Below are 55,839 nucleotides of genomic sequence, written 5' to 3'. Positions count from 1 at the left end.
GATGCAGCCGGATGTCGTCGGCAGCCACCCGCAACTGCCCTTCGGCAAAACGCAGGGCGTCGTTGAAACGCCGCGCCTCGAGCAAGGCGGCGCCATAGCCGTAGAGCAGCGCCCGGTTCAGCGGATAACGCGCCATCGCATCGCGGTAGATACGCAAACCCTCGTCCGTCTTGCCCTGGGCAACCCGGACATCGGCGGCCAGCCGCTCGAGCATCGCCGACGACTGCTTGAGTGCCCGCGCCGCATCGATCTCGCGCTGTGCCGCCGGCCAGTCGCGGGCCCGGAAATGGGCAGTCGCCAGACCGTAGCGAGTAGCCACCTCGGAAGTGAACTTGCGTTCGGCCAGTTGCGCCGACAAATCCCGGATCACGTCGGCCGGACGCCCCTGCATGGCCCGCAAGCGGGCCCGCACCAGATGGAATTCCAGGCTGTCCGGCACCTGGCGATAAGCCAGCCCCTGTTCCCGATTCTGCATGTCGGCCAGACGCTCGCCGGTCAGCGGGTGGGTACGCAGATAGGCAATGGCATTGTTTTCGTACAGACGAACCGATTGCTGCAGGCGCTCGAAGAATGCTGCCATGCCCCGTTCGTCGAAACCGGCCTTGCCGAGCATCTCGAAGCCGAGGCGGTCCGACTCGCGCTCGAAATCGCGCGAATACGCCAATTGCGCCGAGATCGCACCGGCCTGCGAAGCCGCAATGGCGGCGCTGGCCGCCTGCGGATTGGAACTGGCAGCGAGCAGGCCCAGGCCCATCGCCACCATCGACGCGATGCTGATGCGCTTGGACTGGAACAACTGGCGGGCAATATGGCGCTGGGTGACGTGCGAAACCTCGTGCGCCAGCACGCCGGCCAGTTCGGACTCGCTCTGCGCCGACAGGATGAGCCCGGTATGCACACCGATGTAGCCGCCGGGCATGGCGAAGGCGTTGATGCTCGGATCGTTGATGGCGAAGAACTCGAAACCGAAGCCCGGATCGTGGCTGAAACCGGCCAGTCGTCCGCCCAGATGATTCAGGTAGGCCTCGACGTCGTGGTCCTCAAGATAGGCAGCCTCACGCTGCCGGATCTGTTGCATGATCTGCTGCCCGATACGCTTCTCGGTAGCAATCGACAGCGCCTCGCTCGACACTTCGCCGAGTTCGGGCAGATTCTGCGCGGCAACGGGCGAAACCGCCATGACGGCGGCCAGGACAAGCGCAATGAGGCGTCTGATTCGAGGCATGGTGCTATGATAGCGCAGTCATTCCGGCCACCGCCGGGCACTTCGTAACCAAAAGTAAGCTACCGTGACCGACTCCCCCCTGACGCATTTCGACAGCGCCGGCCAGGCGCACATGGTCGATGTCGGCGCCAAGCAGGAAACTGCGCGCGTCGCCCGTGCCGCCGGCACCATCACCATGCAGCCGGAAACCCTGGCGCTGATCCGCGAAGGCTCGGCCAAGAAAGGCGATGTCCTCGGCATCGCCCGCCTTGCCGCGATCCAGGCCAGCAAGCGCACCGGCGATCTGATCCCGCTGTGCCACCCGATTGCCCTGACCCGCGTTGCCGCCGACTTTGTCATCGACGAGACGCAGCACGCCGTGCATTGCGAAGTCACGGCGGAATGTTTCGGCCGCACCGGTGTCGAAATGGAAGCCCTGACCGCGGCGTCGGTCGGGTTGCTGACTATCTACGACATGTGCAAGGCCGTCGATCGCGGCATGCGCATCGACAACATCCGCCTGCTCGAGAAAAAGGGCGGCAAATCTGGACATTGGCAAGCTGACTGAAAAACGACTCATGGAACTACGCAGAAAACTACTCAAAGGCGGCGTCTCGGCGACGCTGCTCGCCCCCTTGCTGGGCGCTGGCCTGCTGACGCCGGGACGCGTCCTGGCCAGCGAATGGAAACGCAGTGCCTTCACCGCACAGAACGCCGCCGACGCGCTGACCAGGCTGGGCGTCGCTGCCTCGGCCGAATCGCGGGAAATCGAATTCAAGGCACCGGAAATCGCCGAAAACGGCGGCAAGGTCGAGATCGAAATCCTGTGCAAGCTGCCCAACACGCGCAGCCTGCTGATCATCGCCGAGAAGAATCCGATGCCCCTGTGCGCCGAACTCAACTTCAACGGCAAAGCCCTGCCCTACGCCAGGGTGCAATTGAAACTCGCCGAGACCATGCGCATCCGGGCCGTTGCCCGCACGGCGGACGGTCGCAATCATGTGGCCTTCCGCGAAATCAAGGTCACCCTTGGCGGCTGTGGAGGCTGAAATGAGCGAACCGATCCGTATCCGCGCACAACTTCAGGGCGAAATTGCCGACATTCGCGTGCTCATGCACCATCCGATGGAAACCGGCCAGCGCCGCGACGAATCCGGCAAACCGGTGCCCGTGCATTTCATCCAGACCTTTTCCGTGAAACTGAACGGTCAGGCACTGATCGACGGGCAACTGAACACCTCGATTTCGCGCAACCCGCTGTTCGCCTTCAAGGCCGGCGGCATCAAGGCCGGCGACAAGTTGTCGGTCCAATGGACCGACAATACCGGCGCCCAGCGCCAGGACGAAATCACCGTCGGCTAAGGGACTGCCAGACGAAAAAAAGCCCGTCGAATCGACGGGCTTTTTGCTTTCCGTTTATCCGCGAGTATCAGGCGCGCTGGATATTGGATGCTTGCTTGCCTTTCGGCCCCTGAACCACTTCGAAGGAGACCTTCTCGCCTTCCTTCAGGGTCTTGAAGCCATTCATGTTGATGGCGGAGAAATGTGCGAAGAGGTCTTCGCTGCCATCGTCGGGCGTAATGAAACCGAAGCCCTTGGAATCATTGAACCACTTGACAGTACCGATTGCCATATCTGCTACTTTCCTACAAAAAAGCGTACGAATTTCCGGGTCTCCCCGACTCCCTGTTTGAGCTCAACGACCCGGAACACGTAGTACCCGCGATACAGCCTGAATCCAAACACAGCCATTTTTTACGCCAGTTGAATTTTTCCGTCAACAATTTTCAATGCCGCAGCGCAGCATGGTTTCAGGCAAGGGAATTGCTTGTTCGTTAGTGTTGCAGATTGGGACGGACTGTATAGAATCGAACGCATGGCTACCAAGATTCAGGAAGGCGGACAACTTGAGGCATTGCGCAGCAAGCTGCGGCCGCCACGCATGTACAAGGTGATGTTGCTGAACGACGATTTCACACCCATGGATTTCGTCATCAACGTTTTGCAACGTTTTTTTTCGTTGGATACTGAACAAGCGACACGAATCATGCTCAAAGTTCACAACGAGGGTCGCGGTACCTGCGGGATTTTCCCCCGGGACATCGCGGCGACCAAAGTCGAACAAGTCACGGCGTACGCCCGCCAGCACCAGCACCCGCTAGCGTGCATCATGGAGGAAAACTGATGATTGCCCAGGAACTCGAAGTCAGCCTGCACATGGCCTTCGTTGAGGCGCGCCAGAAGCGCCACGAATTCATCACCGTCGAGCACCTCCTGCTAGCCCTGATCGACAATCCGTCGGCCGCCGACGCCCTGCGTGCCTGTGGTGCGAAACCCGACACGCTGCGCAAGGATCTGAGCAATTTCATCGACGAGCACACGCCGACCGTCTCCGGCGAGGACGACATCGATACCCAGCCGACCCTGGGTTTCCAGCGCGTCATCCAGCGCGCCATCCTGCATGTCCAATCTTCGGGCAAGAAGGAAGTGAACGGCGCCAACGTGCTGGTCGCCATCTACGGCGAAAAGGATTCGCACGCCGTGTATTTCCTGCAGAAGCAGGGCGTCACCCGGCTCGACGTGGTCAATTACATCTCGCACGGCATCAGCAAGGTGCCGCAACAGAAGGCCACGCCGGAAGGCGAGGTCGAGACCGAGGGCGAAAAGGCCGAAGCCGGCCCGCTCGAGCAATACACGATCAACCTCAACGCACTCGCGCTGCAGGGCAAGATCGACCCGTTGATCGGCCGCGACAAGGAACTCGAACGCGTCATCCAGACGCTGTGCCGGCGGCGCAAGAACAATCCGCTGCTGGTCGGCGAAGCCGGCGTCGGCAAGACGGCGATCGCCGAAGGCCTGGCGCGCAAGGTGGTCGAGGGCGACGTGCCGGAAATCCTGGCCAAGGCCAACGTTTATTCGCTGGACATGGGTTCGCTGCTGGCCGGCACCAAGTATCGCGGCGACTTCGAGCAGCGTCTGAAGGGCGTCCTGAAAGCGCTGCAGGACAACCCGCACGCGATCCTGTTCATCGACGAGATCCACACCCTGATCGGCGCCGGCTCGGCCTCGGGCGGCACGCTCGATGCCTCCAACCTGCTCAAGCCGGCGCTGTCGTCAGGCCAACTGAAGTGCATCGGCGCCACCACCTACACCGAGTTCCGTGGCATTTTCGAGAAGGACAGCGCGCTGTCGCGGCGCTTCCAGAAGATCGACGTCAATGAGCCGTCGGTCGCCGAGACCATCGAAATCCTCAAGGGCCTGAAGGCACGCTTCGAGGCGCACCACGGGATCAAGTACTCGACCACGGCGATCGCGTCGGCAGTCGAGCTGGCCTCACGCTACATCACCGACCGTCACCTGCCGGACAAGGCCATCGACGTCATCGACGAGGCCGGCGCAGCCCAGCGCATCCTGCCGAAGTCCAAGCAGAAGAAGACGATCAACAAGACCGACATCGAGGAAATCGTCGCCAAGATTGCCCGCATTCCGTCGCAGCACGTGTCGATGGACGACCGCAGCGTACTCAAGAACCTCGACCGCGACCTGAAGGCGACCGTCTTCGGGCAGGACAAGTCGATCGATGCGCTGACCAAGGCGATCAAGATGGCCCGGTCCGGCCTCGGCAACCCGGGCAAGCCGATCGGCTCCTTCCTGTTCTCCGGCCCGACCGGCGTCGGCAAGACCGAAGTCGCCAAGCAACTGGCCTACTTCCTCGGCATCGAACTGCAACGTTTCGACATGTCCGAGTACATGGAACGTCACGCCGTCTCCCGCCTGATCGGCGCGCCGCCGGGCTACGTCGGCTTCGACCAGGGTGGCCTGCTGACCGAAGCGATCACCAAGAAGCCCTACTGCGTGCTGCTCCTCGACGAAATCGAGAAAGCGCATCCGGACATCTTCAACATCCTGCTCCAGGTCATGGACCACGGCACACTGACCGACAACAACGGACGCAAGGCCGACTTCCGCAACGTGGTCATCATCATGACCACCAATGCCGGCGCCGCCGACCTGCAGAAGTCGTCGATGGGCTTCACGTCGAGCAAGGAAACCGGCGACGAAATGGCCGAAATCAAGCGCCTGTTCACGCCCGAGTTCCGCAACCGGCTGGACGCCACGATTTCCTTCCGGCCGCTCGACCACGACATCATCCTGCGCGTCGTCGACAAGTTCCTGATGCAGCTGGAAGAACAGCTGCACGAGAAGAAGGTCGAGGCCCACTTCACCGATGCGGTCAAGGAAATGCTCGCCGAAAAGGGCTTCGACCCGCTCATGGGCGCGCGGCCGATGGCCCGTCTGATCCAGGACACGATCCGCTCGGCACTGGCCGACGAATTGCTGTTCGGCAAGCTGGCCAGCGGCGGCAAGGTCACGGTCGACCTCGACGCGGACGGCAAGATCAAACTCGATTTCGAGGAAGAAAACCTCGAAGCCACCGTCTGACAATTGCCTTTCCCCCCAAAAGCCGTGCAAGATTGCACGGCTTTTTCATTTCCGGAGACCCGAATGAGCTTCAAGACCCCCGACCTGTGCGACCAGTACGAGACCGAACTCGGCAAGACGGTGCGCGTTGTCGCCCCGATGTTCCAGCGCTACGGCGGCCGCACGGCTTTTTCCGGCGAGATCGTCACGCTGAAGATTTTCGAGGACAACACCCTGGTCCGCGAAATCTTCAATGAGCCCGGTCAGGGCAAGGTGCTGGTCATCGATGGCGGCGGCTCGCTGCGCTGCGCCCTGGTCGGCGACCAGTTGGCCATCCTGGCCCACAAGAACGGCTGGGAAGGCGTGGTCGTCTATGGCTGCATCCGCGACTCCGGTGACATCAACGGTATCGACATCGGCGTGCGCGCCCTCAACACGCACCCGCAGAAAACCGTCAAGAAAGGCATCGGCGACCGCAATCTGCCGCTGACTTTCGGCGGCGTCACCTTCCATCCTGGCGAATGGCTCTACGCCGACGAGGATGGCGTGCTCGTGTCGGCCAAACCACTGCTCTGAATCGCCATCTCGTCGCGGCATTCTGGCTGCTGACCCAGGCCGCTCCACCGGCCTGGGCCGAACTTCAGGAAAGCATCCGCACCCGCCATTACACCGCTGACCACCGCCCCGGGACGACGCTGCTGTCCAGTCTGAACCGGCACTCACCGATCCGGCAGGATGGCCAGGTGTTTCATGCCTACACGGCGTGGAACATTCAGTGGAATTTCCGTTGGTGGGAAGAACGCGACGGTCGTTGTCGGGTTACCAGCAACCGCACCAGCCTGCAGGCCGAACTCACGCTACCGCAACTCAACACGGGCGATCCAGCGGTTCGCCGTCGTTTCGACCTCTACCTGCTGGCGCTCCGCGCGCACGAAATGGAACACGTGAAGATTGCCCGGGACTACGGACGACGCATCGATGAAGGCATCCTGCGCCTGCCGCAAATGCCCTCCTGCGCCGAGCTCACCCGCGCCGCCAACGGTCTGGGCGAAAGAATGATGCGGGAGGCCGCCGCGGCCGAACGCGAGATGGACCGGCAGACCAACTATGGCGCCCGCCAGGGCGCCACCCTGCTGGGCGACTGAGACGGGGCTCAGCCCTCCAGCAGCACGGCGCTTTCGCAGCCGACCCGCACTGTTCCCCAGTGACGGCCACCGACCATGATCGGCATGTTGATTTCGGACAGGATTTCCCCGGTATCGCGGGCGTAGGTCTGGACCAGCAGCGGCTGGGTATTTTTCGCCCCACGCTGCCCGGTCACGTCGTCCCAGATGCGCCGGGTACGGTTTCCGACCAGATCGTTCTGGTAGTTGCCGGTCAGGGGCCGGGAGAATTTCTGGTTGTGGATGGCACCATAACCCCGGTTATCGATGATCAGCGCATAGACGCCGCCGCGCAGGCTGGATAGCGCCTGCTCGAACAAGGGCTGGATCTGCTGTTCGAAGCTGCTGCAATAGCTGACCTCGTACTTCTGCGGATTGGTGTTGGGCATCGGGCGATAGTTCTGATCCCAGATATCGACCCCGCGCGATGCCAGTTCGGCCAGTTTGTCCTGGATGGCATCACGGAACTGGCGTGCCTTGTCGACGTTGAAGTCGAATGCACCGCGCCCGATCTTGAAGCGCGAGACCAGCTCCTGGACGCTCTCGGTCGCCTGGCTGAGCGCCTGCGTTGTCTGCTCGGAAGACTTCATGCTGCCGGCAACTTCGATCGACAAATCGTGCACCTGATGCACCGACTCATGCACCTGGGAATTGGTCGCCGTCAGTTGCTCCATGGCAGCGGCAATTTGGTTCAACTGGTCGCCGGTACGTTCAAAATTGCCGACCATCTGCTGGAACTCGCCGGACGAACGTTCAACCACTTCCCGCGTCAAGCGGATGTCGCCGTTGATGACTTCGTTCTCACGCTGGGTTTCGCGGACCAGGTCGATCATGCCGCCGATGTTCACGGTGATTTCCTGGGTCGCCACGTTGACCCGCTCGGCCAGCTTGCGCACCTCGTCGGCAACCACGGCGAAACCGCGTCCCATCTCGCCGGCCCGCGCCGCCTCGATCGCCGCGTTGAGCGCCAGCAGGTTGGTCTGGTCGGCAATATCCTTGATCAGCCCGGCAATCTGGCGAATGCTGTCGGAACGCTCGGCCAGATGGCCAACGGTTTCGTTGAACTGATGCAGCTTGTTGCTGACGCCCTGGACCTTGCCGACGATGTCCTGCATCTCGTCGAGCGAGTTTCGCGCTGTGGCAAGGTTGGTGTCGGTTGAATGCGAAATCAGTTCGGCCGAACTGGAGACCTCCTGGATCGCCTGCACGGCCTCGGAACTGGCGCCGAACACCGAGTTGGCAATCTGCCCCTGCTGGTCGGCTCGTGTCGCCGTCGAAGAAACGGTGCGTTTGACTACCACCGCTTCACGCGCGATGTTCACACTCATCTTGCGGACTTCGCTGATGATCTCGCGCATCTTGTCGGCGAAGCGGTTGTAGGCCTCGGCCAGGGTGCGCAACTCGTCGTGGGTGATGGTCGGCAGATTGCGCGAGAAATCGCCTTCCCCGCGCCCGATCTCGTCAAAAATGGTAGCGATCATGCGCACCGGGCGCAGGATCAGGTAACGAATGTAGAGAATCTGCAGGAGATTCCAGCACAGGGCAATGACAGTCAGCCCTATCATCAGCATCAACCCCTGATCCAGACTCTCGGAAAGGCGCTGCAGGACTTCTGCTGGCGCCCCCGATTTCGCCATTTCCTCGGCCACCACGCCCTTCTGATGGACATAGATACCGAGGTAGAAGAGATCGATGAAGAAGAGCAGCAGGAAACTCATCAACTTCTTGGTCAACGAGTTCCAGAAAGTGCGCTCGACCCAGTCGTAGAGACCTCTGAAGAATTCCATGGAATCACCAAATATATCTAAATTCGTTGAATTCAACCTCGCCAGCCCGGTGCGGTCAAGCGCAAAAACGGGGTAAGCGCGGTGCAAAAAATGTTGCACCGCGTTTCACTGGCATGAACATCGTTTCACATTGCAAAATTTGTCGCCCAATATCTTGTTTTAAAATAATATTTTTTTGTCTTATGTCTTATATAAGACCATTGCTGCCGTGCACGATTTTATCTATACTGTCGGACATCGCAGAACGTAAAAATGTTTCTGCGCAATACCGATTTCCCAACCCAACTTCTGAGGAATACACATGAGCACTCGCGAACAGCAAATCGCCGCCCTGGAAAAAGACTGGGCCGAAAACCCCCGTTGGAAGCTCGTCAAGCGCGGCTACTCCGCTGCTGACGTGGTTCGCCTGCGTGGCTCCCTGCAGCCGGAATACACCCTGGCCCAGCGCGGCGCCAAGGTCCTCTGGGAAAAGGTCAACGGCGGTGCCAAGAAGGGTTATGTGAACGCCTTCGGCGCCATCACCGCTGGTCAAGCCATGCAACAGGCCAAGGCTGGCCTGGAAGCCGTGTATCTGTCCGGCTGGCAGGTTGCTGCCGACGGCAACACCTCCGAAACCATGTACCCGGACCAGTCGCTGTACGCCTACGACTCCGTGCCGACCATGGTTCGCCGCATCAACAACACCTTCAAGCGCGCTGACGAAATCCAGTGGTCGCGTGGCATCAACCCGGGCGACGAAGGCTTCATCGACTACTTCCTGCCGATCGTTGCCGACGCGGAAGCCGGTTTCGGCGGCGTGCTGAACGCCTTCGAACTGATGAAGAACATGATCGCCTCGGGCGCTGCCGGTGTTCACTTCGAAGACCAGCTGGCTGCCGCCAAGAAGTGCGGCCACATGGGCGGCAAGGTGCTCGTCCCGACCCGCGAAGCCGTTGAAAAGCTGATCTCCGCTCGTTTCGCTGCTGACGTCATGGGCGTTCCGACCCTGATCCTGGCCCGTACCGATGCCGAAGCCGCCAACCTGATCACCTCCGACTACGACGAGAACGACAAGCCGTTCCTCACCGGCGAGCGCACCCAGGAAGGTTTCTACCGCGTCAAGAACGGTCTGGAGCAGTCGATCTCCCGCGGCGTGGCCTACGCCCCGTACGCTGACCTCGTCTGGTGCGAAACCGGCGTGCCCGATATCGGCTTCGCCCGCGAATTCGCCCAGGCCGTTCAGGCCGCCTGCCCGGGCAAGCTGCTGTCGTACAACTGCTCGCCGTCGTTCAACTGGAAGAAGAACCTGAACGACTCGCAGATCGCTTCCTTCCAGGAAGAACTGTCGGCGCTGGGCTACAAGTACCAGTTCATCACCCTGGCCGGTATCCACGTCAATTGGTACAACACCTTCAAGTTCGCCCACGCCTACGCTCGCGGCGAAGGCATGAAGCACTACGTGAACATGGTTCAGGAACCGGAATTCGCAGCCCGCGAAGACGGCTACACCTTCGTTTCGCACCAGCAGGAAGTCGGTACCGGTTACTTCGACGAAGTCACCACCGTCATCCAGGGTGGCTCCTCCTCCGTCAAGGCCCTCACCGGCTCGACCGAAGAAGAACAGTTCCACTAAGCAACCGCTTACGATTGCCGCGACATCCTGCGGCATCCAGAAGGCCGATCCTCAAAAGGGATCGGCCTTTTTCATCGTCGGCGCCAGACAGGCGTAGAATCGAACTGAACATACAACCACAAAGGAGCATGCGATGTTTCCCGAATACCGAGACCTGATCACCCGGCTGAAAACCACGGATCGCCACTTCCAGAACCTGTTCGACAAGCACAATGAGCTTGACCAGAAAATCAAGAACATGGAAAACCACGTCGAACCGGGTACCCCACTGGAAATTGAAGTGCTGAAGAAGGAAAAGCTGGCGCTCAAGGACGAGCTTTACGAAGTCCTGCGCAAAGCGGAAGCCTGACAGCAACGGGCTCAAGCGTCCCAGACGCTTAAAAGACCGCCTCATCCGAACGCGGTCTTTTTTTGCGCCGGAAAAATCAAACAAAAACTACTCAGACGGACGAGACCACATCCACAGCAGGATGACCACACCGATGCTTGATGGCAGGTAGCGCCAGTCACCGGGCAAGGAAAACCAGCCGACCACGGCGCTGATCGCCAGCATCAGCGTCGCCAGGCGTTTGGCAACCAAGGGAATGGCGCCACGCTCGCGCCAAGCGATGATCGCCGGTCCAGCCCGCGGATGATTGAGCAGCCGCGCCTCCCATTCCGGATGCGAGCGGGCAAAGCAGTAAGCGGCAAGAATCAGGAAAGGTGTGGTCGGCAGCAGCGGCAGGACGACACCGATCCCGCCCAGAACGAGCGAACACACCCCCAGCACCCGAAAAACCGGCTTTTTCACCGCAATTCCCAATAGCTGGGCCGGCTGTAGTTTTCCTTGAGCAGGTCAATGAACAGGCGCACCCGCAAAGGCAGATGCCGGCGCTGGGGAAACACCGCGTAGATGCCCATGGGTGGCGCCTGCCAGGCATCGAGCACAGAGGTCAGCCGGCCTTCCTTGAGATCGCCCCCTACTTCCCATAACGAGCGCCAGGCCAGCCCGCGCCCGGCCAATGCCCATTCGTGCAGCACCGCACCGTCATTGCACTCGAAACTGCCGCCGACTTTGAGCGTCCGGGTTTCGCCGCTGTCCGGATGGCGGAACAGCCAGCCACGCTGCTGCCCGAGCGAGAGGCAATTGTGCCCGGCCAGGTCATCCGGCGTCCGCGGCACGCCGTGCGCGACCAGGTAGGCCGGACTGGCCACCACCATCCGGCGCATTTCGCCGAGACGCACGCTGACCAAGCTGGAATCGGTCATTTCGCCGATCCGGATGGCGCAGTCGATGTTCTCGTTGATCAGGTCGACCAGGCGGTCGCTGAGGTTGAGATTGACCCGGACCTCCGGATTGGCCTGCATGAAGTCGCCGACCAGCGGCGCCACATGCTGACGACCGAAACCCGCCGGCGCCGATATCTTGAGATAACCGCTGGCCTGCACCCCACCCAGGGAAACGGCGGCTTCGGCGTTGGCTAGGTCGTTGAGCAGCTTCTGACAGTCTTCGAGGAAGGCCTGCCCCTCGAAGGTCAAGGTCAGCCGGCGCGTGGTACGCAACAGCAGACGCACGCCCAGGCGCGCTTCGAGCGCGTCGATACGGCGCCCGATGATGGCCGGCGTGACGCCTTCCAGCCGGGCCGCCGCCGACAAACTGCCCCGGGTTGCGACACTGACGAAGGCTTCGATCTGCTTTAAGCGGCTCATTTGATACCCACAGTAAAAGATGAAGTGATTCTAGCGGTATTTCAAGTCTTATAGAAGACTCATACAATGCATCGCATTGCCGCATTTCAATCACTCACTACCGGAGGTCCTCTCATGGCCATCAACCTGCCCGCTGGCGTGCAAATCAACGCCCCGATCAAGCCCGAATGGGAATCCATCCTGACCACCGAGGCACTCGAGTTCGTCGCCAAGCTGCACCGCGCCTTCGAGGCCCGTCGCCAGGAACTGCTGAAGGCCCGCCTCGAGCGCCAGGCTCGCATCGACGCCGGCGAAATGCCGGACTTCCTGCCGGAAACCGCCCACATCCGCAACGGCGACTGGAAGGTCGCCCCGGTGCCGGCCGCGCTGCAGTGCCGCCGCGTTGAAATCACCGGCCCGGTCGAAGCCAAGATGATCATCAACGCCTTCAACTCGGGCGCTGACTCCTACATGACCGACTTCGAGGATTCCAACAGCCCGAACTGGGAAAACCAGATCCAGGGCCAGGTGAACCTGTACAAGGCGATCCGCCGCGAACTGTCGTTCAAGAACGAGAACGGCAAGGAATACAAGCTCAACGACAAGATCGCCACCCTGCAGATCCGTCCGCGCGGCTGGCACCTCGACGAAAAGCACGTCCTCGTTGACGGCCAGCGCGTCTCCGGCGGCCTGTTCGACTTCGGCCTGGTCTTCTTCCACAACGCCAAGGAACAGATCGCCCGCGGCGCTGGCCCGTTCTACTACCTGCCGAAGATGGAAAGCCACCTCGAAGCCCGTCTGTGGAACGACGCCTTCGTCATGGCCCAGGACCACGTCGGCCTGCCGCAGGGCACGATCAAGGCCACCGTGCTGGTCGAAACCATCCTCGCCACCTTCGAGATGGAAGAAATCCTCTACGAACTGCGCAACCACTCCGCTGGTCTGAACGCCGGTCGCTGGGACTACATCTTCTCCTGCATCAAGAAGTTCAAGAAGAACCAGGACTTCTGCCTGGCCCAGCGTAGCGCCATCACCATGGAAGTGCCGTTCATGCGCGGCTACGCCCTGGCCCTCGTCCAGGCCTGCCACAAGCGTGGCGCCCCGGCGATGGGCGGCATGTCGGCCCTGATCCCGATCAAGAACGACCCGGTGGCCAACGAAAAGGCGCTGGCCGGCATCCGCCACGACAAGACCCGCGACGCCAACGACGGCTTCGACGGCGGCTGGGTGGCCCACCCGGGCCTGGTGCCCATCGCCATGGAAGAGTTCGTCAAGGTCCTCGGCGACCGTCCGAACCAGTTCGAGAAGCAGGTTGAAGGCAAGTTCGGTCCGGAACAGTGGCTGGACTTCCGCCCGACCACCCCGATCACCGAAGCCGGCCTCCGGAACAACATCAACGTCGGCATTCATTACCTCGGTTCCTGGCTGGCCGGCAACGGCTGCGTGCCCATCCACAACCTGATGGAAGACGCCGCCACCGCCGAAATCTCCCGCTCGCAAGTCTGGCAGTGGGTGGTTTCGCCGAAGGGCATCCTCGACGACGGCCGCAAGGTCACCGTGGAAATGGTCCGCCCGATGATCGCTGAGGAACTGGCCAAGGTGAAGGCCACCGTCACCGCTCAGGGCGAGGACACTGCCACCTACGACCAGGCCGCCGAAATCTTCGACCGCATGTCGCTGACCCCGGACTACCCGGAGTTCCTGACCCTGCCGCTGTACGAAGCGATGGCGTAACAGAGAGGGCGCAGCAGACGCCCCGATCCCGCAGAGGCCAAAGCGCCGGGTGCAAGCCCGGCGCTTTTTTTACTTACATTTCCAGGCGCAGCGTCAGCCAGTGCCTCGGCTCAAAAAGCCATGAGTAGGTGTGGGCCAGATGTCCGCCATCGACCGCTTGCCCGACATAGGCCACTTCTGCACGATTGCCGCCCAGGCGAAAGGCACGGGCAAGCCTGACGTCGGTGCGGACATAACTGGGCAAGGTGTTCTGGTTGCCGGGGTAATTGCGATTCCAGCGCATCCTGCCGACATGATTGCTGCTGACTGTCAGCTCCACGCCATAAGGTAGTTTCTGCATCAGCATCAGACTGCTTGACAGCCGCGGGGCAGAAACCCGGGTCTGATCGAGGATACGATCCTTGTCACTCGGAGAATAGCTGGTTTCCACATCCAGCAGATGCGAACGCAACTTGACCCATGACTGGTTCAGGATCACTCGCGTGCCCTCCAGCGGTTGCCAGCGCGCCTGATATTCGAGGCCGTTGATACGCAGGCTCTCTGCATTGGCCGCATAGTCAGCGCCTGTTCCACAAGTCCCGCTTAAGCTCGGCGCCACGATCACATATTCGCAAGTCGCCAAAGGCGCAAAATTCTTCCCCAATCTGGCGACGCGATTCGGGATCCGTTCGTCGAACAAGCGCACATCCAGGGAAGCACTCAAGCGCTTGAATTCACCGTAATAGCCCAATTCCAAACTGGTCAACTGCTCTGGATCGACCTCTCCGGAGGCCAGAAAGAGGCGGCGGGTCAATGTAACGTTACCATTCGTCCCGGAATAGGAAAGCAAGCCCTGGTGGTGATAGATGGAGGGTATGCGATAGGCGCGGGCAAGACCGAGGCGCAAGGTGTGCTCAGGGGTCAAATGGTAACTGGCACTGAACCTGGACGAAAAATCGCTACCGGTCAGACTGTCCCGATCCAGACTCCCACCAAGATTAACCAACCACTGCCGTGCCGGGCGCCACTCAAGGTGGGCAAAGAGCCGTTGTACCTCTCTCTTGGCGACGGCTTGAAAATAAAGCGGCGCTCGCGTCTCGTCGCTGCGTGTCCCCAGGCCCCAAACGAGGCGAGTACTGGCTATTGGGGAAAAAGCATGCTGGATTTCCAATTCGTCACGAGTTGCCTCGCCGCCCATTTCCTGATCGAGCAGCAAGTCCACCGTAACAGGCGAAGTCACTCTCACCGTACTGTTGACATGATCATCAAGCCTTTCGCGGGTGCGCGAGTAGCGCAATCTCAGTTCGGAGCGTTCCGATAGCTGACGACGCCAATTGAACTGCACATATTGCGTGGCATGTGTCGCCGTGCGAGGTGGGCTATCCCCCTGATCACTACGCCCCTGACTGATGTCTCCGCCAACATGCCCCAAGGAAAAATCCAGTTCATCGCTATGGCCGAGCGGAAGCGTGGCCCGCAAATTGAATAGCTGATTGCGGATATCGTTAGCCACATGACCCGGTTCACCGGAATTCAGTGGAACAAATCTCACCCCATCGTCCCCCTGCATCTGATAGGTCATCCGCACATCGGCATTCCCCAGTTTTCCGCCCCAGCGCAGTAGACGATCACGGATACCGTCGTTTCCCTGGGAGATGGAAATGGACGTTCCCCGGGCCAGCGAAGGGTCGAGAGTGACGATATTGATCACGCCCATGAAGGCGTTGGTCCCATAGGCAGCCACGTTGGTACCGCGCATGACCTCGATACGCTCGATATCCTCGAGAGCAACCGGCATCAGATCCCAATTCACCCCCCCCATGAACAGGGCGGAATAAAGTGAACGGCCATCGACGAGGACTTGCGCGCGTGAGGCGAAACTATCATCGGGAATGCCGTGATAACTGGTGCGTGCAGGTTCGTTCGTTCGTGGCGAAAACTGAAAGCCGGGCACCAGACGCAGCAGCTCCGCGACGCTGCGAGCACCGGAGGCGCGGATGATCTCCCGATCCAGAACAGTGACTGCTCCCGGTGCCTCGGAAATCGGTTGCGGCATGCGACTGACGGTGAATACCACCGGCAGCTGGCTGAAGAACATCTCTTCGTGCTCCTCCTGCGCCAGCACAGCCGTGGATAACAGTGTAGCGAAACAGCAAATTGACAGACGTCGACTCAAAGGCATGCTGGACAAGCCGAAATGGGGAACATGAACGGAATTATAGCGACGAAGGGCAAGGGCACCCTCTGGGCATCCTACTAGTAAATCATCGACTATGTCTGCCACGACATATCCCCCCCAAAAGATTGACCTCAATCAAAGGAGATCGCAATTGCAGCACAACGGCGCCTGTCAGGGCTTGGCCCGCAATGTCAGCTCGGACATAATCGGTGCCTTCCTGCCACCTTGTTGCCGAAAGCTCTCCCGTGAATCTCAACACCAAGGTCACCCTGTTCTTCATCGCCATCGCCGTGACGCTGATGGCAGTACTGGTTGCCATCAGTCTCTACGCCTTCCGCAGCTTTTCCATTGCTTCAGCCACCGAACACATCCGGACCGCCGGCGAGGTCGTACGCGTCCATCTGACCGAGTCGATGATCAACGGCGTCATCGATCGCCGCGAAAGTTTCCTCAAGCGCATGCTCGAAGTCCAGGGACTGCGTTCGGCACGGGTCGTCCGCTCGCCCGAGCTTGAACGCCAGTTCGGCCTGGGCCTGAACATGGAGAGTCGCCCGGATGCCATCGAACGCCAGGTGATGGCCGGCGGCCGCGCCACCTTCGAGATTTTCCAGGAAGAAGGCGAAACAATGTTCCGCGGCACCATTCCCTACATTGCCACTTCGCATGGCACGCCGAACTGCCTGCAATGCCACGAGGTCAACGAAGGAACGGTACTTGGCGCAGTGACCATGACCATGTCGATCGATGGCTTGCGCCACAAGGCGCTGTGGACAGTGGCCGGCATCACCGGCGCAGTGGCGCTGTTTGCCCTCCTGCTGGTACTGCTGCTGCGCCGCCTGTTGCGGCCGATTTCGGAAACCGCGACCGCCGTCGAGCATGCCGTCCAGCGCGCCCTTGATGGCGATTTCAAGGCCCATGTCGAACAGCAGACCAATGACGAGATCGGGCAGATCGCCAACGACATGAATCGCTTGCTGCGCTTCCTGGAAACCGGCCTGAACCGGATCGGAACGAGCGTCGCCAAGCTGACCGAACGCTCGGCGACTCCGGGTGAAAACCTGCTGACAGCAACCATCGACATGGTGGACGGGCTGTCCAAGGCCTCGCATTTCAAGCAGGCGATCGAGGAAGACGAAACCAAGTCGGAAATCTACCAGCGACTGTCGACCACGCTGCAACAGGAGTTCGGCCGCCAGGAATTCTCGTTGTACGAAATCACCAGCAACAAGAAGCAGATGAAGAGCATCATCGTCGACGGCGAAGCCGCCGACGGTTGCCGCTGGTGCGATCCCGAGATCCTGGTCCGCCCCGAGGCCTGCCGCGTCCGCCGCACCGGTCATATCGTCGACAGCATCGACAATCCCGGCATCTGCTATGCCTTCCAGCCGCCGGCCGACGCCGGCGACCGGCGCCACGTCTGCTTCCCGATCATCCAGTCGGGCTCGGTCGGCAGCATAGTCCAGATCATCTGCAAGCCCGAAGAGGAAAGCAAGCTGCACGAATGCGCCCCGCTGCTCCAGGTTTACCTGCGCGAAACCGCACCGGTGCTGGAAACCAAGCGCCTCATGGAAAGCCTGCGCGACTCGACCCTGCGCGACCCGATGACCGGGCTGAACAACCGCCGCTTCCTCGAGGAATACGTCGAAACCCTGGTCGCCGGCGTCCAGCGCAAACGCGGCCACGCAGCGGTGATGATGCTCGACCTCGACTATTTCAAGATGGTCAACGACACCCACGGCCACGATGCCGGCGACGCCGTGATCAAGGCCATGGCCAACGTGCTCAAGCAGGCCGTGCGCGCTTCCGACCTGGTCATCCGCTACGGCGGCGAGGAGTTTCTGATCATCCTGCTCGACAGCAGCGCGGAACAGGCAGTCTCCATCGCCGAAAAAATCCGCCTGGAGGTCGAGGCGCTGAAGATACAAATCGGCAGCATCGTCCTGAAGAAGACCATCTCCATCGGCATCGCCGACTTCCCCGGCGACAGTGCGACTTTCTGGCAGGCCGTGAAGTTTGCCGATATTGCCCTGTACCAGGCGAAGGAAACCGGCCGTAACCGGGTCATCCGCTTCACCCCCGAAATGTGGTCCAGCGACGAAGACTATTGATTACCAAAAGTAAAATATCATTCGCCTTTTTCGGGCATTAACAAAAGAAAAAGACAGAAATACACTGGGCGGCACGTCCCTGCTGGAGCCTGCCATGCTCGCCGCCCTTTCTCTCTTGCTCGTCTGCCAGTTATGCGGCGAAGTCCTCGTCCGCTGGCTGGCGCTACCAGTTCCCGGCCCGGTTGCCGGCATGTTGCTGTTGTTTCTGTTGCTGGCGCTGCGCCGCGGCCCTGACGAAGAACTGCGCTCGACCAGCCAGAACCTGCTCAAGCACCTGTCACTGCTGTTCGTGCCGGCCGGCACCGGCATCCTCCTGCATCTCGGCCGGGTCGGCGAGCAGTGGCTGGCGCTGCTGCTGTCGCTGCTGGTCAGCACCGTCCTGACCCTGCTGGTCACCGCCTGGGTGATGCGCCTATGCACGCGGAGCAAGCCATGACCCAGCCCATTGGAGAACTCTGGGTCTACCTGTCGGCCTCGCCGCTGCTCGGGCTGACCGTCACCCTGCTCGCCTACCAGCTTGCCCACGGTCTATACCTGCGCAGCGGCCAACATCCGCTGGCCAATCCGGTATTGATCGCCGTCGCCATCCTGGCCAGCCTGTTGTGGCTGACCGGCACCAGTTACGAAACCTATTTCGCCGGCGCCCAATTCGTGCACTTCCTGCTCGGTCCGGCCACCGTTGCCCTGGCCGTGCCGCTGTACACGCAGTTCCGCCGGGTGCGCAGCATGCTGCTGCCGATTTCGGCCGGGCTGCTGGCCGGCAGCGCCACGGCCATCGTTTCCGCCGTGCTGATCGCCCGCCTGTTCGATGCCGACCTGGCAACCCAGGCTTCGCTCGCACCCAAGTCGGTGACCACCCCGATTGCCATGGGCATTGCCGAGAAGATCGGCGGCCTGCCGTCGCTGACCGCCGTCCTGGTGATCTTCACCGGCGTGCTTGGCGCCATCGTCGCCGGCAAGGTGTTCGCCATCGCCCGCATCAGCGATCCGGCAATTCGCGGCTTCTCGCTGGGCGTCGCCTCGCACGGCATCGGTACCGCCCGCGCCTTCCAGGTCGACGAGCAAACCGGCGCCTTCGCAGCGCTGGCCATGGGGCTGAACGGACTGCTGACGGCTCTGCTGCTGCCGGTCATCGCCGGCTGGCTTTTTCAGTAAGGGTAAGTACCAATGGCCGAACCGTCATCCGGGGCCAAGAATGCCGTCATGTTCCCCAAGCCGCCAGCCCCATCGCCGCACCAGACCTGGTTATGGAACGCCCCTTACCTGGCGGTGGGCATCTTCGCCCTGGCCATGCTGATCATCACCGGCCTGTTGCAATGGCGCGAGCACGACACCGCCCGTTCGGCGCTCGAAGCCGACATGCACTGGGCCGAGCGGACGCTGGAAAACCGCCTGTTCAACCACCTCGAATTCCTGCGCGAACTGGGGCGTGAACAGGAATTCATGCAGCTCAATTACGAATCCTTCCAGGTCAAGGCCAGCCGCTACGTCCGGGAGAATCCGGAAATCCTGGCCGTCGCCTGGGTCGACACCGACGGCTACGTCGAATGGGTGGCACCCAACGAATCGACGGCGACCTTCGTCGGCGAACGCCTCAACGGTATCCGCCTGACTGCACTGCAGGAGGCGCTGCGCATTCGCCGGGAAGTGGTTTCGCCCGACTACCCGGATATCGACCGCCGCCCGCTGCACGACCTGATCCTGCCGGTGCAGCGTGGCAGCGCCGACCTGGGTGCCTTCATCGCCCTGCAGTCGCTGGAAACCCTGCTCCGTGCCTCGATGCCCACCGCCTTCACCACGCGCTACAGCCTGAGCGTCATCGATGCCGAAGAGCGCGAGGTGTTCAGCAATACCTCGGTCAAACCGAGCGACCGCCAGATATCGGGCCGTATCAATCTGAACCTGCCGAACAATCGGCTGGGACTGGAAATTGTCGCCTACCGGGCCGGCGGCGTCTGGCTGACGCTGCTGCCCACCCTGCTGATCGTCCTGCTGACCGCGATCACTTCGGTGACCATGCTGCAACTACGCCGCCATGCCAAACGTCGGGCCGAAACCGAAGAGCAGTTGCGCGCCGCCTATGCCTTCCGCCAGGCCATGTCGCAATCGCTGATCACCGGCCTGCGGGCGATCGACCTGGAAGGCCGGATCACCTTCGTCAATGCCGCCTTCTGCCGGATGACCGGCTTCGACGAGAGCGAACTGGTCGGCATCAAGCCGCCCTACCCCTATTGGCCGCCCGAGGAATTCGCTGCCCTGCAGGACACCATCGACTCAGCCCTGGGCGGCCGGGCACCGGCCGGCGGCTACGAGATGCGGATCATGCGCAAGAGCGGCGAACGTTTCTATGTCCGCCTCTATTTCTCGCCGCTGATCGATACCCAGGGCAGGCAGATCGGCTGGATGGCGTCGATGAACGACATCACCGAACCGCGCCGTGCCCGCCTCGAACTCGAACGGGCGCACGAGCGTTTCGAAACGGTAATCGACGGACTCGACTCGGCGGTACATGTCGCCGATCTCGGTAGCGGCGAAATCCTTTTTGCCAACCGTTCCTTCCAGCACATCTTCGGTTTTGACGCGGTCGGCCGCAACAGCTACCAGCTCACCGAAGCCTGCCGCCCCGAGGCCGATGAACTGGCGCGCGCACCGCAGACGCTGACCCCGGACGACCTGCCCTGCGAGTTGTTTGACGGGGAAATCCGCCATCGCCTGTCCGGCCACTGGTACCACCTGCACGAACGCGCCATCCGCTGGGTGGACGGACGTATCGTCAAGGTCCAGATTGCTGCCGACATCACCGACCGCAAGCGCATCGACGAGGTCAACCTGCAGCAGCAGAAGCGACTCGACCAGACCTCACGACTGATCACCATGGGTGAAATGGCTTCGTCGCTGGCGCACGAACTGAACCAGCCGCTGTCGGCGATCGCCAATTACTGCGCCGGCTGCGTCAAGCGCATGCAGGCCGGCAATTACCAGATCGACGATCTGCTGGCGGCGATGCAGAAGGCGTCCGACCAGGCCGAACGCGCCGGCAAGATCATCCGCCGCATGCGCGACATGGTGAAGAAGGGCGAGCCGCATCGCCAGCCGGTGGCCCTCTCCGAACTGATCGATGACACCCGGGCCTTTGCCGACATCGAGGCCCAGCGCAGCAGCACGCTGTTGCTGGTCGACATCCCGGACACCCTGCCCCGGGTGGTGGTCGACCGCATCATGATCGAACAGGTGCTGCTCAACCTGATCAAGAACGGCATCGAGGCGATGAGCAGCCTGCCGCCCGAAGACCGGCAGTTGCAGATCCGGGCGCGCAGCCGCGATGCACGCACGGTCGAGGTCATCGTCGCCGACCGCGGGCACGGCCTGAGCGAAGCGGACATCGAAAAGATCTTCACCCCTTTCTACACGACCAAGCCGGACGGGATGGGAATCGGTCTGCCGATCTGCCGTTCCATCATAGAATTCCATCAGGGGCGCCTGTGGGTGGAGCGTCGCCACGAGGGCGGCATGGCCTTCCATTTCACCGTTCCCCAGGAAGACAAGGACGAACATGATGCGTGACGCCGAACAAGTGATCTACGTCGTCGATGACGACGAAGCCATGCGCGACTCGATGAACTGGCTGCTCGAAGGCGAAGGCTATGCCGTCGCCTGCTTCGAATCCGGTGAGCACTTCCTGGCCGCCTACCGCGACGACATGCGCGGCTGCCTGGTGCTCGACGTGCGCATGCCGGAAATGAGCGGACTCGAACTGCACGAACACCTGGCTGATCGCGGCTCGGCACTACCGGTGATCTTCGTCACCGGTCACGGCGACGTGCCGATGGCGGTCGCCGCCCTGCAACGCGGCGCCTGCGACTTCATCGAGAAGCCCTTCCACAACGAGGATCTGCTCGCCCGCATCCGGCGGGCGCTAACCCTGGAATGCGAAAATGCGACGCGGCGCAAACGCAGCGACGCCATCGCCCAGCGCCTGGAAACCCTCACCCAGCGCGAACGCGAAGTCATGGACCTGGTCGTGGCCGGCAAGCTGAACAAGCAGATCGCCGACAGCCTGGAGATCAGCATGAAGACCGTCGAGGCGCACCGCGCCCGGGTCATGGACAAGATGGGCGCCCGCACCCTGGCCGAACTGGTGCGCGCGGTGATGGAAACGACTAAAGCGGAATGATGTCGTCGCCGCCGTCTCCCAGCCGGCTGTCGAAGCCCGTGCGCTGACGGATTTCCTTGCGCCGCAGGAGTTTTTCCTGAACCTTGGGTGGCAGGTCGGTAAACAGGATCAGGCGCTTGGCGATCAGCAGCTCGATCGTGTCCTCGATGACCCGAACGAAATCGCGGTCGAGTTCGCTCAGTTCGTTGCTGCGCCAGCGCTCGTGGATGAATTGCAGCACTTCCGGATGATCGGCCGGCAAGGCCTCCGCCGCACCGGCCACCGGTGTCGGGTGCATTTCGCTGATTTTTCCCTGCGCGTCCCTTGCCACATACAACATGCTGTCACTCCAGAATCGATGATTTTCGGCGAGTCTGCATCAGCTGGGCGCAGTTGGCAATCCGACCGCCGGGCAAAGCGCGCTCAGTAATTGCGCAGCGGCGCCTTGGGCGGCATTTTCGGCGTACCGAAATAAGTCGCTGGCGGTGCCTTGAACTGTTTCTCCTGCGGCGTGTCGGCAACATTCTTCCGGATCACGCGCACCGATTGCTCTTCCGGCGCGTTGCGGTTTGCCGTGACTTCCAGCGTCGCCGCCCGTTGTGGTCCGGGCCGATCGAAGCGCTCGCGCACCAGGCGAACCCGCTCGGCAGCAATGCGCCGGTCGATGGCCTCGGTAGACATGTTGCGTTCGGCCAATGTCTTGCGCATGTCCAGCAATGCCGCCAGTTCCTTGCTCATGGTCAACGAGCCCTGCGGCGTGCCCCAGCTCTCACGCGGTTTGCTGACGGCAATATTGAATTCCTCGGGGCTGGCGATCATCCGTGCGAGGCCGAGATTATTGTTGCGCATCGCCCATTCCAGGGCGCCATCCCCCCAGTCGTTGCTGACATCGCGACGGGCGCCCTTCTCGATCAACTTGCGCACCAGCGGCTGATGCCCTTCGTACACTGCCATCATCAAGACACTGGAGCCGTTGGTCGTGCGCGCTTCGATGTCGGCGCCCTGCTCCAGCAGGTAATCGGCCATCGACTCGTGCCCGCCAGAAACCGCGTAATGCAGGGGAGACCAGTGTTTGTCCGGCGCATTGATGCGCGCACCGCGCTCGATCAACCACTGTGCCGCCACCTTCTGCCCCCGCCAGGCGGCCAGCGCCAGCGCTGACTCGCCGTTGGCGTTACGCAGATTGATGTCGGCACCACGGGAAATGAACAGGCGCATCAATTCGATATTGCCTTCCCAGGCACCGATCATCAGGCCGGAACCGATCCGGCTGCCCATGAAGTCCGGGGGCAGGCCGGCATCCAGCCAGGCCTCTGCTGTTTTGATATGGCCCAACTCCATCTGGTTGGCAAAAGTCACCGGATCAGGCAATTTGACCTCGCCGCCCGGCCACCACTGGGCGTGAACGGGGCAAACCAGCGCCATCCCGATTATCATTGCCGCAACGATTTTCCTGTGCATCTTGCTCATCGAAGATCCTGCCTCAATCAGACAGCCCGCATTCTCTCATGTCACGAACGCTTCGCCCGCTCCTTGGTGCCCTAGTTGCATCCCTGCTACTGCACCTGCTGCCGTTCGTCGATTTCTTGGCGGCCACGCCAGTCGCCACGCCACCGGCAGCACCACCCTTGCAAGCCCGCCTCGCGCCCTTGCCTCTCCTACCGGCGACACCGGAATTGCTGCTCCCCGAACCGGAACCCACCCCGGCTACGCCGGCCAGAAGCGAACCGCCCCCGAGAGAATCCTCGCGGACTGCCCAAAAAACCTGGACTCAGGTCATTCGTGAGCAATTTTCGGCTCAGCAGCGCGAAGGCTTGTTCTACCCCGAAGAAGCCATTCGGCGCGGCCTGCAAGGCGAGGCCCTGGTTCTTCTGATGCTCGATGAAAACGGTCAGGTCGTCGCCGCCCGGATCGAGGAAAGCAGCGGCCACCCGCTGCTCGACGAGGCTGCGTTACGCGCAGTCCGGCGCTTGCGATCGCTACCGGGCGATGCCCCGACGGAATCTTTATTGCCGGTACACTTTCGCATTAAATAACAAATATAATATTCATTAGAATTTAGTGAAATACCCACTTTCAGGTATTTCTGGAGAAATTAGCCAGTGATACCCTGAGACGAATAAATCAAGGGAGTGTCAAAAAATGAGCGCATTAGCCAACCTTCGGGTAGCCACACGCATGCAACTCCTCGTCGGTCTGACTCTGGTCGGACTGATCGTTCTCTGTCTGGTTTCGTTGTTCCAACTCAAGGACAGCATGCTTGAGGACCGCAAGCAGAAAACCCGGGATATCGTCGAGGTCGCAGTCGGTATCGTCAAACACCATCACCAGCTGGCCACCAGCGGCAAGATTTCCGAAGAAGACGCCAAAAATGCAGCGCGCGACAGCCTGCGTGACCTACGCTACGGAGAAGACGACTACTACTTCGGCTTCGATACCAATGGGCTGTATGTTCTGCACGGCGGCAACCCAAAGATGGAGGGCCAGCAGAAACTGGACATGCAGGACACGCATGGCAAATACATCGTCCGCGAGCTGATCGCTGCAGCCAAGGCCGGCGGCGGTTTCGTCGATTATTGGTTCCCGCGGGCCGGACAGCAGAACCCCGAACCGAAACTCGGCTACACGACGTTGTTCACTCCGTGGAACTGGGTGGTCGGCACCGGCATCTACATCGACGATGTGGACAAGGAATTTCGCAAGGTGGCCTGGCTGCTCGGCGGCATTTCCACGGCACTGCTCGCCACCCTGGTGCTGTTCGGTTACCTGGTCAGCCGCAGCATCCTGAATCAGCTCGGCGGTGAGCCCAAGGCCGCCAGCGAGATCATGGAACGCATCGCCAACGGTGACCTGACTGCCAGCATCGATCAGGCACCGCCGGGTAGCATGCTGAACACGCTCGGCGGCATGACCCTGGCCCTGCGCAAGATGGTCAGCGAAATCAACAGCGACGCCAACCGTCTGGTCGACAATGCCGAACATATCGCCACCGCCTCCGAGGAAGTAGCCCGCGCGGCCGAGCAGCAATCGGATGCGACGTCGGCGATGGCCGCAGCTATCGAGGAACTGACCGTCAGCTCCAACCACATTTCCGACAGCGCCCGCGACACCTCGCAGGACTCGGTCGCCGCCGTCGAACTCTCGGGCCAGGGCTCGGCCCGCGTCGATCAAGCCTCACAGGCGATCCAGCAGATTTCGGAAACGGTGTCCGACGCCTCCACCCGGATCCATGCCCTCGAAGAAAGAGCCAAGCAGATTTCCAGCATCGCCAACGTGATCAAGGACATCGCCGGCCAGACCAACCTGCTGGCGCTCAATGCCGCGATTGAAGCGGCGCGCGCCGGCGAGCAGGGACGCGGCTTCGCCGTGGTTGCCGACGAGGTACGCAAGCTGGCCGAAAGGACCTCGCTGGCGACCACCGAAATCGAACAGATGATCGTCGGCATCCAGGGCGACACAGTCGGCGCCGTCGAAGCCATGAATGCAGCCCTGCCGGAAGTCCAGCAGGGCGTCGCCCTGGCTTCGTCAGCGTCTGACTCGCTGCGCGCCATCGAGGACGGCGCCCGGCGTACGCTCGAACGCATCGGTGAAGTGGCCGACGCAACCAAGGAACAGAGCACCGCCAGCACCTCGATTGCCCAGCGGGTCGAGCAGATTGCCAACATGGTCGAGGAAACCACCCAGACCATACGCGGCACCGCCAGCACCGCGCATCAACTGCAGGAAATCGCGGTCAATCTCAAGCAGTTGATCAGCCGCTTCAAGGTCTGGACCGCACCGTCGGCGCGCATCCTGGCGATGTGCGCCGCGTCGTAGCCCAGCCCGGCGAGTACCGCATCGGTGTGCTCGCCGAGCGTCGGCCCGATCCATTCGGTACCGCCCGGCGTATCCGACAGGGCGGGAACGATGCCCGGCATGCGGAAGGGCTTGCCATCGGGCAAGGTCGCCGTCTGGAACATCTGCCGGGCGATGAATTGCGGGTCGGCAAACATGTCGACCGCCGAATAGACACGTGAAGCGGGCACGCCGGCCTGTTCGAGCAAGGCCAGCACCTCGGCTTCATCATGGCCGGCACACCAGGCATCGATCAGCGCGTAGATTTCGTCGCGCCGGGCATCGCGACCAGCGTTGTCGGCCAGCTCGGGATCGTCGGCCAGATCGTGACGACCGATGGCCTGCATGAAACGGCGGAAGATCGCGTCGCCATTGGCGCCGATGGTGACATGCTTGCCGTCGCGCGTCGTGTGCGTGTTCGACGGTGTGATCCCGGGCATGATGTTGCCGGTCCGTTCGCGCACGAAACCGAACACATCGTATTCCGGCACCAGCGACTCCATCATCGCGAAAACCGCCTCGTACAGCGCCACATCGACGACCTGGCCGGCACCGCCATTGACTTCCCGGTGACGCAGCGCCATCAAGGCACCGATCGCCCCCCACAGGGCGGCAATCGAATCGCCGATGGAAATTCCAGTGCGCACCGGCGGCCGGTCAGGAAAACCGGTGATGTAGCGCAAACCGCCCATCGATTCGCCAACCGCGCCGAAACCCGGCTGATCCTTGTACGGCCCGGTCTGACCAAAGCCGGACAGGCGGACCATGACCAGGCCGGGATTATCGGCCTTGAGCTGTTCCCAGCCCAGGCCGAGCTTTTCCAGTACGCCAGGGCGGAAATTCTCGACCAGGATGTCGGCTCCGGCAATCAGCCGGCGGACGAACTCGCGCCCGTCCGGATGCTTGAGATTGGCCGTCACCGATTTCTTGTTGCGCGCCTGGACGTACCACCACAAGGAAGTACCTTCGTACAGCTTGCGCCATTTGCGCAGCGGATCACCGCCGTCAGGCGCTTCGACCTTGATCACCTCGGCGCCGAACTCGGCCATGATCCGTGTGCAGAACGGCCCGGCAATCAGGGTACCGAGTTCAACCACCTTGAGTCCGGCCAGCGGCTTCTGGTGTTCAGGCATGTTCCGGCTCCCAGTGCGTGACCGACAGATGCTCGCCCCACAAACGGTCGACCGTGGCGTGCACACTGGTCGGCGAACCGCTGGTAGTCACCGTCAATTGCCCCTGACCGCCGCCCTGCAAGCCACCAGCCAGCAGCAGGCGTTCGAGTTGGCGGGCGACCGCTTCACCAGTATCGAGTAGTTGCGTGCCCGCCGGCAGACGTTGGCGGATGGCTTCGGCGACCCAGGGATAATGCGTGCAGCCGAGCACCACCACATCCACCGAAGCCGCAGCCAGCGGCGCGACAAAGCTGTCGAGCAAGGCCGTCACACCGGCCCCTTCCGGGCCCTCGGCTTCGATGGCCTCGGCCAGCCCCGGGCAGGGCTGGGCGATCACCCGGGCACCGGCGGCATGCGTCCCGACCAGACGCTGGAAACGTTCGCTGGCCAGCGTCCGCGTGGTCGCCAGGACACCGATGCACTTGTTGCCGCTGAGCGCCACCGCCGGTTTGACCCCCGGTTCGAGCGCCACGACCGGCCCCGTGACTGCCGCGCGGATCGCTTCCGCGGCAGCGGCCGTGGCCGTATTGCAGGCAACCACCAGGGCTTTGGCACCCCGGCGACGCAAGGCTTCGGCAATCCTTACCCCGCGTTCGCGCAGGAAGGCCTCGGGTCGGTCTCCGTAAGGCAGGAAGCGGGTATCGGCAAAGTAGAAAAAATCCTCGTGCGGCAGACGGCTACGCAAGGCGCGCAGCACGGTCAAACCACCGAGACCGGAATCAAAGACGGCGATGGGCTGGGTCAAGGGAAATCCGTATGAGCGCGCTGGGCCGCAGCGAACAAAACGAAGCCGGGATATGGCCACCAAGTGTTGCCCGGCATTATGCCATTTCTTGCGCGCAAGCCTGCCTTGCGCCTGCTCAAGCCGCCCGGGTGACCACGGCAAGCACGGGCCGCTCGCCGACGCCTTTTTTCAGCGTCAGGTAGCGCAGACAGGAGACCCGGAGAAAAGAGGCAAAGTTGTCGATCTCACCGCGGTATTCAAGCAACTCGTCGTACAGCTTGGCGATCAGCTGGTTGGTCGTGAAGCCATCGCTGGCAGCCAGTTCTGCAAGAATTTCCCAGAACAGATTTTCCAGACGGATCTTGGTGACGCAACCGTGAATGCGCAAGGAGCGCGAACGCGACTCATAGAGGATGGGATCGGCCTTGACATAAAGTTCGCACATGCAACGCTCCCCGCAGCGATGGGCGGCCATACCCGGCCGCCCTGTTCGGACATCAGGCTTCGATACGCGTTCCCAGCACTTTGAGGAACTTGGCCAGCCAGTCGGGATGCGCCGGCCAGGCGGGCGCCGTGACCAGGTTACCGTCGACATGGGCCTGATCGACCGGAATTTCGGCATAGCGGCCGCCACCGGCGGTAACCTCCGGCGCGCAAGCCGGATAGGCGCTGCACGAGCGCCCCTGCAGCACACCGGCAGCACTGAGCAACTGAGCGCCATGACAGATCGCGGCGATCGGTTTGTTGGCGCCGGCAAAATGCTGAACAGCGGCGATTACCTTGGGGTTGAGACGCAGGTATTCCGGCGCGCGACCACCGGGGATGACCAAGGCGTCGTAACTGGCGACATCAAGTTCATCGAAACTGGCATTGAGCGTGAAATTGTGGCCGGGTTTCTCGGAATAGGTCTGATCGCCCTCGAAGTCGTGAATCGCCGTGCGCACCTGCTCGCCGGCCTTCTTGCCCGGACAGGCAGCATGCACGACATGTCCGACCATCAGTAGCACCTGAAAAGGCACCATGGTCTCGTAGTCTTCGGTGTAGTCGCCGGTCAGCATCAGGATTTTCTTGATAGCCATGTTTGTCTCCGTTGTATGTATAGGAGCAGGCATCTTGAACCGACAGACGGCTCTCGGGGTAGCAATCCAATGCTACGTCCGACTACGCACGGAGCACTCTGCGAACGCCCCCTTGCGGAGGCAGATTCAAGCGGTGATCAGCGCTCGGCTTCGCATTTCTTTATGAACGAATTCTTCGCCGCACCGGCCAGCGGCTTGCCATTCTTGTCGATGGCACGCGCCTCACACGCCGCGCCCTTGTTCTCGCGTTCGCACTTCTTGATCGATGCAGTCTTGGCTGCACCGGCCAGCGGCTTGCCGTCCTTGCTCACGGCCTGCGCTTCGCAATCCACCGGCGCGGCAACCGCCAGCGTGCTGGCAAAAAGACAGGACAAACCCAGGGTGATGATCTTGTTCATGGCTATTCCTCGAAAGATTATTGAATTTACATCCGGGCGATCATCGCGTCGCCGAACTCGGAGCACGACAGTTCGTCGGCCCCATCCATCAGGCGGGCGAAATCGTAGGTGACTTTCTTGTCGCCGATGGCGGCTTCCATGGCCTTGATGACCAGGTCTGCGGCTTCCTTCCAGCCGAGGTGACGCAACATCATCTCGGCCGACAGGATCAGCGAGCCCGGATTGACCTTGTCGAGGCCGGCATACTTGGGCGCCGTGCCGTGGGTCGCCTCGAAACAGGCGTACTTGTCCGAGATGTTGGCACCCGGCGCAATGCCGATGCCGCCAACCTGGGCGGCCAGCGCGTCGGAGATGTAATCGCCGTTGAGGTTGGTGGTGGCGATCACGTCGTACTCGGCCGGACGCAGCAGGATCTGCTGCAGGAAAGCGTCGGCGATCGAGTCTTTGATCACGATCTCGCGGCCGGTATTCGGGTTCGTCACCTTGCACCACGGACCGCCGTCGATCGGCTCGGCCCCGAATTCCTCCTGCGCCAGCTTGTAGGCGACATCGCGGAACAGGCCTTCGGTGAATTTCATGATGTTGCCCTTGTGCACGATGGTCACCGACTTGCGGTCGTTGGCAATCGCGTACTGGATGGCCGCGCGCACCAGGCGCTGGGTGCCATCGACCGACACCGGCTTGATGCCGATGCCCGAGCTTTCCGGAAAACGGATCTTGCGGACGCCCATTTCCTTGATCAGGAAATCGATCACCTTCTTCACACCCTCGGAGCCGGCGGCCCATTCGACACCAGCGTAGATGTCCTCGGTGTTCTCACGGAAAATGACCATGTTGGTCAGTTCCGGATGCTTCAACGGGCTGGGCACGCCCTTGAAGTAGCGGACCGGCCGCACGCACTGGTAGAGGTCGAGCTCCTGGCGCAGCGCCACGTTCAGCGAACGGATGCCGCCGCCGACCGGGGTCGTCATCGGCCCCTTGATCGACACCGAGTATTCCTTCAGCGCATCGAAGGTTTCCTTGGGCAGCCATTCGTCCGGCCCGTACAGCCGCGTCGATTTCTCGCCGGCGTACACCTCCATCCAGTGGATTTTCTTCTTGCCGCCGTAGGCCTTGTCGACTGCTGCATCGATGACCTTGATCATCACCGGCGTAATGTCGATGCCGATACCGTCACCTTCGATGAACGGGATGATCGGATTGTCCGGCGTCGCTTGCCCGGGAACGATTTTCGCACCGCCTTGCGGAATCTGGATGTGAGATCTCATGGCTACTCCTCTGTCTTGTATTCTGGCAACCGGTGCATACCCCGGACGGTCCGGCCTCGGTGTCTCCCACGAGTCGGTCGGTGAATTATGGAACAAATCCACTGCGGGAAGAAACTCCGGCTAGGCTTTTTGCCGTACGCCGCTGCATCCCTCTCCAGCCGGCCCCGAAAAAATGAAAACGGTATAACATCCGTCGTATTAACGATCGCCCCAAGCCTCCCATGATGCCAGCCCCGCTATCGCTCCCTCAAAGCTTCCGCACCCTGGCCGCCCTGATCTGCCTGAGCCTTGTTCTCGGCGGCTGTGGCTACTCCGACGAAATGCACCAGCGGCAAACCTTGCGGAAACTGCTCTGGCATGGGAAATTCGTCGAACTTGACCAAGCCATCGACCAGGCCTACCGCGAGCGGCAAAAAGGCAAGTTGAGCAGCAACCGCTTGCGTGGTCGCTTCTGGGAACTGCAACAAACCGACGGCAACTTTGCCGCCCGCTTCGATGCCTGGGTGGCAAACCGGGAATCGGCACACGCCTATCTCGCCCGTGGCTGGTACCGCCTGGAACAGGCAAGCAAAATCCGCGGCGACGGCCCTTTCAGGAGTATCCCGGCCCAGCGCGTGACAGCAATGCGCGACCTGGCACTGCGCGGCACCGAAGACATGGCGCAAGCGCTACGCAAGGATCCTTTATGCGCCATGTGCGTCAGCGGCCAGATTTACGCCAACCTCCTGCTCGGCCAGACCGACCCGACGCTGCTCGATACGGCGATCAGCCTCGACCCGAAGCTATATCAGCCGTTCGTGCTGCATCTGGTTCCCCTGTCTCCGCAATGGGGCGGATCGGATGACGCGATGACAGACTTCATCGACGAGATGGAACGGCGGGGCATCGACCGGAGCATCCTCGACCGCTTGCAGGCACAGCGACTGTTCCAGCTCGGCCTGATTCAGCAGTACGACACGCGGGACTTTGCCGGCGCAAGGGAAAAATACGAACAAGCGATCGCCCATTTCCCCGACTCCGACGCGCTGAAGAACCTGGCCGAGCTTTATTCAGCCCAGGGCAATCATGCCAAGGCTGCCAGCCTGCTGGAAAGGAACCTGTCGGAAAACGACGAATGGGATCTCTACAGCATCGAAGCGCTGGCCCAGGCTTACTTCGCCGATGGCCGGGAGAGCGATGGAAACAGGATGCTGCGCCGGCGCGCCGAACTCTACAGCCGCTACCGCAACGGCGAATAATGCCCGGCTGAGCAAACGCCCAGAAAAAAGCCCCGCCTAGGCGGGGCTTTTCAGTTCGGGCTGCGAGTCGATCAGGCGCGCATGCTCTTCAGTGCGGCATTCAGCGTCGGGCTCGGGCGCATGATGGCCTTGCACTTTTCCGAATCAGCCTTGTAGTAACCGCCGATATCGGCCGGCTTGCCCTGGACCATCTTCAGTTCGGCAACGATCTGTGCCTCGTTGTCGGTCAGGGTCTTGGCCAGCTTGGCGAAGTGGGCTGCCAGTTCCTTGTCCTCGGTCTGAGCAGCCAGTTCCTGCGCCCAGTACATGGCCAGGTAGAACTGCGAACCACGGTTGTCGAGCTCGCCGGTCTTCGGCGACGGCGACTTGTTGTTGTCCAGCAGCTTGCCGGTGGCGGCGTCGAGCGTCTTGGCCAGCAGTTTGGCGCGGGCGTTGTTTTCCTTGATGCCCAGTTCCTCCAGCGATACCGCCAGGGCCAGGAACTCGCCCAGCGAATCCCAGCGCAGGTGGTTTTCCTGCGTCAGTTGCTGAACGTGCTTCGGGGCGGAGCCGCCTGCACCGGTTTCGTACATGCCGCCGCCGTTCATCAGCGGGACGATGGACAGCATCTTGGCCGAGGTACCCAGTTCCATGATCGGGAACAGGTCGGTCAGGTAGTCGCGCAGGATGTTGCCGGTGACCGAGATAGTATCGAGGCCGCGGGCGACGCGCTCGAGCGTGAAGCGCATGGCACGGACCTGGCTCATGATCTTGATCTCGAGGCCGGTGGTGTCATGATCCTTGAGGTAGGTCTCGACCTTCTTGATCAGTTCGGCTTCGTGCGGACGATACGGGTCCAGCCAGAACACGGCCGGCATGCCGGAGTTGCGGGCACGGGTGACGGCGAGCTTGACCCAGTCGCGGATCGGCGCATCCTTGACCTGGCACATGCGCCAGATGTCGCCCTGTTCGACGTTCTGCGACAGCAGGACTTCGCCGGTGGCGTTATCGACGATGTTGGCGATGCCGTCTTCGGCGATTTCGAAGGTCTTGTCGTGCGAGCCGTATTCCTCGGCCTGCTGGGCCATCAGGCCGACGTTCGGGACCGTACCCATGGTGCGCGGATCGAAATTGCCGTGCCACTTCATGAAGTTGATCATTTCCTGGTAGATGCGGGCGAAGGTCGATTCCGGCATCACGCACTTGCTGTCGTACTGCTTGCCGTCGGCGCCCCACATCTTGCCGCCCTGACGCATCATTGCCGGCATCGAGGCGTCGACGATGATGTCGTTCGGGGAATGGAAGTTGGTGATGCCCTTGGCCGAATCGACCATCGCCAGTTCCGGGCGGTGTTCGTGGCAGGCATGCAGGTCGCGGATGATCTCGTCGTGCTTCGATTCCGGCAGGGTCTTGATCTTCTCGTACAGATCGACCATGCCGTTATTGACGTTGATGCCCAGTTCCTCGAAGGTCTTGGCGTGCTTGGCGAAAGCGTCCTTGTAGTAGATCTTGACGCAGTGGCCGAAGACGATCGGGTGCGAGACCTTCATCATCGTTGCCTTGACGTGCAGCGAGAACAGGATGCCGGCCTTGCGGCAGTCTTCCAGCTCCTGCTCGTAGAAGTCGCACAGCGCCTTCTTGCTCATGAACATCGAATCGATGATCTCGCCGGCCAGCAGGGAAACCTTGGGCTTGAGCACGGTCACCTTGCCGCCCTTGGCGATCAGCTCCATGCGCACTTCGCGCGGCTTGTCCAGGGTCATCGACTTTTCGCCGTGGTAGAAGTCACCGCCGTGCATGTGCGAGACGTGGGTCTGCGACCATTGTTTCCACTCGCCCATCGAATGCGGATGCTTCTTGGCGTAGTTCTTGACGGCCATCGGCGCGCGACGGTCGGAGTTGCCTTCGCGCAGCACCGGATTGACGGCCGAACCGAGGCACTTGCCGAAGCGGGCCTTGAGCGCCTTGGCTTCTTCGGTGTCGGCGGTTTCCGGGTAATCGGGGATGGCGTAGCCCTTTTCCTGCAATTCCTTGATGCAGGCCTTGAGCTGAGCCACCGAAGCCGAAATGTTCGGCAGCTTGATGATGTTGGTCTCGGGTTCCAGGCACTTCTTGCCGAGTTCGGCCAGGGTGTTGGGCAGACGCTGTTCTTCGCTGAGGAATTCGGAGAATTCGGCGATCACGCGGGCGGAAACCGAGATGTCGGCCTTCTCGATCTCGATACCGGCCGGCCCGGTGAAGGTGCGGATGATCGGCAAAAAGGCACAAGTCGCCAGCAGCGGCGCCTCGTCGGTGAGCGTGTAGATGATCTTGGACTTGCCTGCGGACATGCTAACCCCTTGGTGGATGGTTTTGATATGTAAGTCGACAATACGCCGACACCCTTGCGCGGTGCTTACAAAGCCTGAGGAGTATCCGCAACGGCGCCGTTCAGGTCAACCGATGAAACGCGGTTTCATAGTGCGGAGCACCCCGAAAGACCCGGGGTGCGATGCTAGAATCCCCGCCAGCAGCGGGAGACAGAATAATGAAGATTTCGGTCGGACTGTACGGCACGAACGCCCACCACATCGCACTGGCGCTGATCCAGGGCTTCAATCGCCATTACACGCTGTTCCGCCAGACCTGCCGCGAGGCCAAGACCCGCTTCGAAAAGGGCGACTGGCAAGGCGTACACCGGGCAGTCAAGGAGCGCATCCGCTTCTACGACGACCGGGTGGACGAATGCGTCGAACGCCTGCGCACCGAGTTCGACGCCGAGCACCTCGACGACGCCACCTGGCAACAGGTCAAGCTGCTCTACATCGGCCTGCTGCTCAACCACAAGCAGCCGGAACTGGCCGAGACCTTCTTCAATTCGGTGACCACCAAGATCCTGCACCGGACCTATTTCCACAACGACTTTTTGTTCGTCCGCCCGAGCATCTCGACCGAGAACCTGGAGGCTGACGAAGCGCCGACCTACCGCAGCTATTACGCCGAAGCCGACGGCCTGCGCGGCGCCATCCGCCAGATCGTCGGCGACTTCCACTGGCAACGCCCGTTCGCCGACCTGGAGCGCGACGTCAATTACGTCTACCACGCCATCCGCCGTTCCCTGAAACACATGCCCGGGCGCGAGGTCAATTTCCAGATCCAGGTACTCGGTTCGGCCTTCTACCGCAACAAGGCGGCTTACATCATCGGCAAGGCGATCAACGGTGCCGTCGAGTACCCCTTCGCCATTCCCGTCCTGCACGACAACGACGGCAAGCTCTACCTCGACACCATCCTGCTCGACGGCTGGCGCATCGGCCTGCTGTTCTCGCTGTCGCGCGCTTATTTCATGGTGGACATGGAAGTCCCGTCTGGCTACGTCCAGTTCCTGCGCGCCATCATGCCGAACAAGCCGCGCTCCGAGATCTACATCATGCTCGGCCTGGGCAAGCAGGGGAAGACGATGTTCTTCCGCGACTTCATTTATCACCTGCACCATTCGCAGGACAAATTCGTCATGGCCCCCGGCATCCGCGGCCTGGTCATGCTGGTGTTCACGCTGCCTTCCTACCCCTACGTGTTCAAGATCATCAAGGACGTGTTCGGCAGCTCCAAGGAAATGGACCGGGCCACGGTCAAGAAGAAATTCATGATGGTCAAGCAGGTCGACCGCGTCGGGCGCATGGCCGACACGCTCGAGTTCTCGAACGTGCTCTTCCCGCTGGCCCGCTTCAACGACGAAATCCTCGACGAACTCGAACGCCTCGCCCCCAGTTGCTACGAGATCGACGGCGAACAACTGATCATCAAGCACCTGTACATCGAGCGCCGGATGGAGCCCTTGAACATCCATCTCGACCGCATGGACAAGGCCAACGACCTCGACGGCCTGGAGCACGCGATCAAGGAGTACGGCAGCGCCATCCGCGAACTGGCGCAGGCCAACATCTTCCCCGGCGACATGCTGTGGAAGAACTTCGGCGTCACCCGCTACGGCCGCGTCGTCTTCTACGATTACGACGAAATCGAGTACATGACCGACATCAACTTCCGCAAGATTCCGCCGGCCCCGGATTTCGAGACGGAAATGTCCGGCGAAGTCTGGTACCCGGTGGCGCGCAACGACGTTTTCCCCGAGGAGTTCGCCACCTTCCTGCTCGGCTCGCCGCAGGTGCGCAAGCTGTTCATGAAGCACCACAAGGATTTACTCACGCCGACCTTCTGGCAGAAAGCCCAGGAAAACATTCGCGCCGGCCACGTGGAAGACTTCTTCCCCTATCCGGAAGAACTGCGTTTCGTGAACTGTCGGCCTTCCGTCACCACCGACAACTGACTCCCCATCACTGTTAAGCAATCGCTGATGTCACGATTCAAGAATCCTGACTATTTCAGGATTAACAAAGCCCTTATCTTTGTCGGGAAAAATTAACCCAGCAATGACTCATGATAAGGAGAGCGAGCATGCCGCTGACCCTGGCGCTGGCTCGGGAACGTGCTGAAGGCGAATGCCGGACGGCACTGGTTCCTGAAACGGCCAAGAAATTTACCGCGCTCGGCGCGCGATTGCGGATGGAGCAGAGCGCCGGTGCGCAAAGCCATTTCCTCGACACCGACTACGCCGAGGTCGATTTCGCCCCCGGCCTGCCCGAAGCCTACGCCAGCGCCGACCTGATCCTGCGGGTGACGCCGCCGAGCCTGGACGAAGTCGCCGCCATGCCGGAAGGCGCGGTGCTGATCGGCCTGCTCAAACCCTTCGCAAGCCGCGAGCGGCTGGCTGCGCTGAACGCCCGCAAGATCACCGCCTTCGCCCTCGAACTGCTGCCGCGCATCTCGCGCGCCCAGAGCATGGACGCACTGTCCAGCCAGGGCGCCTGCTCGGGTTACCAGTGCGGCCTGATTGCCGCCGCCCGGTGCACCAAGTTCTTCCCGATGTTGACCACCGCCGCCGGCACCATCCGTCCGGCGCGCGTGCTCGTCATCGGCGCCGGCGTCGCCGGCCTGCAGGCAATCGCCACCTGCAAGCGCCTGGGTGCCATGGTCGAAGCCTACGATGTCCGCGCCGCCGCCAAGGAGCAGATCGAATCGCTCGGCGCCAAGTTTGTCGATACCGGTGTCTCCGCTGACGGCAGCGGCGGCTATGCGCGCGAACTGACGGCCGAGGAAAAGGCCGCCCAGGCTGAACGGCTGACCAAGGCCATTGCCGCCGCCGACGTCGTCATCAGTACCGCCGCCATTCCGGGCAAGCGGGCGCCGGTGATCATCACCCGCGACATGGTCGGGCGCATGAAGTACGGCGCCATCATCGTCGACATGGCCGCTGAATCGGGCGGCAACTGCGAGTTGACGCAACCGGGCGAACACGTCATCGCCAACGACGTGAACATCCACGGCCCGCTCAACCTGCCGTCGCGCATGCCGACGCACGCCTCGGAGCTATACGCCAAGAATCTCTACAACTTCCTCTCGCCGTGGATCAAGGACGGCGAACTGCGCATCGACTGGGACGACGAAGTGGTCGCCGGCACCGTGCTGTGCCGCGACGGCGCCACCGTCCATACCGCAGTCAGACAAATCCTGGGAGACGCCTGATGGACGGTTTGCTCGCACTCTACATCTTCATGCTCGCCGCCTTCACCGGCTACGAGATCATCGCCAAGGTCCCGGTGATCCTGCACACACCGCTGATGTCTGGCTCCAACTTCATCCACGGCGTGGTCGTCGTCGGTGCCATGCTCGTCCTCGGCATGGCCGAGACACCGCTGCAGCAGGCCATCGGTTTCTTCGCCGTCGCCCTGGGTGCCGCCAACGCGGCCGGCGGCTACGTCGTCACCGAACGCATGCTGGCCATGTTCAAGAAGAAGGAGAACGGCCAATGACCGCCCCGATCTACGTCCAGGGCGCCTGGTTCGCCGGCGCCCTGCTGTTCATTTTCGGCCTCAAGGGCATGGGTTCGCCGACCTCGGCCCGACGCGGCATCGTCATCGCCGGCTACGGCATGCTGCTGGCGATCGCCGCCACCTTCCTCATCCCCGGCCTGCAGAACCTCGGCCTGATGGCCCTGGCACTGCTCATCGGCGGCGGCGCTGCCTGGATTTCAGCACAGAAGGTCAAGATGACCGACATGCCGCAGATGGTCGCCATCTACAACGGGATGGGCGGCGGCGCGGCAGCAGCGATTGCTGCCGTCGAGTTCGCCAAGGGCGAAATGCACGGCCTGGTGGCGACGACGTTGGCGGTGCTCGGCGCGCTGATCGGCGCGGTGTCGTTTACCGGCTCCTGCGTCGCCTGGGCCAAGTTGCAGGGCATCCTCAAAAAAGCCTACCGCCTGCCGGCGCAGAACGCGGTCAACGTGCTGCTGGCACTGGTTGCCGTCGGTCTCGGCCTGGCCGTCATCACCCTGGCCCCGCAACAGCCGGAACTGGTGATCGCCTTCTTCTTCGTCGCGTTGGTGCTCGGGCTGATCGTCACCCTGCCGATCGGCGGCGCCGACATGCCGGTGGTGATCTCGCTGTTCAACGCCTTCACCGGCCTGGCCGTGGGTTTCGAGGGCTACGTCCTCGGCAACCCGGCGCTGATCATTGCCGGCATCGTCGTCGGTGCCGCCGGCACACTGCTCACGCAACTGATGGCCAAGGCAATGAACCGGCCGCTGTCGAACATCCTGTTCACCCCGCTGGCGGCGAGCGGTGGCGGCGAAGCCATCGAAGGCACGATGAAGGAATTGTCGGCGCTCGATGCGGCGGCGATGATGCGCTACGCGAGCAAGGTGATCATCGTCCCCGGCTACGGCATGGCGGTTGCGCATGCCCAGCACAAGATCTGGGAAATGACCGAGATTCTCGAAGAAGCGGGCGTCGAGGTGAAGTTCGCCATCCATCCGGTCGCCGGGCGCATGCCAGGCCACATGAACGTGCTGCTGGCCGAGGCTGGCGTGCCCTACGACAAGATTTTCGACCTCGAGGAAATCAACGGCGAGTTCGGCCAGGCCGACGTGGCGCTGGTCATTGGGGCCAACGACGTGGTCAATCCGAGCGCACGCAGCGACAAGTCCAGCCCGATCTACGGCATGCCCATCCTCAATGCCGATCAAGCGCAGAACGTCATCGTCGTCAAACGCGGCAAGGGCACCGGCTATTCCGGCATCGAAAACGCGCTGTTCTACACCGATAATTGCCGCATGCTGTACGGCGATGCGCAACCGGCGGCCGGCGAAATCATCCAGCACCTGAAAACCCTGGCCTGATTTGATCCAGGCCATATCCGGACAAGCGGCATCCTCGTACAATGCCGGGATTGCCGCTTCATCCGGGATTTACAACAATGAAAAGAATAGACGATCTCCTGATCCGGGGCAGCGCACTGGTGGCGCTGATTCTCTGGGCGTGGTCACTGGCTGCCGGTCCGCTGCCGGGTTACTGGTTCCTGCTGCTTGCCGTCATGCTGCTCGGCGGTGGACTGCTGTCGATCCGCGAGCGCGAGCGCTGGAAGGAAAGACAGAAGGGTTACGTCAACGAACTGACCACAGTCATGTCGGAATACCACGTGCTGTCCAACGAAGCCATGGCCCACGCCGAGTTGCAATTCTCGTCGCTGGAGCAGGAAATGCACGAAGCCCAGGCACTGATCCGCAGTTCGGTCGACCGCCTGTCGGGCAGCCTGACCGGTCTCGAATCGCAATCGAACAACCAGCGCGAAATCCTCGGTTCACTGATCAACGAAATGCTCAGCATGACCGGATCGGACGACAGCCACGCCGCCGAACAGGCGGGACTCAAGCGTTTCTTCGATGAAACCAATGCGCTGATCGCCGAATTCGTCGGCAAGATGGATCAATTGCGCAACACCAGCCAGGGCGTCGCCGAGAGCTTCAACCAGATGCAGGAAAAGGTTGGCCGCATCACCAGTACGCTCAACGACATTACCGGCATCACCAAGCAGACCGACCTGCTCGCCCTCAACGCCGCCATCGAGGCCGCCCGTGCCGGCGAAGCCGGGCGCGGCTTCGCCGTGGTCGCCGACGAGGTGCGCACCCTGGCCGCACGTACCGGCGAATTCAACGTCGATATCCGCAACGCCCTGAACGACATTCTCGATTCACTACGCGATGTCGGCCAACGGGTCGAGGGCGCCAGCCACATCGACCTGAGCATCGCCGACCGCTCGCGGGCCACACTCAGCGAACTCGGTGCCGAACTGATGGAACTGACCGAAAAGGCGCGCCAGCATTCGAGCAACATCGCCAGCGTCACCGAACAGATGCGCGACCTGACGCAGGAAGGCGTCATGGCCATGCAGTTCGAGGACATCGTCACCCAGATGATCAACCGCATCGGCCAGCGCACCGACAACGTCGGCGAATACATGCACGCCTTCCTCAGCCTGCACAACGACCAGGACGAAAGTGACGGCATCCAGCGCTTCCGCAAGCGCAGCCAGCGACTGGTCGAACTGCTGGTCGATTCGCATGTGAAGAGCGACGCCTTGCGCAGTCGCACCCTCAGCTCCGGCAGCAAGCAGGGCGACGGGGATATCGAACTGTTCTGAGTTTTCCGATGAACCTGACCGATCTGCTCGAAAGCCTTGGCGAAAAAACCGTCATCACGCTGGCAGGTCTGCTGATCGGCATCCTCTTCGGCATTTTTGCCCAACGCTCGCGGTTCTGCCTGCGTTCGGCCGTGGTCGAGTTCTGGCACCGCGAACCGGGCGGCAAACTGGTCATCTGGCTGCTCGCCTTCTCCGCCGCTGTCATCGTCACCCAGGGATTCATCGTCGGCGGCTGGCTCGACGTCTCGCAAGCCCGTCAGCTCTCGGCCCGGGGCAGTATCTCCGGCGCCCTGGTCGGCGGCCTGCTGTTCGGCATCGGCATGATCCTGGCGCGTGGCTGCTCGTCGCGCATGCTGGTCCTGGCCGCCAACGGCAACCTGCGCGCGCTGCTCACCGGGCTGATTTTCGCGGTCACCGCCCAGGCTTCACTGAGCGGCATGCTGTCGCCGCTACGCCTGTGGATTTCAGGCTGGCTGACCATCGACGGCAGCGCCCGCGACCTGCTGGCTTTTGCCCATCTGGGTCATATCGGCGGCATCCTGTTCGGGTTGTTGTGGCTGGCGGCAGCCATCCATTTCGCCCGCAAAACGCGCCTGAGCCTGCGCGAATGGGGCGGCGGCATCGGCGTTGGCGTGATGGTGGCCATTGCCTGGCTACTGACGTATCAGGTCGCCAGCCAGTCCTTCGACGAGATCATGCCGGTGCAGAGCCTGAGTTTCACCGGCCCGTCGGCCGACGTGCTGATGCTGGTGCTGTCGGCACCGGGGCAGCCCTGGGATTTCGACATCGGCCTGGTGCCCGGCGTGGTTCTGGGCTCTTTCCTGGCGGCACTGTGGGGACGCGAACTGAAGCTTGAAGGCTTCAAGGATGGGCACAGCATGCGCCGCTACATCGCCGGGGCGCTGTGCATGGGTTTCGGCGGCATGCTGGCCGGCGGCTGCGCCGTCGGCGCCGGAGTGTCCGGCGCGGCGGTGTTCGCGCTGACCGCCTGGATTTCGCTGATCGGAATGTGGGCCGGCGCCGGCCTGGCCGACGCCATGGTCGACCGGCCAGCGCGCTGAGCGCTTACTGCGCGGCCGGCTTGCGCCAACCCAGAACGGTATAAACCAGGATCGCCGTACCGGCCAGACCGAGGCCGAAAACCAGCGCGATCAGGAACCAGTCGGCCGGACCACCGGCATCGGTAAAGCCCGACGACGAGACCTTGGCCATCAGCACCAGCGCGAGCGCGCCACCGACCAGGCCGGCCAGTTCGGCCCGCACTAGGCGCCGCGAGTTGATGCTCTTTTCCTTGAGCAACAAGGCGATGAAGGCGGCCGTACCGACGACGATGACCAGCAGCATCACCCACAGCAAGGGACCGAGCATTTCCTGGAAAACGGCCAGGAAAACCAGCGGATCGAGTTCTTTCATCTTTGCATTCCTCCAGAAATCAGGCGCGGCCGCGCAACATGCTGATATAGGTCGGCTTCAGCGCCATGGTCTTCATCACCCAGCTGATCCACAATTCTTCCAGCGGCGCGATCACGCCCGGGAAGGATGGCGTCAGGTTGTCCTTGTAGTCGAACTCGATCAGCATCGCCTGACCCAAGCGGGTGATCAGCGGGCACGAGGTGTAGCCGTTGTAGTGGGCTTCCGATTCCTTGCCGGCGATGCTCGCCACCAGATGATCGACCGCCACCGGCACCTGCCACTTGACGCTGGCTGCCGTCTTGCCCTTGGGCACCCCGGCCACGTCGCCGACAGCGAACACGTTGTCGTAACGGGCATGCCGCAGATTGTGCTTGTCCACCTCGATCCAGCCATCCTTGGCCCAGCCGCCCTCCTGCCACGGCAGCGGACTGTTGCGAACCGAATCCGGCGCCCGCATCGGCGGGATGACGTTGATGAAGTCGTATTGCTGCTCGACCGGCCCGACCGGCGTCTTGAACACCGCCAGCTTCTTGCCGATGTCGATCGACTCCAGCACGCGCTCGTAATTGACCTTGACCCCGCGCTCGCCAAACAGCATGCGGACCTTTTCGTGCACGATGGGCACGCTGAACAAGGCCTTGTTGTTGGCGTTGTAGATCAGCTCGGCCTTGCCGCGATTGCCGCGACGGCGCAGATGATCATCGGTGATGAAGGTGTACTTGAGCGGTGCGCCGGCGCACTTCATTTCCGTTCCCGGCCGCAGGAACACGCCAACACCGCCGGTATCGGCGAAATTCGACATCGCCCGCCAGGTTGCCTCGGCCTTGGCCGGGCTGTGGTAGATGCTGCCCAGGCCGTTGTTGCCGATCTGCTCGACCTCCATACCGGGAATGGCTTCGTAGTCGAGCTTGAGACCGGTGGCGACGATCAGGAAATCATAGGCATGGGCGGCGCCGCTTTCGGTGACCACCTTGTTGCCCTCCGGATCGAACTCAGCCACCCGCTCCTCGATCAGTTCAACGCCACCAGGCACGTACTCCTTGGTGGTCGACACCACGTACGGCGACGCCTTGATGCCGGCGGCGACCAGCGTGAATCCTGGCTGGTAGAAATGCTCCTTGCGCGCGTCGATCAGGGTGATCTTCGCCCCATCCAGCCGGGCGGCCAGGGTAGACGCCGCCGCCAGGCCGGCGGCACCGGCGCCGGCAATGACGATGCGCGCCGAGGACTTGATCTTCGGTGCGGCATTGGCACTGCCCGGTGCCAGCAGCAGCGAGCCGGCGCCGGCTGCGCCGAGCATCAGGAAAGAACGTCGGTCCAGCGTCTTCTGGCCGACATCCTCAATCACTTTCGCGAGTGCGTCCTTGTACATATCTTCTCCTTCCCTGATTGGGCGAAGCATCACCCGTTAGCAAATCACAAGATTAGAATCTTCTTATTTTACTCTTCAAGAAAAGCGGCAAAGCGACAAATTCAGATTCGGCCGCCTGCCGCTTTATCTTACGCCCGCAATTCAGCGGGGGAAATACATCCTGGCCTTCTCCAGTCGGTAGCTCCACGGCAGATCGGCATTCTTCCAGCCATTGACCACACGCTGCCCCTTTTTCGGACCATCGCCGGCGCGGTCGCCTTCGAAGCCCTCGGGAACGCTGTACACCTTGGTAAAACCCGCCGCCTTCAGGCGATCGGCCGCCCGCGAACTGCGGTCGCCGGAACGGCACAGCAGGATCACCGGCGCATCCTTGGCCAGACCGAGTTCGCCCATGCGGCGCTCGATTTCAGGCACGAAGTCCTGGTTCGGTTCGAGCCTGTACATCGTCCGCTTCTCGTCCCAGTCGCTCATGATTTCCTGATGTTCGACAAACGGCACCAGCGCGTCGACCGTGCTCGCCATCCCGACATACATCGCCTCGGCGCGGGTGCGCACGTCGAACAGGGCAACGCCCTTGGGTTCGGCCGACTTCATGTCGTACGCCTGCTTCGGTGTCAGGTAGAGGGAAAGCTTGGTCACCTTGATTTCCGGCAGGGTCGACCAGTTCGTGCTGCCTGGCGCCCAGTCGGCAGCGAAAGTGCTCGCAGAAAAAGCCAGCGCCAGGCCAGCCAGGGCAAATTTCATCGATTTCATCAGGCAATCCCCGGATTGTTTTCGGCGCCGACCAGCTTCGGCATGTTCAGTTCGACCGGCTTCAGCGTCTTGACGTCGCGCAGGTAGCGGGCGACCAGTTCCCAGATCGGTTCGCCGGCATCCTTGGCCTCTTCCGAAACCGGCGCCCAACCGGCGACCTTGTAGATCTTGACCGGATCAATCAACTGGCCGCGCAGCATCATGTTGCTGATGCGCTGGCCGGCCTTGGCGGTCGGGTTGCAGGTGTACTGCAGGCCGCCGACGCGGACCATGTCGCCACCCTGCTGATAGTAGGGATCGGGGTTGAACAGGTTGTCGCAGACGTCCTCGAGCACGGTCTTGATCATCTCGCCGCTCATGTTGGTCACCGTCGTCCACGGGTAGGTGATCGCCGTCTGGTCGAGCACATGCTCCATCAGGATCGGCTGCCCCGGGAGCAGCGAGGTACCCCAGCGGAAACCGGGCGAGAAGGCGATTTCGGCATCCTTTTCCTTGATCAGCGCATCGACGATGACCTGGTCGAAAGTGCCGTTGAAGTTGCCGCGGCGGTACAGGGTACCTTCGGTCACCGCCAGTTGCTCGTTGAGCTTGCCCAGGTAAGGGGCGCGCACCTTGTCGATCAGCGCCTGCATCGCCTTGTCAGCCGGCAACAGGTTGGCGAAGACCGGCAGCAGCTTGTAGCGGTAGCCGGCGATCTTGCCATTCTTGACGTCGAAGTCGAGCACGCCGAGGTACTTGCCGTTGGAACCGGCGTTGGTGACCAGGGTCTGGCCGCCGGCGTTCTTGACCACCACCGGCGCTGGCATGCCGTCATGGGTGTGACCGCCCAGGATGGCGTCGATGCCGCGCACGCGCGAGGCCATCTTGAGGTCGACGTCCATGCCGTTGTGCGACAGCACGACGACGACCTGGGCGCCCTTCGCGCGGGCTTCGTCGACGACTGCCTGCATGTTCTCTTCCTGGATGCCGTAGCTCCAGTTCGGCACTTGCCAGCGCGGGTTGGCGATCGGCGTGTAGGGGAAGGCCTGGCCGACGATGGCGACCGGCACGCCGTTCATGTTCTTGATCACGTAAGGCTTGAACACCGGATCACCGAAATCGGTGGTCTTGACGTTCTGGGCGACGATGTCGACGACGCCGGCAAAGTCCTTTTCCTCGATTTCCTTGACCCGTTCCTCGCCATAGGTGGCTTCCCAGTGCAGGGTCATGACATTGACGCCGAGCGCCTTGCAGGCGTCGACCATGTCCTGGGCGTTGGTCCACAGCGCGGTGCCGGAACCCTGCCAGGTATCGCCGCCGTCGAGCAGCAGCGCCCCCGGGTTGCGCGCCTTCATGCGCTTGACCAGGGTCGCCAGGTGCGCGAAGCCGCCGACCTTGCCGTAAGTCTCGGCGGCTTTCTCGAAATTCAGATAGCTGTAGGCATGCGCCTCGATGCTGTTCGGCTTGAAGCCGAAGTGCTTGAGCAGATGATCGCCGACCAGGTGCGGAACCTTGCCGAACTGCTCGCCGAAGCCGAGGTTGACGCTCGGTTCGCGGAAATAGATGGGGTTCAGCTGGGCATGGCAGTCGGTGATGTGCAGCAGGCTGACGTTGCCGAACTTCGGCAGATCGTACAACTTGGCAGCCCCCTTCTCGGCCATTGCAAACTCGCTGTGCAGCGACATGCCACCGGCAGCCGCAACCGCCAGCACCTGAAGAAATTCACGACGATTCATGCTCATGTGTGTTTCCCAAAAAAACCCGGCACGGGCAAACCCGGCCGGGAAAGTCACGCAAGGTTATTTTTTGTTGACCGGCGAGTTCGGATCGAACAGGAAGGCCATCAAATGCTTGATTTGCTGCTCGGTGAGGATTTCCGCATCGCCGTTGCGCGGCATGTTGCTGCAGGCGTTGTAAGCCTTGGCGTTGTAGATCTTGCCCCAGGTGTACTTGACGATGTCGTCGGAATTGCCGCGCACCTTGCCGTACTCCAGCAGGCTGGGACCGATGGTGCCGTAGGAGACTTCGTGATGGCTCATCTGGTGACAGTTGTAGCAACCGCCGCCGTTGTTGTACGGGGTCTTGTCGGTCCAAGTCAGGCCGCGACCGCTGACGGCGATCTTCTCGCCCTCCTTCCAGTCGCCGAAGTACTTGCCGTCGGCCGGATAGCGGATGGTCTTCATCTGCTCGGCTTCGATCCGGTCCATCACCGCCTTGGGCGGCTGCTTTTCCTGCGAGCATTCCTTCTGGAAATCCAGCTGGTACATGCGGTGCTTGGGGGCAATGCCGGTCGTCTTGAAGGAGCGATCCATCATCGCCTTGAACTCGGCATAGGTATCCCCCTGGTCGGCCCAGGCGCCCGGCAGGGCGAGCAGCAATACAGCCAGTGTGCTGATCTTCTTCATGTTCGCCTCCTTAGCGCTTGATACCGGGGGTCATGACCTTGCCGCCATTGGCCGTCGCAGCCAGATAGACGGACAGGGCGATGGTCACGTCGGAGCCGTAGATCGGCTCGGCCGTGCGTTGCTGCCGGTAGCAGTCGTTGAGACGGTGCTGCATGGTCCAGAACTGGCCATTCGACACCCGGTAGGCAGGCCAGCTTCCCCAGCCGGCGGCAGCGCCTTCCTGGGTGCGCAGATCAGGCAGTTCCTGCATGCGGATGCGCTTGCCCTGGTCACCGTGGCAGGTGGCACAGGAGAAGTCCATGGGACCGGCGCGATGGTAGAAAGCCAGCTTGCCCAGGTCGTACATCTTCTTCATCTCAGGATGACGCATGTCAACCTTGATCTTCTGCCCGTTCGATTCGGTCACGACGTAAGCGACCAGCGCTGCCATCTTTTCCTTTTCGCCCTTCAGCCAGCCAGCATTGACCACGGCCTTGGGATCCAGACCCTGCAGGGTTTCCATGCAGGTCATCAGGCGCGTCTCGAGATCCTGGACCTTGCCGGTATCCTTGAAGAAGCGCGGCAACTGCGCGGATGCGCCCTTGACCACGCCCGGTCCAAGGCCGAGGTCACATTTTTCCAGCGAGGCATTTTTCGGACCGCGCGGGGTTTTCCAGAGCTCTTCGCCTTCGGCGGCGACCAGTTCGGACGGGTTGCCATCGGCCAGGGCCTCGCGATAGGCGTTGATGCCTTCGAGCAGATCGTCGCTGGCTGCGGCGAGCAACGGTGCGCCCGCCAGCCCGACGGCCAGCGCAGCGACAAGATATTTCTGTCGGATTACCATGAACTCCTCCGTTCACTATGTGTGTTTTGCCGGTCACTGGTCTGTCGCCGTTTGACCGGGATGCAGACGGACAGCCGGCCACCCCCGACCGTCCGCCAGGCATTGCGACATCAGGCGATGGCAGCCTCGTCGGTGCGCGACTCGCCCTTGTTGTCCTTCCAGCTGATGGCAATCTTGTCGCCGGCCGCGCCGCCCTTGAAACGGAAGGCCAGATAGGGGTTCTTCGAGACCGCGGTACCGAACTCGGAAACCAGGACCGGCTTGCCGTTGTGCGTGGCGGTCAGTTCGGTGATGAACCAGGCCGGAATCACGGCGCCGTTCGCGTCCTTGCGCTGGCCGGTTTCCATTTCGTGCGCGATCAGCGCCTTGACTTCAGTGACGCCGTCCTTGACGGAGGCGCGAATACGCATGGGTTTCGTAGACATGTTTATCTCCTTGAATGCCTGTTGATCCGATCAGCCGCCGCAGCCGCCGAGGGTGACCTTGATTTCCTTGGTCGCCATGTAGAACTTGTCGCCGGCCTTGACCAGCGCGTAGACGTTCGAGGTCTGGCCCATCTTGACCCGGGTCTGCACGTTGGCTTCGGTCCCTGCCGGGAGCATGAAGCTGGCCGCCAGGGCATTCGGGTTCTTGTCGATCAGGATCGCGACCATGGTCGTGCCGGCGATCTTGGAATCGACACCGACCGGCACCACGGCACCGTTTTCGGCGATATCCGGGCCGGTGACCTGAACATCGCTGCTGTCGGCCGGCTGCACGGCGCCGAGCGCCTTCAGCGTATCGGCCATGCTCTTGGCTTCGAAGGCAGCCTTGTTCCAGGCGGCCAGGGCGACATTCGGGATCATGCCGGCAGCGGCCAGCGCGCCGAGAACGGCGGCACCGGTACCGGTCTTGAGTACATTACGACGTTGATTGTTCATGACTTCTCCTCTCGTTGAATTGGGGATCAATGCCCGGACTTGTGCGCCGGACCATCCACGGTGCGAACACCGCGGACAGGACCGAACGTACGGTTCTGCTCTTCCAGATTGCCGTGTGCCGTACGGGCGTAACCCGGCAGCACCGACCCTACCTTGACTTCCTTCTTGCAGTTCTTCATGCACGCCACGTTGGTCACATCCGGCTTGCCGCCATTGCCGATACCGCCCTTGGCTGCCGGCGCGCCCGGCCACATGCCGTGGTCGGTAGTCATGCCGTAGCGGTTGGGCATCAACTTCTGGACCTCGGCGATGTTCTGGTCGGACAGCACGAAGTTGTCCGGAACGATTTCCGCCAGGTTCAGGAAGTAGGCGAGGATGGCGTACACCTCGTCCGGCTTCAGCGACTTGGGCTCGGTCCAGGGCATGGCGCGGTAGATGTAGTCCCACAGCGTGGAAATGGTCGACACCTTGGTGAAGGTGGTGCGCTGCGGAATGCTGTCGGTCAGGAAACCACCGACCCGGCCGTTCTTGATGTCGTCCTTGGTGGTACCGCCGATCAGCGGGGTGAACACCTCGTTCGACTCGCCGAAGCTGCCGTGACAGGAGGCGCACTTTTCCTCGAACAGATCGTTGCCGACCTGGACGTTACCCGATCCCTTGGGCAGCCCCTTGAAATCGGGGCGGACGTCGATATCCCAGGCCTTGACCTCGGCCGGCGTGGCCTGACGACCGATACCCTTGTAGCTGTCAAAGGCAAAAGCGCTGCTGGCGATGGCCGCCGTGGCCAGAACGAGAATGGACTTAGAGAACCTGGACATTGCTGATCTCCCCGTTTTGCTCGACCTTCCAGGTCTGGATGGCATTGTTGTGATAGATCGACTTCGAACCGCGCACTGCACGCAACTGACCGTAGGTCGGCTGGACGTAACCGGTTTCGTCGATGGCGCGCGACTGCAGCATGGCTTCCTTGCCGTCCCACACCCAGTTGATGTTGAAACGGGTCAGGGCCTTGTTCTGGACCGGACCTTCGATGCGCGCCTGCTGCCAGTTGACGCCACCGTCGAAGGAAACATCGACGCGGGTGATCTTGCCGCGACCCGACCAGGCAACACCGCTGACGTTGTAGAAGCCCTTTTCCAGCAGACGCTGGCCGCCGGACGGCGTGGTGATGACCGACTTGCACTCCTGGATCGACGTGTACTGACGGTGCTTGCCGTCCGGCATCAGGTCGATGTAATGCACCGCCTCGTCCTTGGTCGCGTACGGCTTGTCACCGACTTCGATGCGGCGCAGCCACTTGACCCAGGACACGCCCTGCACGCCCGGCACCACCAGGCGCAGCGGATAGCCGTTTTCCGGCCGCAGCATTTCGCCGTTCATGCCGTAGGCGACGAACACTTCGCCGTTCTCGACCATTTCCATCGGGATGGTCCGGGTCATCGACGAACCGTCGGCCCCCTCGGCCAGCACGTAACGGGCCTTCTTGTAATCGACGCCGCAATCTTCCAGCAGCAGCTTGAGCGGCACGCCGGTGAACTCCGAGCAGGACAGCATGCCGTGCGTGTATTGCACCGTCGGCACGGCGACATTGCCCCATTCGAGACCGGTATTGGCGCCACACTCGATGAAGTGGATGCGCGACACCGACGGCAGGCGCATCAGATCATCCATGGTGTAGACCTTGGGCTTCTTCAGGAAGGCCGGATCGGAACCGTTGATCATCAGACGATGCACGGCGGGATCGACATCGACCCAACCCTGGTGATGGCGCTCGAAATGCAGGCCGGACGGCGTGATGATGCCGAACAGCCCCTGCAGCGGCGTAAACGACACCGAGGCCTGCGGCACCCGGGTCAGACCCGGCGACTCGCGGCGCAGCAACTGGCTCTCATACTTCGACGGCTGACCGTAGGGATTGAGCGCTACCGGCATGCCCAGCTGCTTGCTCCAGTCCGGCAGATTCAGAATTGCCGGATCGCCCTCGGCGGCACGCGCGGCCAGCGGTGCTGCCATCGCGGCCCCCGCCGCCATGAAACTCTTGCGCAGGAAATTGCGACGTCCTGCAGCAACGGCCTTGACCTGATCTTCCGTCAGGAAATTTTCCGGTGCACGTTGCAGGCGCCCCGGTTGTTTTGCTAAATCACCCATAGAGATTTCTCCCCTCCGCTCGATTGACTTCAAGTACTGCAACGCTCGGTCTTTATCCCCAGGTGTTCGCCAATGTCACGGCTGGCTACCGTGACGCTGACGGTCCTGCAGATATCGACAAAATTCGGATCGATGACGCGGTAGAACACGGAATTCCCTTCACGCCGCCTCGCCACCACACCGGCGCGGTAGAGGATGTTCAGATGCCGCGAAATATTGGCCTGCGTCAGACCGACCTGGTCGACCACCTCATGAACGGGGCGCTCCTCGCCGCACAGGCTGGAGAGGATGCGCAGGCGCGTCGGGTCAGCCAGAAGGCTGAAGTAATGCGCTACCTGTTCGAATACCTGGTTTGTCTCGTCCATGTCGTTTTATTGATCTAGGTCAACGGCAATGTATAACTGAGTATTTATATAGTCAACAACTAATATTGTTGCAACGCAGCATGTAATTATTCGAAAACTGCTATACCCTCTCGGTCACGCGGGCGCCAAAACATCCAAAAACCCGGGCATCCACGCTTAAATCGACAACACCCAGAGGAAGGAGAAGTCTCGATGAAACGACTTACCGCAATCGCCGCCGTCTGCCTGTTGGCTTCGGCCGGCGCGCATGCCGCCGACCCCAATCTTGGCCGCAATCTGGCAGCCACCTGCGCCAACTGCCATGGCACCAACGGCAAGGCCGTCCCCGGCGGCGGCATGGATTCGCTGGCCGGCGAAAGCAAGGCCAAGCTGCTGCAGAAGCTCGCTGATTTCAAGAGCGGCGACAAACCCGCCTCGATCATGCACCAGATCACCAAGGGCTACACCGACGAGCAACTGAGCCTGATCGCTGATTACTACGCAGCGCAGAAATAAGGGGGAAATGAAAATGATGCTGATGAAACGACGTGATTTCCTCAAAGCCGCTGCCGCTGCAGGCGCCATGGCTTCCCTTTATGGCTGTGCTGGCGGCAACAAGGCTGGCGGACACGTGGTGGTCGTCGGTGGCGGCTTTGGCGGTGCCACCGTGGCCAAGTATCTGCGCATGTGGAGCGAAGGCTCCGTCCAGGTCACCCTGATTGAACGCAATCCGGCCTTCGTCTCCTGCCCGATCTCCAACCTGGTGATCGCCGGCACCAAGTCGATGGAAGACATCACGGTCAGCTACGACAACCTGAAGAGCAAGTGGGGCGTCCGCGTGCTGCAGGACGACGTGCTCGCCGTCGACACTGCCAAGCGTTCGGTCAAGCTGGCCAAGGGTGGCGAGATGAGCTACGACCGCATCGTGCTGTCGCCGGGCATCGACTTCATGTTCGACCAGATCCCCGGTCTGAACAACGCCGCTGCCCAGGAAAAGATCATGCACGCCTGGAAGGCCGGTCCGCAGACCGTCACCCTGCGTAAGCAGCTCGAAGCCATGAAAGACGGCGGCACTTTTGCCATCGCCATTCCCAAGGCACCGTATCGCTGCCCGCCGGGACCGTACGAGCGCGCCTGCGTGGTCGCCGACTACTTCAAGAAGAACAAGCCCAAGTCCAAGGTCGTCATCCTCGACGCCAACGAGGACGTGCAATCGAAGAAAGGCCTGTTCGTCAAAGCCTGGAACGACCTGTACAAGGACACCATCGAGTACCGTCCGAACAGCGAAGTCAAGGACATCGAGGTGGCCAGCAACACCGCCATCCTCGAATTCGACAAGTTCAAGGCCGACGTGCTCAACGTCATCCCGCCGCACCGCGCCGGCAACATCGCCGCTCAGTCGGGCATCAAGCTGATCAACAACCGCTGGGTCGATGTTGACTGGCTGACGATGGAATCGACCAGCACGCCCGGCGTGCATGTCATAGGTGACGCGATCTTCCCGGCGCCGACCATGCCCAAGTCCGGTCACATGGCCAACCAGCACGGCAAGCTGACGGCAGCCGCGATCATCAACCTGCTCGCCGGCCAGGCGCCGAACCCGACGCCGGTGGTGATGAACACCTGCTACAGCTTCGTCGATGCCAAGAACGCCATCCACGTTGCCTCGATCCACCAGTACGACGCTGCCACCAAGCTGGTGCAGCCGGTCAAGGGCGCCGGCGGCGTCTCCGCTGCCCGCAACGAACTGGAAGGCAAGGCCGCGATGGGCTGGGCGAAGAACATCTGGGCCGACATGCTGGCCTGATCGCTACGCAACAATGAAAAAGGCCACCCGATCGGGTGGCCTTTTTTTGTCCGGCGCTTGCGAAACTCAGTCTAGCGTGGCGATGTAGGCGGCGACCGCGTGCGTCTCCAGCTCCGACAACTTGGACGCGACGGTGTGCATGACCGCGTTGTCGTTGGTCCGCTCACGACGATTGAACAGCTTGATCTGGTCTTCGGTGTAGCGCGGATGCTGGCCAGCCAGACGCGGCAGTTGCGGCGTGCCGTGGCCCTTGACCCCGTGACAGCTGGCACAGCTCGGCAGACCGGTGAATTGATTGCCGCGTTGGAAGATGTACTTGCCGACCGCTACCAGCTCGGCATCCTTGACCTCGCGCCCGGGAACCTGCTTGCTCTCGAAATAGTGACCAATCGCCTTCATCTCGGCAGGCGTCAGGTCTTCCGACTGCGGCTGCATGGTATCGCTCTTGCGCTTGCCCGACTTGAACTCGGCCAGCTGCTTGGCGGTGTATTCCCAGTGCTGCCCCGCCAGGCGCGGGAAGACGGCGCTGGCCGCCTCGCCTTCCATACCGTGGCAGAGGAAGCAGCGGCCGGAAACGATTTCCTCGGCCCGCGCCAGGTCAGCCGCCTGGACCGGCGCGATAACGGCCGCCGCCAGGGCAAAGCCCGCAAAAAACTTGTTCATGATCCCCCCGTTGTCTCGCTTCAAAAGTAGATCATTAAATCGTAATTTGCTTACGTCCGGCTTTCAAGCCCCTCAGGCGTGCCCGGTGCTGCCGAACCCCCCCTCGCCGCGATCGCTGCTGGCGAAATCATCGACCACATTGAAGGCCACCTGCAGGACCGGCACGATGACCAGTTGGGCAATCCGCTCCAGCGGGGAAATGGTGAATGCGGCCGAACCACGATTCCAGACCGAGACCATCAGTTGCCCCTGGTAGTCACTGTCGATCAGGCCGACCAGGTTGCCGAGCACGATCCCGTGCTTGTGACCGAGGCCGGAGCGCGGCAGGATCATCGCCGCCAGTCCGGGGTCGGCCAGGTGAATGGCCATGCCGGTCGGCACCAGGACAGTCTGCCCGGGCAACAGTTCGAGCGGTGCGTCGAGGCAGGCGCGCAGGTCGAGGCCGGCCGAACCCGGCGTCGCGTAATGCGGCGGATTGTCGTTGAGTCGGGAGTCGAGAATCTTGACGTCGATACGGTGCATCAGTGGCTTCCTGTCAGTTTGGCAATATGGTCAACAAGCTGCGTGGCCAGCGCCGATTTGCTGGCCGGCGTCAGCGGATGGCTGCCCTGGTCGTCGAACAGGACCAACCGGTTATCGTCACCGCCGAAACCATCCTGGATCAGGTTGCCGACGATCAGCGGAATCTTCTTCTTGTGCCGCTTGGCCTGGGCATAGGCTTCCAGGTTCTGGCTCTCGGCGGCGAAACCGACGCAGAACGGCCCATCGGCCAGGGCGGCAACCTCGGCCAGGATATCCGGGTTCTCGACCAGTTCGATGGCCGGCACACCGCCGTGATCCTTTTTCAGTTTGTGTTCGGCGGCGTTGGCCACACGATAGTCGGCAACCGCCGCCACGGCGATGAAAATATCGGCCGTCGTCGCCCGCGCCATCACCGCGGCGTGCATGTCGAGGGCACTGCGCACATTGATGCGTTCGACACCCGGCGGCGCCGCCAGGGCCACCGGACCGGACACCAGCGTCACCTCGGCACCGGCCTGGCGCGCTGCGCGGGCGATGGCGTAACCCATGCGTCCGGACGACAGATTGGTGATGCCACGGACCGGATCAATGGCTTCGAAAGTCGGCCCGGCCGTGATCAGCAGCCGACGGTCAGCGAGCACCTTGGGCACGAAGAAATCGACGACGGCCTCAAGCAGCTCTTCGGGTTCAAGCATCCGCCCCGGCCCGGTCTCGCCGCAGGCCTGGACCCCGCTGGCCGGCCCGACCATGGCGATGCCGTCGGTGACGAGTTGGGCGACATTGCGTTGCGTCGCCGGGTTTTCCCACATCTGGCGATTCATCGCCGGCGCCAGCAACAAAGGACAATCGCGCGCCAGCACCATGGTCGCCAGCAGATCGTCGGCCATACCATTGGCGATGCGCGCCATGAAATCGGCCGAAGCCGGCGCAACCACGATCAGGTCGGCCTGCCGCGACAGGTCGATATGCGCCATCGCATTCGGCATCCGCGCATCCCACTGGTCAACGTACACCGGCTTGCCGGACAAGGCCTGGAAAGTCGTCGGCGTCACGAAACGGGTCGCGCCTTCGGTCATCGCCACCTGCACGTCGGCGCCCTGCTTGACCAGCAGACGGAGCAGTTCGGCCGCCTTGTAGGCGGCAATGCCACCCGTCACACCGAGCACGATGCGCTTGCCATTCAATTCCATAGTCATATTCGCTAAAATGATCGCTGCCACATTCTACTGGAGTCGGGCTCATGGCGATCACTGACTGGCCACAACAGGAACGCCCGCGCGAACGGCTGCTGGCCGGCGGCCCGCAGGCGCTGTCGGATGCCGAACTCCTGGCCATCTACCTGCGCGTCGGCGTCCGCGGGAAAAGCGCGGTCGACCTGGCCCGCGACCTGCTCCACCGACACGATGGCAAACTCGGTCGCCTGGTCAGCGCGTCAATCAAGGAACTCGCCTGCGTTCCCGGCATCGGCATCGCCAAGGCGGCCCAGTTGCAAGCCTGTTTTGAACTGGCGCGCCGGGCGCTGAACGAGGAAATGGAAGAGCGCGACAACTTCACCTCGCCAGGCGCCGTCCGCGACTGGTTGCGCCTGAAACTTGCACACAGCCAGCAGGAAATGTTCATGGCGCTGTGGCTCGATGCCCAGAACCGCTTGCTGCACAGTGAGGTATTGTTTACCGGAACGCTGACGCAGACTTCGGTTTACCCCCGCGAAGTGGTCAAACAGGCGCTGGCCCGCAACGCCGCCGCCGTGATCCTGGCGCACAATCATCCGTCAGGCGTTGCCGAACCTTCGGCTGCCGACGAAATGCTCACCCGCAGCCTGCGTGAAGCCTTGACCCTCGTCGACGTCAGGCTGCTCGACCATTTCATCGTTGCCGGCAACGCCCGGCCGCTCTCCTTTGCCGAGCGCGGTTTACTCTAACCAACGAAAAAACACTTGATCCATAAAGATGTTCCGGATAAAATCGCGGGCTTTCTTCTAGCAAATTCTGGAGCACCATCATGGCGCGAGTCTGCCAAGTAACGGGTAAAGGCCCGATGGTTGGGAACAACGTTTCCCACGCCAATAACAAAACGAAGCGCCGCTTCCTGCCGAATCTGCAGTATCGTCGCTTTTGGGTCGAAAGCGAGAACCGCTTTGTTCGCCTGCGCGTTTCCAACGCTGGTCTGCGTCTGATCGACAAGAAGGGCATTGATGCCATCCTGACCGATCTCCGCGCCCGCGGCGAAATCTAATCGAGAGGAATTGAAAAATGGCTAGCAAAGGCGGTCGCGAAAAGATCAAGCTGGAATCCACTGCGGGTACCGGTCACTTCTATACCACTTCCAAGAACAAGCGCACGACGCCTGAAAAACTGGAATTCATGAAGTACGACCCGAAGGCCCGCAAGCATGTGGCCTACAAGGAAGTGAAGCTGAAGTAAGCACTTCACGCTCGACAAAAAACCCGCCGCTGGCGGGTTTTTGTTT

General features: G+C 61.7%; 58 protein-coding genes (1 of these 58 cut by a window edge). 29 read left to right on the top strand and 29 right to left on the bottom strand.

The genetic code is table 11. The features are described 5' to 3' along the window. Positions 1-1,225, bottom strand: partial view of a M48 family metalloprotease gene (locus G471_RS0106585; RefSeq protein ID WP_028994651.1) — the 5' portion only. Its footprint begins 224 nt before the window's first position; 1,225 of the gene's 1,449 nt are visible here — the first part of the coding sequence; it begins with the start codon at positions 1,223-1,225; the stop codon falls past the left edge of the window. A 64-nt stretch (positions 1,226-1,289) separates the two neighbouring features. On the opposite strand from G471_RS0106585, the gene moaC reads away from it, so the two are divergent. Genes moaC through soxZ (G471_RS0106570) form a run of 3 tightly spaced genes read left to right on the top strand, consistent with a single transcriptional unit; the run spans position 1,290 to position 2,566 of the window. Then, positions 1,290-1,772 carry a cyclic pyranopterin monophosphate synthase MoaC gene (gene moaC, locus G471_RS0106580; protein WP_028994650.1) on the top strand — a complete coding sequence of 161 codons (483 nt, stop codon included), beginning with the start codon at positions 1,290-1,292 and terminating at the stop codon, positions 1,770-1,772. A gap of 10 nt (positions 1,773-1,782) precedes the next feature. After that, complete coding sequence (soxY, locus tag G471_RS0106575; RefSeq protein ID WP_043420958.1) at positions 1,783-2,253, top strand: thiosulfate oxidation carrier protein SoxY; 471 nt, start codon at positions 1,783-1,785, stop codon at positions 2,251-2,253. A gap of 1 nt (position 2,254) precedes the next feature. After that, positions 2,255-2,566, top strand: coding sequence for a thiosulfate oxidation carrier complex protein SoxZ (soxZ, locus tag G471_RS0106570; protein WP_028994648.1), 312 nt, complete (start codon positions 2,255-2,257; stop codon positions 2,564-2,566). Between the two features lie 67 nt (positions 2,567-2,633). On the opposite strand, the gene G471_RS0106565 is transcribed toward soxZ (G471_RS0106570), so the two are convergent. Beyond that, positions 2,634-2,837 carry a cold-shock protein gene (locus G471_RS0106565; RefSeq protein ID WP_028994647.1) on the bottom strand — a complete coding sequence of 68 codons (204 nt, stop codon included), beginning with the start codon at positions 2,835-2,837 and terminating at the stop codon, positions 2,634-2,636. Between the two features lie 243 nt (positions 2,838-3,080). On the opposite strand from G471_RS0106565, the gene clpS reads away from it, so the two are divergent. The 4 genes from clpS (at position 3,081) to G471_RS0106540 (ending at position 6,771) form a co-directional block, all read left to right on the top strand. Further along, positions 3,081-3,389: an ATP-dependent Clp protease adapter ClpS gene (clpS, locus tag G471_RS0106555; protein ID WP_028994646.1), complete on the top strand. Its 309-nt coding sequence runs from the start codon at positions 3,081-3,083 to the stop codon at positions 3,387-3,389. After that, positions 3,389-5,647 (top strand): ATP-dependent Clp protease ATP-binding subunit ClpA, encoded by a 2,259-nt coding sequence (gene clpA / locus G471_RS0106550; protein ID WP_028994645.1) that lies wholly within the window; start codon positions 3,389-3,391, stop codon positions 5,645-5,647. The genes clpS and clpA overlap by 1 nt, the downstream gene beginning before the upstream one ends. Positions 5,648-5,710: 63 nt before the next feature. Next, positions 5,711-6,202: a ribonuclease E activity regulator RraA gene (rraA, locus tag G471_RS0106545; protein WP_028994644.1), complete on the top strand. Its 492-nt coding sequence runs from the start codon at positions 5,711-5,713 to the stop codon at positions 6,200-6,202. Beyond that, complete coding sequence (locus G471_RS0106540) at positions 6,148-6,771, top strand: DUF922 domain-containing protein (protein ID WP_028994643.1); 624 nt, start codon at positions 6,148-6,150, stop codon at positions 6,769-6,771. The genes rraA and G471_RS0106540 overlap by 55 nt, the downstream gene beginning before the upstream one ends. 8 nt (positions 6,772-6,779) lie before the next feature. On the opposite strand, the gene G471_RS0106535 is transcribed toward G471_RS0106540, so the two are convergent. Beyond that, positions 6,780-8,576 (bottom strand): methyl-accepting chemotaxis protein, encoded by a 1,797-nt coding sequence (locus tag G471_RS0106535; RefSeq protein ID WP_028994642.1) that lies wholly within the window; start codon positions 8,574-8,576, stop codon positions 6,780-6,782. A 301-nt stretch (positions 8,577-8,877) separates the two neighbouring features. Here G471_RS0106535 and aceA point away from each other — a divergent pair, with 301 nt between their 5' ends. Together aceA and G471_RS0106525 are read left to right on the top strand one after the other, a co-directional pair. Then, positions 8,878-10,188 (top strand): isocitrate lyase, encoded by a 1,311-nt coding sequence (gene aceA, locus G471_RS0106530; protein ID WP_028994641.1) that lies wholly within the window; start codon positions 8,878-8,880, stop codon positions 10,186-10,188. Between the two features lie 133 nt (positions 10,189-10,321). Beyond that, the gene (locus G471_RS0106525; RefSeq protein ID WP_028994640.1) at positions 10,322-10,537 is read left to right on the top strand and encodes an HP1242/YdcH family protein; all 216 of its coding nucleotides are present in this window, start codon (positions 10,322-10,324) and stop codon (positions 10,535-10,537) included. A gap of 87 nt (positions 10,538-10,624) precedes the next feature. Here the strand turns inward: G471_RS0106525 and G471_RS0106520 are convergent, their stop codons facing one another. Then, positions 10,625-10,978 carry a YbaN family protein gene (locus G471_RS0106520; protein ID WP_028994639.1) on the bottom strand — a complete coding sequence of 118 codons (354 nt, stop codon included), beginning with the start codon at positions 10,976-10,978 and terminating at the stop codon, positions 10,625-10,627. Next, complete coding sequence (locus G471_RS0106515) at positions 10,975-11,877, bottom strand: LysR family transcriptional regulator (protein WP_028994638.1); 903 nt, start codon at positions 11,875-11,877, stop codon at positions 10,975-10,977. The genes G471_RS0106520 and G471_RS0106515 overlap by 4 nt, the downstream gene beginning before the upstream one ends. Before the next feature lie 114 nt (positions 11,878-11,991). Here G471_RS0106515 and aceB point away from each other — a divergent pair, with 114 nt between their 5' ends. Beyond that, positions 11,992-13,590, top strand: a complete 1,599-nt coding sequence (aceB, locus tag G471_RS0106510; RefSeq protein ID WP_028994637.1) for a malate synthase A — start codon at positions 11,992-11,994, stop codon at positions 13,588-13,590. A gap of 73 nt (positions 13,591-13,663) precedes the next feature. On the opposite strand, the gene G471_RS0106505 is transcribed toward aceB, so the two are convergent. Continuing rightward, positions 13,664-15,667, bottom strand: coding sequence for a TonB-dependent receptor plug domain-containing protein (locus G471_RS0106505; RefSeq protein ID WP_169720482.1), 2,004 nt, complete (start codon positions 15,665-15,667; stop codon positions 13,664-13,666). Positions 15,668-15,993: 326 nt separating this feature from the next. On the opposite strand from G471_RS0106505, the gene G471_RS0106500 reads away from it, so the two are divergent. From G471_RS0106500 to G471_RS0106480, 5 genes are all read left to right on the top strand, one after another. Beyond that, a complete protein-coding gene (locus G471_RS0106500; protein WP_028994635.1) occupies positions 15,994-17,856 on the top strand; it encodes a GGDEF domain-containing protein in 1,863 nt (620 codons plus the stop codon). Positions 17,857-17,950: 94 nt separating this feature from the next. Next, the gene (locus tag G471_RS0106495; RefSeq protein WP_028994634.1) at positions 17,951-18,292 is read left to right on the top strand and encodes a CidA/LrgA family protein; all 342 of its coding nucleotides are present in this window, start codon (positions 17,951-17,953) and stop codon (positions 18,290-18,292) included. Continuing rightward, positions 18,289-19,011 carry an LrgB family protein gene (locus G471_RS0106490; RefSeq protein ID WP_028994633.1) on the top strand — a complete coding sequence of 241 codons (723 nt, stop codon included), beginning with the start codon at positions 18,289-18,291 and terminating at the stop codon, positions 19,009-19,011. Before G471_RS0106495 ends, G471_RS0106490 begins: the two co-directional genes overlap by 4 nt. Before the next feature lie 12 nt (positions 19,012-19,023). Next, positions 19,024-21,420 carry a PAS domain-containing sensor histidine kinase gene (locus tag G471_RS0106485; RefSeq protein WP_028994632.1) on the top strand — a complete coding sequence of 799 codons (2,397 nt, stop codon included), beginning with the start codon at positions 19,024-19,026 and terminating at the stop codon, positions 21,418-21,420. After that, positions 21,410-22,030, top strand: coding sequence for a response regulator transcription factor (locus tag G471_RS0106480; protein ID WP_028994631.1), 621 nt, complete (start codon positions 21,410-21,412; stop codon positions 22,028-22,030). The genes G471_RS0106485 and G471_RS0106480 overlap by 11 nt, the downstream gene beginning before the upstream one ends. On the opposite strand, the gene G471_RS0106475 is transcribed toward G471_RS0106480, so the two are convergent. Then, positions 22,017-22,349 (bottom strand): hypothetical protein, encoded by a 333-nt coding sequence (locus G471_RS0106475; RefSeq protein WP_028994630.1) that lies wholly within the window; start codon positions 22,347-22,349, stop codon positions 22,017-22,019. The genes G471_RS0106480 and G471_RS0106475 overlap by 14 nt on opposite strands. Before the next feature lie 83 nt (positions 22,350-22,432). Then, a complete protein-coding gene (locus G471_RS16880) occupies positions 22,433-23,446 on the bottom strand; it encodes an ankyrin repeat domain-containing protein (RefSeq protein WP_157272456.1) in 1,014 nt (337 codons plus the stop codon). Between the two features lie 239 nt (positions 23,447-23,685). Between G471_RS16880 and G471_RS18655 the strand changes: the two genes are divergently transcribed. After that, on the top strand, positions 23,686-24,045 hold the full coding sequence (locus G471_RS18655; protein ID WP_157272455.1) for an energy transducer TonB: 360 nt from the start codon (positions 23,686-23,688) through the stop codon (positions 24,043-24,045). Between the two features lie 142 nt (positions 24,046-24,187). Continuing rightward, positions 24,188-25,825 carry a methyl-accepting chemotaxis protein gene (locus tag G471_RS16870; protein ID WP_245580513.1) on the top strand — a complete coding sequence of 546 codons (1,638 nt, stop codon included), beginning with the start codon at positions 24,188-24,190 and terminating at the stop codon, positions 25,823-25,825. Here G471_RS16870 and G471_RS16865 read toward each other — a convergent pair. From G471_RS16865 to icd, 6 genes are all read right to left on the bottom strand, one after another. Beyond that, positions 25,723-26,976 (bottom strand): CaiB/BaiF CoA transferase family protein, encoded by a 1,254-nt coding sequence (locus tag G471_RS16865; protein WP_051295312.1) that lies wholly within the window; start codon positions 26,974-26,976, stop codon positions 25,723-25,725. The two genes, G471_RS16870 and G471_RS16865, sit on opposite strands and share 103 nt — an antisense overlap. Further along, complete coding sequence (gene murI, locus G471_RS0106450; protein ID WP_028994629.1) at positions 26,969-27,760, bottom strand: glutamate racemase; 792 nt, start codon at positions 27,758-27,760, stop codon at positions 26,969-26,971. The genes G471_RS16865 and murI overlap by 8 nt, the downstream gene beginning before the upstream one ends. Positions 27,761-27,875: 115 nt before the next feature. Then, a complete protein-coding gene (locus tag G471_RS0106445) occupies positions 27,876-28,184 on the bottom strand; it encodes a ribbon-helix-helix domain-containing protein (protein ID WP_028994628.1) in 309 nt (102 codons plus the stop codon). 52 nt (positions 28,185-28,236) lie between these two features. Next, the gene (locus G471_RS0106440) at positions 28,237-28,818 is read right to left on the bottom strand and encodes a DJ-1/PfpI family protein (protein ID WP_028994627.1); all 582 of its coding nucleotides are present in this window, start codon (positions 28,816-28,818) and stop codon (positions 28,237-28,239) included. A 137-nt stretch (positions 28,819-28,955) separates the two neighbouring features. Continuing rightward, a complete protein-coding gene (locus G471_RS0106435) occupies positions 28,956-29,216 on the bottom strand; it encodes a hypothetical protein (protein ID WP_028994626.1) in 261 nt (86 codons plus the stop codon). A gap of 26 nt (positions 29,217-29,242) precedes the next feature. Beyond that, positions 29,243-30,484 (bottom strand): NADP-dependent isocitrate dehydrogenase, encoded by a 1,242-nt coding sequence (gene icd, locus G471_RS0106430; protein ID WP_028994625.1) that lies wholly within the window; start codon positions 30,482-30,484, stop codon positions 29,243-29,245. Positions 30,485-30,705: 221 nt separating this feature from the next. Here icd and G471_RS0106425 point away from each other — a divergent pair, with 221 nt between their 5' ends. Beyond that, the gene (locus G471_RS0106425) at positions 30,706-31,722 is read left to right on the top strand and encodes a DUF4034 domain-containing protein (RefSeq protein WP_028994624.1); all 1,017 of its coding nucleotides are present in this window, start codon (positions 30,706-30,708) and stop codon (positions 31,720-31,722) included. A 71-nt stretch (positions 31,723-31,793) separates the two neighbouring features. On the opposite strand, the gene G471_RS0106420 is transcribed toward G471_RS0106425, so the two are convergent. Beyond that, positions 31,794-34,031, bottom strand: coding sequence for an NADP-dependent isocitrate dehydrogenase (locus tag G471_RS0106420; RefSeq protein WP_028994623.1), 2,238 nt, complete (start codon positions 34,029-34,031; stop codon positions 31,794-31,796). Between the two features lie 197 nt (positions 34,032-34,228). Between G471_RS0106420 and aceK the strand changes: the two genes are divergently transcribed. From aceK to G471_RS16860, 6 genes are all read left to right on the top strand, one after another. Further along, the gene (gene aceK, locus G471_RS0106415) at positions 34,229-36,010 is read left to right on the top strand and encodes a bifunctional isocitrate dehydrogenase kinase/phosphatase (protein ID WP_028994622.1); all 1,782 of its coding nucleotides are present in this window, start codon (positions 34,229-34,231) and stop codon (positions 36,008-36,010) included. Positions 36,011-36,138: 128 nt separating this feature from the next. Then, a complete protein-coding gene (locus G471_RS0106410) occupies positions 36,139-37,266 on the top strand; it encodes an NAD(P) transhydrogenase subunit alpha (protein WP_028994621.1) in 1,128 nt (375 codons plus the stop codon). Further along, the gene (locus G471_RS0106405; protein WP_028994620.1) at positions 37,266-37,553 is read left to right on the top strand and encodes an NAD(P) transhydrogenase subunit alpha part 2; all 288 of its coding nucleotides are present in this window, start codon (positions 37,266-37,268) and stop codon (positions 37,551-37,553) included. The genes G471_RS0106410 and G471_RS0106405 overlap by 1 nt, the downstream gene beginning before the upstream one ends. Then, complete coding sequence (locus G471_RS0106400) at positions 37,550-38,920, top strand: NAD(P)(+) transhydrogenase (Re/Si-specific) subunit beta (protein WP_028994619.1); 1,371 nt, start codon at positions 37,550-37,552, stop codon at positions 38,918-38,920. Before G471_RS0106405 ends, G471_RS0106400 begins: the two co-directional genes overlap by 4 nt. 77 nt (positions 38,921-38,997) lie before the next feature. Next, entirely contained in the window at positions 38,998-40,221 is a 1,224-nt protein-coding gene (locus G471_RS0106395) for a methyl-accepting chemotaxis protein (protein ID WP_028994618.1), read from the top strand. 8 nt (positions 40,222-40,229) lie between these two features. Next, the gene (locus tag G471_RS16860; protein WP_043420956.1) at positions 40,230-41,282 is read left to right on the top strand and encodes a YeeE/YedE family protein; all 1,053 of its coding nucleotides are present in this window, start codon (positions 40,230-40,232) and stop codon (positions 41,280-41,282) included. A gap of 4 nt (positions 41,283-41,286) precedes the next feature. Here the strand turns inward: G471_RS16860 and G471_RS0106385 are convergent, their stop codons facing one another. The 11 genes from G471_RS0106385 to G471_RS16850 form a co-directional block, all read right to left on the bottom strand. Continuing rightward, complete coding sequence (locus G471_RS0106385; RefSeq protein ID WP_028994617.1) at positions 41,287-41,634, bottom strand: DUF5368 domain-containing protein; 348 nt, start codon at positions 41,632-41,634, stop codon at positions 41,287-41,289. Positions 41,635-41,653: 19 nt separating this feature from the next. Continuing rightward, positions 41,654-43,006: an NAD(P)/FAD-dependent oxidoreductase gene (locus tag G471_RS0106380; RefSeq protein WP_051295311.1), complete on the bottom strand. Its 1,353-nt coding sequence runs from the start codon at positions 43,004-43,006 to the stop codon at positions 41,654-41,656. 141 nt (positions 43,007-43,147) lie between these two features. After that, entirely contained in the window at positions 43,148-43,759 is a 612-nt protein-coding gene (locus tag G471_RS0106375) for a rhodanese-like domain-containing protein (protein WP_028994615.1), read from the bottom strand. Further along, positions 43,759-45,480: a thiosulfohydrolase SoxB gene (gene soxB, locus G471_RS0106370; RefSeq protein WP_028994614.1), complete on the bottom strand. Its 1,722-nt coding sequence runs from the start codon at positions 45,478-45,480 to the stop codon at positions 43,759-43,761. The genes G471_RS0106375 and soxB overlap by 1 nt, the downstream gene beginning before the upstream one ends. A 57-nt stretch (positions 45,481-45,537) precedes the next feature. Beyond that, the gene (soxX, locus tag G471_RS0106365; RefSeq protein ID WP_028994613.1) at positions 45,538-46,143 is read right to left on the bottom strand and encodes a sulfur oxidation c-type cytochrome SoxX; all 606 of its coding nucleotides are present in this window, start codon (positions 46,141-46,143) and stop codon (positions 45,538-45,540) included. 10 nt (positions 46,144-46,153) lie between these two features. Further along, positions 46,154-46,966, bottom strand: coding sequence for a sulfur oxidation c-type cytochrome SoxA (gene soxA, locus G471_RS0106360; protein WP_043420955.1), 813 nt, complete (start codon positions 46,964-46,966; stop codon positions 46,154-46,156). Positions 46,967-47,076: 110 nt separating this feature from the next. Continuing rightward, entirely contained in the window at positions 47,077-47,391 is a 315-nt protein-coding gene (gene soxZ / locus G471_RS0106355) for a thiosulfate oxidation carrier complex protein SoxZ (protein WP_245580512.1), read from the bottom strand. A 30-nt stretch (positions 47,392-47,421) separates the two neighbouring features. Beyond that, positions 47,422-47,886 (bottom strand): thiosulfate oxidation carrier protein SoxY, encoded by a 465-nt coding sequence (gene soxY, locus G471_RS0106350; RefSeq protein WP_028994610.1) that lies wholly within the window; start codon positions 47,884-47,886, stop codon positions 47,422-47,424. A 26-nt stretch (positions 47,887-47,912) separates the two neighbouring features. After that, positions 47,913-48,704: a c-type cytochrome gene (locus G471_RS16855; protein ID WP_157272454.1), complete on the bottom strand. Its 792-nt coding sequence runs from the start codon at positions 48,702-48,704 to the stop codon at positions 47,913-47,915. Then, the gene (gene soxC / locus G471_RS0106340; RefSeq protein WP_028994609.1) at positions 48,688-50,034 is read right to left on the bottom strand and encodes a sulfite dehydrogenase; all 1,347 of its coding nucleotides are present in this window, start codon (positions 50,032-50,034) and stop codon (positions 48,688-48,690) included. The genes G471_RS16855 and soxC overlap by 17 nt, the downstream gene beginning before the upstream one ends. A 29-nt stretch (positions 50,035-50,063) precedes the next feature. Continuing rightward, positions 50,064-50,399, bottom strand: coding sequence for an ArsR/SmtB family transcription factor (locus G471_RS16850; protein WP_043420952.1), 336 nt, complete (start codon positions 50,397-50,399; stop codon positions 50,064-50,066). Positions 50,400-50,591: 192 nt separating this feature from the next. Between G471_RS16850 and G471_RS0106330 the strand changes: the two genes are divergently transcribed. Together G471_RS0106330 and G471_RS0106325 are read left to right on the top strand one after the other, a co-directional pair. Then, positions 50,592-50,894, top strand: a complete 303-nt coding sequence (locus G471_RS0106330; RefSeq protein WP_028994608.1) for a c-type cytochrome — start codon at positions 50,592-50,594, stop codon at positions 50,892-50,894. A gap of 13 nt (positions 50,895-50,907) precedes the next feature. Then, complete coding sequence (locus G471_RS0106325; RefSeq protein WP_088177959.1) at positions 50,908-52,185, top strand: NAD(P)/FAD-dependent oxidoreductase; 1,278 nt, start codon at positions 50,908-50,910, stop codon at positions 52,183-52,185. A 66-nt stretch (positions 52,186-52,251) separates the two neighbouring features. Here the strand turns inward: G471_RS0106325 and G471_RS0106320 are convergent, their stop codons facing one another. The 3 genes from G471_RS0106320 to coaBC form a co-directional block, all read right to left on the bottom strand. Further along, positions 52,252-52,848 carry a c-type cytochrome gene (locus G471_RS0106320; RefSeq protein WP_043420951.1) on the bottom strand — a complete coding sequence of 199 codons (597 nt, stop codon included), beginning with the start codon at positions 52,846-52,848 and terminating at the stop codon, positions 52,252-52,254. A 72-nt stretch (positions 52,849-52,920) separates the two neighbouring features. After that, positions 52,921-53,370, bottom strand: coding sequence for a dUTP diphosphatase (dut, locus tag G471_RS0106315; protein ID WP_028994605.1), 450 nt, complete (start codon positions 53,368-53,370; stop codon positions 52,921-52,923). Then, positions 53,370-54,560, bottom strand: coding sequence for a bifunctional phosphopantothenoylcysteine decarboxylase/phosphopantothenate--cysteine ligase CoaBC (gene coaBC / locus G471_RS0106310; RefSeq protein ID WP_043420949.1), 1,191 nt, complete (start codon positions 54,558-54,560; stop codon positions 53,370-53,372). The genes dut and coaBC overlap by 1 nt, the downstream gene beginning before the upstream one ends. A 50-nt stretch (positions 54,561-54,610) precedes the next feature. Between coaBC and radC the strand changes: the two genes are divergently transcribed. The 3 genes from radC (at position 54,611) to rpmG (ending at position 55,793) form a co-directional block, all read left to right on the top strand. Further along, positions 54,611-55,291, top strand: a complete 681-nt coding sequence (gene radC, locus G471_RS0106305) for a RadC family protein (RefSeq protein ID WP_028994603.1) — start codon at positions 54,611-54,613, stop codon at positions 55,289-55,291. A gap of 80 nt (positions 55,292-55,371) precedes the next feature. Further along, complete coding sequence (rpmB, locus tag G471_RS0106300) at positions 55,372-55,605, top strand: 50S ribosomal protein L28 (protein WP_028994602.1); 234 nt, start codon at positions 55,372-55,374, stop codon at positions 55,603-55,605. A gap of 17 nt (positions 55,606-55,622) precedes the next feature. Beyond that, positions 55,623-55,793 (top strand): 50S ribosomal protein L33, encoded by a 171-nt coding sequence (rpmG, locus tag G471_RS0106295; protein ID WP_028994601.1) that lies wholly within the window; start codon positions 55,623-55,625, stop codon positions 55,791-55,793. The last annotated feature ends 46 nt before the right edge of the window (positions 55,794-55,839 follow it).

Source organism: Azonexus hydrophilus DSM 23864, assembly GCF_000429605.1.
Lineage (GTDB): Bacteria > Pseudomonadota > Gammaproteobacteria > Burkholderiales > Rhodocyclaceae > Azonexus > Azonexus hydrophilus.
The sequence above is the reverse complement of the archived record's forward strand: the minus strand, read 5'-3'. Positions and strand labels throughout refer to the sequence as shown.

Bases quoted from the DNA above. Each gene is read 5' to 3' on its own strand.
- G471_RS16860 (WP_043420956.1), top strand. From the start codon at position 40,230: ATGAACCTGACCGATCTGCTCGAAAGCCTTGGCGAAAAAACCGTCATC.
- G471_RS16870 (WP_245580513.1), top strand. From the start codon at position 24,188: ATGCAACTCCTCGTCGGTCTGACTCTGGTCGGACTGATCGTTCTCTGT.
- G471_RS0106480 (WP_028994631.1), top strand. From the start codon at position 21,410: ATGATGCGTGACGCCGAACAAGTGATCTACGTCGTCGATGACGACGAA.
- G471_RS0106485 (WP_028994632.1), top strand. From the start codon at position 19,024: ATGGCCGAACCGTCATCCGGGGCCAAGAATGCCGTCATGTTCCCCAAG.
- G471_RS0106445 (WP_028994628.1), bottom strand. From the start codon at position 28,184: ATGTGCGAACTTTATGTCAAGGCCGATCCCATCCTCTATGAGTCGCGT.
- soxA (WP_043420955.1), bottom strand. From the start codon at position 46,966: ATGGTAATCCGACAGAAATATCTTGTCGCTGCGCTGGCCGTCGGGCTG.
- G471_RS0106490 (WP_028994633.1), top strand. From the start codon at position 18,289: ATGACCCAGCCCATTGGAGAACTCTGGGTCTACCTGTCGGCCTCGCCG.
- icd (WP_028994625.1), bottom strand. From the start codon at position 30,484: ATGAGATCTCACATCCAGATTCCGCAAGGCGGTGCGAAAATCGTTCCC.
- clpA (WP_028994645.1), top strand. From the start codon at position 3,389: ATGATTGCCCAGGAACTCGAAGTCAGCCTGCACATGGCCTTCGTTGAG.
- soxZ (WP_028994648.1), top strand. From the start codon at position 2,255: ATGAGCGAACCGATCCGTATCCGCGCACAACTTCAGGGCGAAATTGCC.
- G471_RS0106375 (WP_028994615.1), bottom strand. From the start codon at position 43,759: ATGAAATCGATGAAATTTGCCCTGGCTGGCCTGGCGCTGGCTTTTTCT.
- soxY (WP_028994610.1), bottom strand. From the start codon at position 47,886: ATGAACAATCAACGTCGTAATGTACTCAAGACCGGTACCGGTGCCGCC.
- G471_RS0106425 (WP_028994624.1), top strand. From the start codon at position 30,706: ATGATGCCAGCCCCGCTATCGCTCCCTCAAAGCTTCCGCACCCTGGCC.
- rpmG (WP_028994601.1), top strand. From the start codon at position 55,623: ATGGCTAGCAAAGGCGGTCGCGAAAAGATCAAGCTGGAATCCACTGCG.
- G471_RS0106540 (WP_028994643.1), top strand. From the start codon at position 6,148: ATGGCTCTACGCCGACGAGGATGGCGTGCTCGTGTCGGCCAAACCACT.
- G471_RS0106525 (WP_028994640.1), top strand. From the start codon at position 10,322: ATGTTTCCCGAATACCGAGACCTGATCACCCGGCTGAAAACCACGGAT.
- G471_RS0106400 (WP_028994619.1), top strand. From the start codon at position 37,550: ATGACCGCCCCGATCTACGTCCAGGGCGCCTGGTTCGCCGGCGCCCTG.
- G471_RS0106515 (WP_028994638.1), bottom strand. From the start codon at position 11,877: ATGAGCCGCTTAAAGCAGATCGAAGCCTTCGTCAGTGTCGCAACCCGG.
- clpS (WP_028994646.1), top strand. From the start codon at position 3,081: ATGGCTACCAAGATTCAGGAAGGCGGACAACTTGAGGCATTGCGCAGC.
- G471_RS0106405 (WP_028994620.1), top strand. From the start codon at position 37,266: ATGGACGGTTTGCTCGCACTCTACATCTTCATGCTCGCCGCCTTCACC.
- G471_RS0106395 (WP_028994618.1), top strand. From the start codon at position 38,998: ATGAAAAGAATAGACGATCTCCTGATCCGGGGCAGCGCACTGGTGGCG.
- G471_RS0106495 (WP_028994634.1), top strand. From the start codon at position 17,951: ATGCTCGCCGCCCTTTCTCTCTTGCTCGTCTGCCAGTTATGCGGCGAA.
- G471_RS0106505 (WP_169720482.1), bottom strand. From the start codon at position 15,667: ATGTTCTTCAGCCAGCTGCCGGTGGTATTCACCGTCAGTCGCATGCCG.
- G471_RS0106410 (WP_028994621.1), top strand. From the start codon at position 36,139: ATGCCGCTGACCCTGGCGCTGGCTCGGGAACGTGCTGAAGGCGAATGC.
- aceB (WP_028994637.1), top strand. From the start codon at position 11,992: ATGGCCATCAACCTGCCCGCTGGCGTGCAAATCAACGCCCCGATCAAG.
- rraA (WP_028994644.1), top strand. From the start codon at position 5,711: ATGAGCTTCAAGACCCCCGACCTGTGCGACCAGTACGAGACCGAACTC.
- soxX (WP_028994613.1), bottom strand. From the start codon at position 46,143: ATGAAGAAGATCAGCACACTGGCTGTATTGCTGCTCGCCCTGCCGGGC.
- G471_RS0106420 (WP_028994623.1), bottom strand. From the start codon at position 34,031: ATGTCCGCAGGCAAGTCCAAGATCATCTACACGCTCACCGACGAGGCG.
- G471_RS0106440 (WP_028994627.1), bottom strand. From the start codon at position 28,818: ATGGCTATCAAGAAAATCCTGATGCTGACCGGCGACTACACCGAAGAC.
- G471_RS0106325 (WP_088177959.1), top strand. From the start codon at position 50,908: ATGATGCTGATGAAACGACGTGATTTCCTCAAAGCCGCTGCCGCTGCA.
- G471_RS0106320 (WP_043420951.1), bottom strand. From the start codon at position 52,848: ATGAACAAGTTTTTTGCGGGCTTTGCCCTGGCGGCGGCCGTTATCGCG.
- G471_RS0106435 (WP_028994626.1), bottom strand. From the start codon at position 29,216: ATGAACAAGATCATCACCCTGGGTTTGTCCTGTCTTTTTGCCAGCACG.
- soxB (WP_028994614.1), bottom strand. From the start codon at position 45,480: ATGAGCATGAATCGTCGTGAATTTCTTCAGGTGCTGGCGGTTGCGGCT.
- G471_RS16850 (WP_043420952.1), bottom strand. From the start codon at position 50,399: ATGGACGAGACAAACCAGGTATTCGAACAGGTAGCGCATTACTTCAGC.
- G471_RS16865 (WP_051295312.1), bottom strand. From the start codon at position 26,976: ATGCCTGAACACCAGAAGCCGCTGGCCGGACTCAAGGTGGTTGAACTC.
- aceK (WP_028994622.1), top strand. From the start codon at position 34,229: ATGAAGATTTCGGTCGGACTGTACGGCACGAACGCCCACCACATCGCA.
- radC (WP_028994603.1), top strand. From the start codon at position 54,611: ATGGCGATCACTGACTGGCCACAACAGGAACGCCCGCGCGAACGGCTG.
- coaBC (WP_043420949.1), bottom strand. From the start codon at position 54,560: ATGGAATTGAATGGCAAGCGCATCGTGCTCGGTGTGACGGGTGGCATT.
- soxY (WP_043420958.1), top strand. From the start codon at position 1,783: ATGGAACTACGCAGAAAACTACTCAAAGGCGGCGTCTCGGCGACGCTG.
- soxC (WP_028994609.1), bottom strand. From the start codon at position 50,034: ATGGGTGATTTAGCAAAACAACCGGGGCGCCTGCAACGTGCACCGGAA.
- G471_RS0106535 (WP_028994642.1), bottom strand. From the start codon at position 8,576: ATGGAATTCTTCAGAGGTCTCTACGACTGGGTCGAGCGCACTTTCTGG.
- G471_RS0106475 (WP_028994630.1), bottom strand. From the start codon at position 22,349: ATGTTGTATGTGGCAAGGGACGCGCAGGGAAAAATCAGCGAAATGCAC.
- G471_RS16880 (WP_157272456.1), bottom strand. From the start codon at position 23,446: ATGATAATCGGGATGGCGCTGGTTTGCCCCGTTCACGCCCAGTGGTGG.
- G471_RS0106565 (WP_028994647.1), bottom strand. From the start codon at position 2,837: ATGGCAATCGGTACTGTCAAGTGGTTCAATGATTCCAAGGGCTTCGGT.
- soxZ (WP_245580512.1), bottom strand. From the start codon at position 47,391: ATGTCTACGAAACCCATGCGTATTCGCGCCTCCGTCAAGGACGGCGTC.
- rpmB (WP_028994602.1), top strand. From the start codon at position 55,372: ATGGCGCGAGTCTGCCAAGTAACGGGTAAAGGCCCGATGGTTGGGAAC.
- G471_RS16855 (WP_157272454.1), bottom strand. From the start codon at position 48,704: ATGTCCAGGTTCTCTAAGTCCATTCTCGTTCTGGCCACGGCGGCCATC.
- dut (WP_028994605.1), bottom strand. From the start codon at position 53,370: ATGCACCGTATCGACGTCAAGATTCTCGACTCCCGACTCAACGACAAT.
- G471_RS0106385 (WP_028994617.1), bottom strand. From the start codon at position 41,634: ATGAAAGAACTCGATCCGCTGGTTTTCCTGGCCGTTTTCCAGGAAATG.
- G471_RS0106380 (WP_051295311.1), bottom strand. From the start codon at position 43,006: ATGTACAAGGACGCACTCGCGAAAGTGATTGAGGATGTCGGCCAGAAG.
- aceA (WP_028994641.1), top strand. From the start codon at position 8,878: ATGAGCACTCGCGAACAGCAAATCGCCGCCCTGGAAAAAGACTGGGCC.
- G471_RS0106330 (WP_028994608.1), top strand. From the start codon at position 50,592: ATGAAACGACTTACCGCAATCGCCGCCGTCTGCCTGTTGGCTTCGGCC.